The following is a 49047-nucleotide window of genomic DNA, read 5'->3' as shown; positions in this document are numbered from 1 at the left end:
CTCCTGTCTCCTGTCTCCTGTCTCCTGTCTCCTGTCTCCTGTCTCCTGTCTCCTGCCTCCTGTCTCCTGCCTCCTGTCTCCTGCCTCCTGTCTCCTGCCTCCTGTCTCTTGTCTCCTGTCTGCTTGCTAAATTTATGAAGATACCTTCAGGGGTTCTATATAAAAGTTCATTGATACCATCAGCAATTCCAGCAAGACAACCGAAGAAATCCTCAAAATTGACGCAAAGAAAAAAATAATGACAACTGACAGTTTAACCGTCAAAGAAGCCATAGTTAATTAAGTTTGACATAATTCCCGATTCCGAGGTTGCACTTAGGCGACAACGCAGGATTCTTCACTCAGGGAAACCCTGAGTGCTGTTTTAACTTTCTAATGTTAAAAAGTGTACTCTTCCAGAAGCTTCTCCAACAATAATTTGTACTCCATCTGCTGCTACAGCGCAACATTCCAAGGAACTCTCCCCAGTAAAATCCGCAATTACCTCTCGCATTTCTAAGTCCCAAACCTTGAGAGTATTATCATCAGATGCAGAAATTACTAGACTGCCATCTGGTGTAACTGCAATAGAACTTACCCAGTCAGTATGACCACTTAAACTGAATAATTCTTGTTCTGTTTCTAAACTCCAAACTTTAATAGTTTTGTCAAAAGAACCCGAAATCACTCGCTTGCCATCTGGTGTTACTGCTAACGCCTTTACCCACCCAGTATGACCAACTAATGTAGCAATTTCTTCTCCTGTTTCTAAACTCCAAACCTTAATAGTTTTGTCAAAAGAACCAGAAATTACTTGCTTGCCATCTGGTGTGACTGTAACTGTACTTACCCAGTCAGTATGACCTCTCAGGGTAAAAATTTCCTTTAATGTATCTAAATTCCAGACTTTGAGAGTTTGGTCAGACAAACAGGCGATCGCCACTTTCCCATCTGGTGTAACTGCCACAGCAAAAATACATCTATTGTCACCTTCTATAGTCAACAACTCTTCTGCTGTTTCCAGACTCCAAATTTTGAGAGTATGATCGTCTGAAGCTGAAATAATTCGTTTATTTGGTAATGCAGCTACAGAATTCACCCGATCGGTGTGACCTTTAAGAGTATAAATTGATTTTCTTGTATTCAAATTCCAAACTTTGATTGTATGATCCCAAGCAGAAGAGACTACTTGTTGCTCTGGCAAAACTATTGCTGCATTCACTCTATTAGTATGTCCAATCAGGGGAGAAAGTTCTTCTGAGGTATCAAGACTCCAAACTTTAAGGGTAAAATCATCGGAACCAGAGATTAAGCGTCCATCTGGCAAAACCGCAACTGCGTATACTGAGTCAGTATGACCTTTGAGAGGAAATAACTCTTCTCCAGTTTGGAGATTCCATACTTTGAGAGTATTATCGGAAGCTGCGGAAATCATGCGTTTATTATCTGGAGTTACTGCTACTGCATTTATTCCTTTGGAATGACCTTTGAATGTAAAAATTGCTTTTTTGCTATCAAGATTCCAAACTTTAACTGTGTTGTCGGATGAACCGGAAACTATTTGTCTTTCAGGAAGTGTAGTTATAGTTCTCACACCACCTGTATGACCTGTAAGTGTAAATAATTCCTCTGCTGTTTCGAGATCCCAAATTTTGAGAGTGTTATCGGATGAACCTGAAATAATTTCGGTCTCAGACAATACTGCTAGTGCATTTACCCAACCTTGATGACCTGTGAGGGTAATTTCTGGCGTTTGTGTTTCAAGATTCCAGACTTTAATAGTATTGTCTGAGGAACCGGAAATCAGTCTGCCATCTGGCAGTGCTGCAACTGCTCTTACTGCTCTTGTATGACCTGTGAGGGTAACAAATTCTTCTGTTGTTTCAAGGTTCCAGACTTTGATGGTGAAGTCATCAGAACCAGAAATTACCCATTCATCACCCAGTAAAGCGATCGCTCTAATTCGCGCCGTATGACCAGTAACGGTACTAATTTCTTTACCTGTTTCTGGATTCCAGACTTTGAGAGTATTGTCCGAAGAACCAGAAATTATCATTCCTCCAGGAGTCACAACTACTGCATTTACCCAACCACTATGACCGATAAAAGTTCGTAAAAGTCTACCTCCAGGTGGTGTTAAACTAGGCGCAATTGGTCTTAACCAGGGGGTGAGTTTCCAGGATTTTGCCTGTTGTAGCATTTTCTGAATTTCCGGGATTTCAAAAGATAGCAGTCGTCCCCAAAGTTGTCCTGCTAGTTGCGTTTTATCTTCAACTAAGATATGAGATGATAGTTCAATTGCTCCTTGAATTAATTTTAAGGTTTTGAGTTTTTCACTTGATATCGAGACATCGGAGTGCATAGCTTCCTCATAATCATTTAGTAGATATTCTATTCCGAATAAATATAATCTTGATTCGAGAAAATCAAAATCTGTAAGTAAGCGATGCAGTTGTTCTGTATCAGATTCACTGACTAGAAAACCAGGTAAAGTTTCTAAAAGATAACGTTGATCTTCTAGGGGTAGTTGAGCTAAATTTTCTCTAAATTCACCCATTTTAATTTCCTTTAAGTCTTCGGTTGTAAGTGTTAGAATGAAATTGGTATCAGATAAGTTATTAACTAAGAAATGGCATCTTCAATAATTCAAATCCCTTCTTTCTTCTAACTCCTGATTCCTAACTCCTGATTCCTGACTCCTGACTCCTCAATACTAAGCATTTTTATAAACCATTCCTAACAGATTATTTTTGATTTGTTTTTCCATACTTTCAATTTCAATTAATGATTCTACTTCCTGAACAATATCTTTACGGTAGAGAAAATCTTGAAATGCAGCATGATATATGCTGTACACTGGCTTGCCTTCTGTTTGATAAATTCTCAGAAATTGTGCCCATTCATCCAGAATTTCTTGAACTGTCAAGGATATTTCTCCACTAAATTTAGCTAACATTCCACAGGATACAGGTTTACGAGTTTTTGTTAAGAAATAGATGATTTTTAGCTTAGTAACTGGCAATGGTTTAACATTCATTTTCATTCGATGCCAATGTTGGTCATAATATTTCTCTAAACCTTGGGGTAAACTTTCTAAGCTGATATCTCTATAGTTACCTTGCTCAATATCATCAAGTACATATTTTAAATACATGAAATTATTTTCGCTCTTGCTAGCTATAGATTCGACAAACTTTTCTAAAGTTAATCCTCTAGCTTCAATCCATGCTTGAACTGCAGATCGCCTTGTTCTTAGGCGAATAAATAGTTTAACATCTTCCAAACTTTCATTAGGATATATCATTAAATCAAAAATTTTCTGTGGTGCCGACACTACTAATGGTAGTGGGTCCGATCTCTTAGTAAGCAGAAAATATACTCTATTGGGTAAGTTTGCTGGTAAATATAGGACATTAGCGGCTCCACTCTGACTACTTAAATCCACTTCATCCAAAGCATCCACTGCTATTATAAGTTTTTCTCCAGGGGTTAGTTGGGTACTAATTTCGTTCAGTAGTTTTGACAGAAAGTTCCCATTGCTGGTATTATCTGGATGTAATGGTAGTTCATAAGGCAAATTATACCTTTCAATTAACTGGGTACACACACTCTTAAGAAAATCTTCAGCCCTAGTTCTACCTTCTGATAATAGATTAAAATAGGCAATACAACCTTTACGGCGTACATATTCAGCAATAATCGTACTTTTGCCTACTCCTGGATCTGCTTCGATGATAAAATATCCTTTAGATTGATTTTGGATAAAATCTTCAATAGCGTCAAAGACAAAACCTCGTCCCAAAAATCCTTCTGTTTTATCCGCTATGAGGGCAGCAAAGTCAGCAGGTATCGCTTGACATTGCTTCATCTGTTTGCTTAATAGTGATATTAACTCTTCTAAGTGGGAGTTAGCTCCTCCAATACCTACAATAATTCTGTCAATATCTTGACGGTAGTCTCCCACGAATTGATCTACTCTTTTCTCTATGCTATTCGTGACATCAACCAAACGGCGGACATCTTCTCCTGCTGTAGCTAACATATCGTGGACTAAGGCTTGAAATACTGTGCTTTCTGTTCTCAGTTCGTGGCGAAATTGATGGACTGTAATTGATACTAATCTAGTTTCAACTAAATAATATAATTCTTTGGGAGCGTGTTTCAGCCATTTATCTTTGCTTTGCAGTCTAGACATTACTGTTTTTGAGATCGCTTGTTCTTCTCCTCCTTGAGGTATATGAGTCATTCTGTGTTTCTGTGTCTGCACTAAATCTAATATAATCAGTGCATCTTTCTCCATTTCTGTTAATCTAGCTTCAATTGCAGCTTTCTCTTGTTTCCACTGGGGTAGTTGTTGAGACTCTTTACGAATTACTTGCAAAGCTTTACAATATGAAGTTACTAATGCTTTCTGTATTACCTGATTCTTTTCATCAGCCTTCTTTGCTGCCCATTTACTTACCGAATGCCATGTGACACTGGTTACTTGTTCTAGTCCTGCACCCGCAAACAGGGTTAATATCTCTATGAGCATAGTTTAGTACCCTTAAATTATACCAGATTCAGTGTATATCCTAATAAATTTAGTATGATAACTTAACCTTATTATTTACCACAATTTAATGTTTTTGGAAATAGCGATCGCTACAATTGTTGCTTTTTAGTCCAATTTATAGTAGTTTGCAATTTGATTAGCTATACAGTTCTTGGTTATTTGGATATAAAGGCTATAGTTAATATACCATATTAATTAACAATATATTGTAGTCAAACGAACTTGATTCCATTTCAGTTATCAGTTATTAGACATAGGCGTGAAAAAGATATAGATTTTTTGCCACTAGTAGGGAACAGGGAACACTTAACTGGGAACAGGGAATATATTTTCACGAAAAAGATACGAAAAATGATTTCGGAGAGTGAATTTTACAACTCTAGCTTGTCTTAAATAAATAACGGGACTTAAAGCATTGCATAAAACTAGCTGAATCTTGACAATTTCCCAGAAAAAATTTTTTTTTTATACCTTTTTCCTAAAAATCTATATTCCTGTTGCTTGTTGCCTTCTGAAGCTGTTGCCTCTAAAAGCCAGAAGCCTATTATTTTTTGGAGATGTCTAATCTTTGGTAACAAACATTAATGTATTTCAGATAAATATCTAGGCAAAATTAATTTAATACCAATTCCCAAAAATCCAAAAATAATGCGATACTTCTTCAAGACTTCAGTTATAACTAAGAATGTTTTTAAGGATTCGTTTGCAAAGAGCGAGAATATCTGTCGAACCCTACTCCCTACTCTCTAAAATGCTACAATCAAAATTTGACTCAAAATCCCAATCAGTGCAAAATATAGTATTGATTCAGAATTAATAAGATTAGCAAGTTAATGGACATTATCGAATTTTTTAAGCTGAGTGCTGGTCAATGGTTTTCCCAACGCACAATTCACAATTTGGTTTCAGGGGAACTGCAAGCGGGTAAATCAGAAGTGAATGTTGAAATATTGGCAAAAACTGACCCTACATTAATCAAGTTGTGCGAAAAAAATCAGGTTGACTCCAGTGCAACTGAGTTAATAGGGGTGAAGATTAGCTGGAATGGTACAACTAACAAAGAACAAGTCAAAGATGCAGGTTCAACAATGCTGATACTTATTCCTAATTCTGACGACCCTAACCAAGGTAAATTATTGCAAGACAGAGGAAATAGTAACAACCCAAAAATCAGTGGTCGTTATATTATGGGGAGTGATGATGTTCTAACCTTGATTACGGAGTCGGAAGGTTTGTACGCGGAGGAACGTTTCTGGTATTTAATACCTAATTTGCGATTACGCACCAGTGTGGTTAAGAAACCATTAGGTTTTACTTTGGCTTCTTTTTGCTCAGAAATTCGCCGAGTCAAAAGTTAGTAAATGGTTTGTTAGTGGGAGCATCTTGCTCCCGAGTTTCTACTGCTGAGTTTCTACTGCCGAGTTTCTACTGCCGACTTTCAACTCCCCAACTTTCTACTTCCCTACTCCTCAGAAAATGAGGACTTTGTTTGTTTTTCTCCTTCTAATTTGCTGGAACGCGATCGCCAAGCTTGACTATTTTTGATAACTGCTTTGAGTTTAGTATAAAAATCAGTGTGTTTTATCTTGTAGTGAGCTGGTTGTACTGGGACTTGCTGCTGCACCAAATTTTGATCTTTATTTTTTGAGTTTGCTTCAAAGAGGTTTGAGGGTGGGGAAACAAATTTAGAATGCTCTGGTGGTTTCTCTTCTAAAAAGGTAGGGTTTGTTTTTGTTTGTAAAGATTGAGTATCTATCTGAGTTGTCAAATTTGTGAGAACATTTCTAGTGATAATATTTTGAAATTCAGAGTTGAAATGATAAATAGGCTGACCACGACGTTCCCATAATGTCAATATCTGCTGGACAGAGATAGCCTTGTAACGTCCAAGATATAATGCTTCAATAACTGCTAAAGAAAGCCACTCCACTTGATAGTTGTTCTGCCAACGAGCAATAAGTTGCTCGGAAGTTTCACCACCAAGGTCAAAATCATACTTTGTTAATAAAGCCTCTGCTAAAGCAGATATTGATGGCTCTTCTGTCATTGGTGCAACATTTAACCTCCTCAAATCAGTTAGATCGACTAACTAGAGCATAGTATAGCATTACCTTTGACAGTGAAGGCAGTTGCCTGCAAACCACGAATCATAATATTTCGTGCGCCATTTATATCTCTTGAAATCACAGTTTGACATTTGGGGCACTTAAATAATCTTTCTGTGAACGTAGCTACAGTTGCCACAGGTTTTTGAAGTATGGACTTTATTGCAACTAACAACTATTACGTCTACGTCTTTGCGTTCATCCGCACTTCAAAATATAGTATTAAGCGCCAGTAGTCAGTAGTCGTAGGGGTGAATGGCCATTCGCCCCTACAGTAGTCAGTAAGGAATGATTCTAGCTAATTATCTGGCTCTATCGAGTATTTATGCCTTAATATTTGACTGAGAATTTGACTCAACAGAAAGGTCAATTAATAGGATCTATACAGTAGACCTCTTGCAAAAGTTTTAATTAAATAAATTCAAGATCTAAAATTAACAATTTCATCTCCCTCCATACCTATTCCCTATTCCCTATTCCCTGACTTCTGCAAGAAGTCTAGTATAAATACTTACCAAATCCCCAATTTTTATACTACTTTTAATGCTACAAATTGACGTGCGGAATATGGGTTATATAAATTAGTCCGGAAGAATCCCAAGGGGTTTACGCGCTGTCAATACCGTATAAATATTTTCTCCTTGAATGGAAGTTGGACAAATTGAAATAAAACCGGCTGTTGTCAGCCAGTCTACTAGCATTTTTTCTGTAATGAGTAAGCTGTAAACTGTTAAACAGGTTGTTTCTTTTTCAACTGTATTGTATTGATCCCATCGTCGAAGTCCTGACTGTATATCGTTTACAAATACCCAATGAATGTGACATTCCTTGCTATCGACGACACCTTCTTTTTGAATCACGTAAATTCCAGCCGATTCAAACGAACTTTTATCAACAAGAAGAACTCCACCGGGACGTAAAACTTTAAAAAACTGAGCTAAAGCCTTCTGAATAACGACTTTAGCTTTTTCAGGATCGCAGATTTGATTAACAGACCAAGATACAGCATATGGTAATGAATTACCTCTACACATGACCATATCGTAGGAATCAGGAACAATAACACTATCTAAGTGTTCCCAAGATACTTGAGTACAGGACATTGAGGCTACAAAGTCATCATTTTCTTTAATCTGGGCTTCTACTTGCTCCTTCATAAAAGCATTGTAGTCATTATAAGCAATATTCCAGCCTTGGCGGCGCAGTTCAATAGCAGGAAAACCATTGCCTCCAGAAACATCCACTACACTTTCTATGTGATTTTCTCGCATAAATGCTGATAAGCCAGCTAGTAATTCTTCCTGATTCCAAAGAAGTTTGCATCCTAGTCTCCAATGATTGGCGAGTAATTTTTGCCTTTCATATTTTTGAGGGGATTTTTCAACTAAACTCTCATAAGTTTTTGATGGTGTTTCTTCTGTTAGTAAAGAATAGGTAGGTAGTTCATTAAGCCATTGAAGTTTCTTGTTTTCAACATCAATTTCAAAGGGGGGATAGTCATTAAATAAAAGAACTTTGGGTTTAAAATCTTTTTTTTCATCAAGGGTGAGATCGCAGTAAGCAATTATAATGACTTTGTGTCCGGGTTCAAAATGATGGGCAGCAGCTCCATTGAGACAAATTTCACCTAAACCCCGTTTACCTGAAATAGCATATGTGGTTAGACGCGATCCATTGTCAAGATTTAAGACATCTACAGCTTGGTCACTTTGAAGTCCTGCCTCATCCATCCAGTCTTCATCGATTGTTACACTACCCATGTAATCAAGTCTTGATTCTGTGCAAATTGCACAATGAAGTTTAGAATAAAGTGTTTTAATCTTCATAATCATTCAGAGTGTAGAAGTTACTCCAGTATGTAAGCATACACGACAAAGTTTGTCAAATCATTGAGACCGCTCGATCGTACTAACCTTGTGAAGAAGAGCTGGAAACGGCTAGATATAAGCCTATCATAATCAAGATAAAAGCACTTCCTGTATACCAAGTTAGATGTTCTAAAAAAATTAGCCATGCTAATAAACCTGTTAATACTGGTTCTGATAAATGAGATAATGAAACCAGTCCACTAGATAGATGCTCAAGAGAATAGGCTATTAATCCCTGTCCCAAACCTTGACAAATTAGAGCCAAACCAATCACAAATAACCATCCTTGCAAAGAAATCGGAAATAGATGCTCCTGACCGATCAAAACAAACGGTAAGCAGACTATACTTCCCAGCACAGAAACACTCAGAAGTATAGTAGTTGCACTTACTGTTGGACGTAACTGTTTGACCAGCAAAATATATAACGCATAAAAAATACCACCCATCACTGCTGCAGCATCACCTTGCCACTGTAATGTAGCACTCTGAAGATCGCTCCATCCAATCACAAAACAACCAAAAGTTGCCACAAATAGTCCGGCAATAAATTGCCTGTTATAGCTTTGACCTAACCACAGCCAACTTCCTAAACACACAAATAGAGGTGCTAAGTTATAGAGCAAAGTCGAGATTGTAACAGTAGTATGAGAAAAAGACCAAGCCCAGCAAATCTGTGATAGTGCATAAGAAACACCCACCCCAACCAGGAACAAACGTTTTGGAGGAGACTCAGATATGTTACTTAGTTCTCCGGTCTCTTGCTTACTTTGGAATGGAGTTACAAGTCCGATAACAATTGCAACAATCCAGAAACGACTGAAGACAGTTGCACTTGGTCCAATTTCATTTTCACTAAGCCGAACAAAAATTCCTGAAAAGGAGATTGCAATGTTGGCAACACAAAGTGCTAGGAGGGCTAACATTGTTTTTGTTATGATAACTCTCTTTGTGATAGCTGTCTTTATTTTATATACAGATATAGGTTCACTCATTTCTGACCCCTAATTTATAACTCAGAACTCTATGTGTCCATTTTTTTGAAAGCAGATGACACTGCAGGTCATACTACCACAAATATAGCAATCCTGTTTATTGCTCTGCTGATTAAATCTCAAAGCATTTACAGATAAAGGTTTTAGCATTTTTGGAGTCGAAAAAGGTGCAAGCTTTTCGGTCGCTCAAGTTTAAAAAGTTAGCATTTTCAGCAAACAAGGGCGGATATCAAATCCGGTGTGCGATTCGTTTGGCCTAAGTAAAACTCCTTAGTTTACGTTCAGCCAGCCCTGTGAAAGGGTAACTCTGATAATCATGGAGGTTAAATTCCTTCCCGCGCGGATACCGCGTGAGGACCTAGTCCCAGGATTCGGACAAATCGCAATGTCAGTCACGAGCGTGCATGGCCTAAAAGCGGAGTAAGGGTAATGTTATCCCAACTCTGTGCAAGGGTTGTTGACAATGGTTATCGCAAAGAGAATCTAGTATATGATGGGTCGTTATGATAGACAAGGGAAAGACATTGATACCCTTGAACCAAAACGGTATACCTCACATAATTGGAATCAATTAACTGGAGTTGGCGCGCGTATCTAATTGAGGTCGGCCTAAACTAGGAGCCTAAAGTCAACGTGATCGGGTTATCAGGGAACGAAGTAACCCCTTTTGGCCTCCCTAAGTGGCGAGCGTTACCACTATAAATAAAACCCGCAGGTACAATAATCGACCAAGAGGTACCAAAACAAGAGTAGGAAAAGCGTAACCAATGGCTTTTAGGGTTTAGGAAACCTCTGCGAAGCAAGCCTGGAGTAATGGTCAGGATAGGCAGACGTGAGGAGGTAATTAAGGTAGGCGGTGAAATCAGAAACCGTTAGGGAGTCACTCGCTAGCTCCCAAGGTGTGAAGTGGAAGTCGTGCCCACTATAAATAAGAAGTCGATGGTTAAGAGTCATTATTGCACCTGAGTATAGTGTCAAACCCGCTTAAACCTTGATTTCAAGGTTGTAGAAGGGAGTATGTGAACCTAACCTCGAAGTAACCTTAGTTATTAGGAGCCGTGTGAGCTGGAAACTCTCATGCACGGTTCTGAAACAGAGGTGAGGGGTAGCGATACCCCCATCGACTGTAACTGAATAACCTCACAATCAATAGACATCTCCAGAAAAGGGGGAGCAGGGAGCAGGGAGTAGGGAGCAGGGAGAAAGAATTGATGCGTCTAGTGGAACAATTGATTTCCTGTTTTTATTATTGGAGATGTCTAATAGCTTAAAACCTTGATTATGAGGTTATTGGATCTATGTGCAATTAGGCGGATTTGATAGGAAAGATCAAGAGGCCATTCTTTCTCCTACCTCCTCTATAATTCCCACTTCTCCTGACTCCTGACTCCTGACTCCTGACTCCTTCTTCAAGTTATATCAAATCCGGTTAATTGCACATAGAATCCGATTATATTATATATGTTGATAATTTCTGAAATTACTTCTTGCCTTCAATCTTCCTAAATTCCCCAAATTCACCTCCTGGGAGGGGTTAGGAGTGGATATCGATCTCCCCATCTCCCCATCCCCCCATCTCCCCATCTTCCCCAACTATATAATAGGTATTCAACCGGATTTGATATTACCTAACCACACCACCACCAACAGGTCGAACATCTTCCCCAGAAAACGGAGTTGTACCACCTTGCCAGTTGAAGTCACTGATCCGGAGGCTAAATGTACCAGTTCGTCGTCTGGGACTAAAACTTAATACTACCCCATAAGTACGACGACTATATTCTAATGTAATTCGATCGTCAAGAATATCACCATTTTCTAAGTTGAGACCACTCTGGTAGCCTACCCGAAAACCTTTATAAATCTGTTGGACGAAACCAAACAAAAGGACATTTGTATCTTCAACGCGGTCAAAGAAAAAAGGTGACTGACCGCTCAGACCAGTCTGGCTATAAGTTAAATTAAATCCAGTATAATCAAAAAAGTCTCTGGAAAAATGCCCAAACTGTCCAGTAAACCCAAGACTCCCACGCACAAAAGATTGGTCTTCATCATTACTATAAATGCTAGTAGCACCTGTAAGTCCTAAGACCATTTGCAGAAACGGAACTACTGGTTTGCTGGTATATCTCAAACCCTGAGTCGGGGTAGCGGGTAATGGTTCACCACTCCAGATGGTTAGTGGGTATCTCAGAGACACTACACTCTGGAAACGACCTAGGTCAGCTCGCGATCTAGGATCGCTATCATCATCATCTTCATCATCAGGTAAGGGTTCAAATGGTTGGAGATCGGTTAACAACTCTCGGCGATCTGTTCTACCATTCACAACTTGATAACCAGTCTGAAAACTGAGTTGGGCGCCAGTTTCACCTATTGGTATTAGGGGGGAAGTAAGAACAACGCCCGCACTACTGTGAACAGTTTGAAATCCTAAACTACCATTAAATAAGCGATCGCGATAACTATACTCTCCTGTTAAATTGTAACCTTGGAATGACTGTCTTAGTCGAATACTACCTCGAAAGTCATCTTCTTCTAGGTCGGGAAAATCTTTAAATGTGAGAAATGTAGCTCGTCCTTCTAGTTGAGTTGTGGGTGTTATGGCACCATTGACGGAAGCTTTGAGACCCAAAACGTTACCATCTATAGGGGAGTCGTCTTCACCGCCACCAAAAAATGCTCTTTCTAAGTAGTATTGGGGAGTTAGCCTGATTTGCAAAGGTCCTGGAACAAAAGGTTCAAATGTACTTTCAACAAATAAACCACCTCGATCGTCTTGATCATAACCAATTTGAATTGGGAGCGGGTCTCGTTGCTGGCGATCGATAACTGTTCGTTCGCGAAATAGTGGCAAACTAAAACGTTGGTCGAATACTAACCGAGATTTTTTGGTTATCAGTTCATCTTGAAAGGGAGATAAGGGTCTAAGTGTAGCGCGATCGGACCTTAATTCTACCTCTGGAGGTGAAAACGGGTCATTGGTTAGTCGAAGATTTATTGCTTCCCAGGTACCAGCACCTAATAAGTTGAGACGGTCAGCTTCAAAGCGCAGTCGGTTAACTGTTCCTGACTGCTCTGGTGCTTCTAGTTTGGGTTCAAATGTAACTTTTGTGCCTCCAGTAGCTTTCACTTTTGTTGGAGGTTGAGTAGCGGTAATGCTATCGCTTAATGATCTTGCCCCTAATGCTCCTACTCCTTCTGTGGTAGGTAGGGATGATGACACGCTTTCTTCTGCGTTTCCAACAAAAATAATTCCACTTGCTTCTTCAATTAATCCTTTGTCAAGAGCAAAGTTGTATTCCATGCGCTCCCCAAGCAAGACTTGCTCTCCTTGAGCAAACACAGCATTTCCTGTTGCTAGAAGTTGACGAGTTGTTAGGTTAACTTGTACTTTGTCAGCACTAACTACTCCTTGACTAAACCGCACTGTCACTTTACCTTCTGCACTAATAAGTTGCCGTTGTTCGTTATATTCTTGGCGGTCTGCAGTTACTTCGACTACATCTGCTGGTAGAGGTATTTGAATAGGTTGTCTATCCTCTGTTGTTTTTTTGTCTGAGTCTTGAGTTTGAGATTCTGATTCTGGTATGGGAATAGGGGTTCCTTCTTTTTTGTCTTCTGATTCTGGGGTGTCAGGTTCACGAGTGGGTTGTTCGTCTTGGGGAAGGTTTGGTAGTTCTGGGATATTGTTTTCTCTGATGGTTTGCCCTATCTGAAATTTTGAGGGAATTGGTTGTTTTTTGCTACTAAAATGTTCTAATATTTTTCTACTATTATTGACATTAAGCGAGTTTGTTTGTTGAGTAGTTTGGGCTTCTTTTTCAGACACAGCATATTCTGAGAAATCTGAGAAGGAGGTGGAGGAGAATTTTTGTTTTCTACCTGAATTGATTTTGCTTTCGAGAGCTGAAATTCTCTGTGCTGATGATATATCTATTTCTATTGGTGGTCCAAGATTGGCTGAGGTTGTGTGAATTGGACCGACTTTCTGAGTATGGTCAAAAGTTGAGGTAATTTGAGGAAATTTGTACAACACAGTTTCTCTGAACTCTTCTCCTAAGAAAGTGTTCTTTGCAGATATTCTGATTTCTTCGGGAACCTGGTTTAATTTTGACGTTGGACTTGATTGATTTTGATTTGGAGTGGATAATTCCTGTTGTGCCTCTGTAACAGACTGGACTACAGACGCTGAAGGTAGGGTTTGAACAATAGGAGGTAGTTCTGGAGGTGGCAGGGGGTAGGACATATTTCGGATAGAAATACTAAGTTCACGAGATTTAAAGATTAGAGTTCATCTTGACATCTTCCCGACACTGCTCTATGAGACAGGGTGGGATTCCCTAAGATTACTGATAGGGGCTTTCTGCTGCCTCTTGCAGAGGAGCTGCGCTTTTCATGTCGCGTAGCGAAACATAGCACCTGCCTCCCTTGCCAAACCTCTTTTCGGTCTTATGGTCGCTCCACAGACAAGACAGCGCGGTCTTGGGGGTCTCCCCCATGAGCGACTGGCGCTGACACTGCTAGCCCAGCAGCTAAAATATTTATACTTGGGTTAATGTCCCAGTCATGGTGACTACCAAATTTTGGACAGTCCTACTCTCTGATGCTCAGAGGTAATTTTTGGACACGAATTAAATAGCATTGCTATATAGATTGACTTGAAAGTCAAAAGTTAACTAATGAGGCTCTTCAGATAGCTTCAGTTAGATGGATTATATTTATTACCATATTCTGTAAATTATGTCAAAAATTAGCCTGGAACGTAACACTGCACAAAATAAGTGGACTTCCAGGCTGAGTGACGCTCCCACAATATCAGCATTTATTTGTCTTCTGTGGAGGAGCCACAATTTTATATTCAATATTTTCGATTTGAGTAAGAGAGCATTTTCCTCTTCTTATTTATGGCTTTAATGCTAGGACTAATCCCTAATTTACTACTTTTCAATGTAGGGTAACTCCCGTGTAGAAGCTAAAATTTTGATACAGGTTTACTCCATGTCCCGACCGCTAGGGTTCCGTGCAGGGTCATTGGATAAGAATCCAAAGATAAATAATAAGACAAAGAATAGAACAACGATATTAACAACTATTTTCAAAGTCAGCATTTATTATTTCTCCTTAAAGGATAGGGTTTCAGACCGAATTTTTTCGATCAAATATCTACAACTTTCTTATCATATCTAAATGTTGACTCATTTTACCACAATCATTTGTCAAAAATTTTTCAACTTTTGTTGACACAATTGCCACACCTGTACAAATATTTTTTCTAGCCATGTCATAATCACATCTACCCACCCCAATATTATTTCTAGGGGATGTTTGACATACCCTACTGAAACTGATTCTACTTCTAAGCAGTTTGGTTGGTGTTTGGGTCTACTTTGTGAGTTATAACTTTGAACAGATATTTTGGCACTGTTTATGCTATAGTTTCCTTTCTGTTCAATTCTATGTCCATCTATATCTCTCAAAACTTCTTTGAATGCGATCGCCTCTTTTTTGGCAGAATTATTAGAATTATTAGAAGTTAAGATGGTCTGGTGAGATAAGTGCCGATCTAAAGGGAAATTTTTCTCTTTTCCTAATTTTTCTATATTTCCTGCCCTAATTAGAGATTTAGTTGTTAAAGAGGTGGCTATCTGAAATGTTTCTGGTTCAAATGGCGATACTGATGAGGCAACTATTGGCGTTTTATCTTGGGTAGCTAAAGGCTTTTTTTGATTTTCTTGGCCTAGTTCTGCTTTTAACAATGACTCGAGTTGCCATTCTTCTTCTATTTTAAAAGGTGGTAGTAAACCATTTAATCCTAGACCTCTAGTAATTGGGTATAGATACTGTTTGCCTAAATTATGAATAAACTCACTGAAAGTTAGATTTGAACTTGACAATAATGGCTGACTTTGGTTTTGAGTAAAACCTCTATTGTGGTGCTTTAGTTCATTTTGGTCTAAAGCTATATTCGATTCCTTAAACAAATTGAACCACAAGGCAATTTTACTGGTTTGTACCCAAGCCATAATTTGCCAGATTCTTCCTAAAGGTTCAAACATTGGCACAAGTTCTGCACAGGGTTTAAGCTGCAATGGGACTTTTTTTTCGATCTTGGCTGTTTCTAATATTAGAGGATTTTCTTGTTTGACCCTGACTGAAATGTCTGATATTTTATGGTTTTCTGCAATCTCTAATCCTGAGAAATCTTCGCACTGCATTTTAAGCAGAGGTTTAGGCTTTGAGGGTTCTAATAGTCTAGGATAATCTTGTGTTGAAATTACTGATACTTCTTGGATAGGTTGGTCAGTAGTTTTACGATATTTACTGATTTTTTTATTGACTTTTTCTTTGATTTGTGGTAAATTGCTTTTGTTTGTTTGTCGTAGTTGTTTGAGTGCTAGGCGAGAGGTTTGCAGCAACACATATATAGGATAAAGTAACAATTGAACTGTGTTAGTAGCTGCAAATTTTAAGTGAGTGAAGGCGCGATCGCTTCGAGTTAATATTTGGCGATATTTTGTCGCCACAAAATTTAATACTTTACTTTTATAGGGACTTGAAGTCATTTTTACTTAGATATTAGATAAATTAATTAATTTTCCAGAGTTTACTTTAAACACGAAAAATATACTATTTACATTGCTTGAGGTAAAATGGAACAACTTAACTAGGAATTGAGGGAGGTAATAAACAAATTTTTGCCGGATAAAAAAATCACAACTTGACTCTAGTCTGACATTTCTGAAGGAAAAGCTATAGATACTCAATTTAACTATATCAGGAAATTATAAAATTATCTAATTTTCAATTCCATAATTTTCCACAAAAAAAATTGAGCAACTCAGAATTAGGATAGGAGGAGAAAAATTTACAACCTAGTTTGATATCTAAAATTAAAAAAAACTCTGGATACTTATGGTAACTTCATCAGCCAATTATCATTTTCTCCATTTTTTTTTATTCTTGAAATTTCGACAAAAATTATCACATCAAACATCTGGTTTGACCATTAGATAAATAGATTTTATGGTAAGGGATAAATCTGAATGATTCTCTGAGATTTTTCCCAGTATTTTTGGTGAACAACTTTGACTTGATAGGCTAAATATTTAGATATTTATTTGATTATTTGAGTCAAATTTTCCTGAGTCGAAAGGTTCTGGTTAGAGAGACTTTTATCAAAATTAGGTAGGAGGAGAAAAAAATACAACCTAGTTTGATATCTGAAGTCAACAAACTTCTAGATGATTATGGTAACTTCATCAGCCAATTATCATTTTATCCATTTTTTTTTATTCTTGAAATTTCGACAAAAATTATCACATCAAACATTGGGTTTGAAAATCAAGTTCAGAGATTTTATTGGCTGGTTGGCATCTGAATAATTATCTGAGATTTTTCACAGTATTTTTGGGGAACAGCTTTGAGTTGATAGAGGAAATATTTAGAGATTTATTTGACTGTTTGAGTAAAATTTTCCTAACTCGAAAGGGAGTGGTTAGAGAGAGATTTATCAAAATTAGGTAGGAGGAGAAAAAGTTACAATCTAGTTTGATATCTAAATTAAAAAAAATTCTGGATAATTATGGTAACTTCATCAGCAAATTATCATTTTATCCATTTTTTTTTATTCTTGAAATTTCGACAAAAATTATCACATCAAACATTGGGTTTGAAAATCAAGTTCAGAGATTTTATTGGCTGGTTGGCATCTGAATAATTATCTGAGATTTTTCACAGTATTTTTGGGGAACAGCTTTGAGTTGATAGAGGAAATATTTAGAGATTTATTTGACTGTTTGAGTAAAATTTTCCTAACTCGAAAGGGAGTGGTTAGAGAGAGATTTATCAAAATTAGGTAGGAGGAGAAAAAGTTACAATCTAGTTTGATATCTAAATTAAAAAAAATTCTGGATAATTATGGTAACTTCATCAGCAAATTATCATTTTATCCATTTTTTTTTATTCTTGAAATTTCGACAAAAATTATCACATCAAACATTGGGTTTGAAAATCAAGTTCAGAGATTTTATTGGCTGGTTGGCATCTGAATAATTATCTGAGATTTTTCACAGTATTTTTGGGGAACAGCTTTGAGTTGATAGAGGAAATATTTAGAGATTTATTTGACTGTTTGAGTAAAATTTTCCTAACTCGAAAGGGAGTGGTTAGAGAGAGATTTATCAAAATTAGGTAGGAGGAGAAAAAGTTACAATCTAGTTTGATATCTAAATTAAAAAAAATTCTGGATAATTATGGTAACTTCATCAGCAAATTATCATTTTATCCATTTTTTTTTATTCTTGAAATTTCGACAAAAATTATCACATCAAACATTGGGTTTGAAAATCAAGTTCAGAGATTTTATTGGCTGGTTGGCATCTGAATAATTATCTGAGATTTTTCACAGTATTTTTGGGGAACAGCTTTGAGTTGATAAAGGAAATATTTAGAGATTTATTTGACTGTTTTTGTGCAATTTTCCTGAGTCGAAGTGTAGTGGTTAGATAAAGCTTTATCAATATTAGGTAGCAGGAGAAAAAGTTACAATCTAGTTTCATTTCTCAACTCAAAAAAAGCTCTGGCCGAAGGCGGTGGTTAGAGAGATTTTTCTGAAAATTAAGCAAGGGAGAAAAAATGATAATCTAAATCTAGTTTGATATCTGAAATGAAACAAACTAATGAATACTCATTTTCACTAAATCAGTAAATCAAAATTTTATGCAATTTTTAATTCCAGAAATTTCTACAACAATTCAGCAACTTAGAAAATTAACTCAAGTAGATATTCAAAACAAATGGCGATATTGGCAAGAGGATATACCTATTACTGCACTTGAAAATTTAGATGCTTGGCAGTTAGCTACAAGAAATGAAAGGAAACATATTGTTTGGGAAAAAGGTAAACAGGTTTTATGGTTAGGGCAAAAGTTGATAATTCCCCCACATTTAAACGATTATTTTTTAACTGGTTTATCTTTACGATTGGGTTTGACTTGGTGGGCTGAATCTGCCGAAATTTATGTGAATGGTAAGTTAGTACAAACGGGGGATTTGTTTGACTGTTCGAGTCGAATTTTGCTGAGTCAAAAAGCGATAGTTGGAGAAACTTTTATTATTGGCATTAAGTTGGTAAGTCCGGAACATGACCGAGGTGCTTTGGTAAAGTCTTGGTGTGTCTATGAAAATCTAGAAAATTATCAGCTAGACCCTGGTTTTATGGCAGATAGATTGGAAATTTTGCTCGAATATTTGACTAAAGTAGAATCTGAAAGCGACTTCTACCTAGAGATAATAAAAAAATCTGTCAGTTTGATAGATTGGCAGACAGTTAGAGAAAGAGAAAAGTTTGAGCGATCGCTACTAAAGCTCCACTCGGAAATAACTAAAATTTCTGACAACTATATTAATAGTTTAAAAATCAAATTATTAGGTCACGCTCATTTAGATTTAGCTTGGTTATGGGATGTGGAAGAAACTTGGGAAGCTGCGCAACGAACTTTCTCATCTGTACTGAATTTACAAGAATATTTTCCCGAACTTATTTTCTGTCATTCGACTCCGGCACTATATGAATGGATAGAACAAAATCGACCAGACTTATTTAATAGAATTAAACGACAAATTGATTTAGGTAAGTGGGAAGTTGCCGCTGGTTTGTGGGTGGAACCAGAATTAAATACAGTCGGAGGAGAATCAATAGTTAGACAAGTTTTATACGGTCAACGTTATGTTTGGGAAAAATTTGGCAGATTTTCTGCTGTAGCTTGGTTGCCAGATACTTTTGGTTTCTGTTGGCAACTTCCGCAAATTCTTAAAGGCGGAAATATAAAATATTTTGCTACTCAGAAGTTACGTTGGAATGACTCTACGGAGTTTCCTTTTGAAGTTTTTTGGTGGGAATCTCCAGATAAAAGTCAGATTTTAAGTTTGATGTTACCTCCTATAGGAGAAAGTATTGAAGCTGTAAAAATGGCAAAGTATGCTTGCGAGTGGTTGACAAAAACTGGCAGGAAAAATGTTTTATGGTTGCCTGGTGTGGGAGACCATGGTGGAGGTCCGACTCAAGATATGTTGGAGGTAGGTAAGAGATGGCAAGAGTCTGGTTTTTTCCCTGTGTTGGAGTTTTCTACTTCTGAGAATTTTTTTACTGAGTTGGTAGAGGAAAACTACCAGAATTTTCCTGTTTGGCAGGATGAACTTTATCTAGAATTTCATCGAGGGTGTTACACGACTCATGCAGAGCAAAAAAGATGGAACCGTCGTTGTGAAAATTTGTTGTACCAGGCGGAGTTGTTTTCTGTTTTTGCTTCAATTTTGACTGGTAGTTGTTATCGAAAGAATGATTTGGAGATGGCTTGGAAGTTGGTTTTGTTTAATCAGTTTCACGATATTTTGCCTGGTTCGGCTATTCCGGAAGTTTATGTGGATGCTAATCAGAATTGGCAGGAGGCGGAAAGGTTGGGTAAGGAAATTTTGGCGGAGGCTATGGGGAGGGTTGCTGCTAATGTAGATTTTTCGCCACCTTTTGCTGTAGATACTTTTGCGGGTGGGATGGTTTATCCGATGATTGTGTTTAATTCTTTGAATTGGCAAAGGTCGGAATTAGTTTCAGTTGCTTTGCCAGCGCTTCCCGCAAAAAAGGATATTAGGGAGCGGGGAGAGAGCTTTGAATTAGGGGATGGAGATGAGGAGAGAGAAGGAAGGCAAGGGAGACCAGGTGGAAAAGGAAGAGAAACAATCTCTGAATCTTCTTTTTCTTCTGCCTCTTCCCTAAGACCTAACTCCCAACATCTAAGTTCTTTAGAGAGTAGGGATGATGACTGGCAAGTTTATGACAATGCCGGGCAAATAATTACTTCTCAGGTCTCAGATAAGAATTTACTGTTTGTTGCTTCTGACATACCTGGGGTTGGTTATCGAGTGTTTTGGTTATGTTCTGGATTTTCAGATTTGGGCAATAAACCATATATAGGTACACTCGTCCGCAAGTTTACAGTAAGAGTACCCAAAAAAATTCAAAATGTCAATACTGTTAGTTTAGAAAGAGAAAAATGGGTTTTAGAGAACGATTTATTACGGGTAAAGGTAGAGGGAACAACAGGAAATCTAGAGAGTATTTTTGACAAGATTAATCAACGGGAAATTCTGAGGAAACCAGAAGGAAATCAACTACAAGCTTTTCGTGATGAAGGTCAATATTGGGATGCTTGGAATATCGATCCAAATTATCAGCAACATCCTTTATCTCCAGCAAAATTAATAGATATTTCTTGGGTAGAACAGGGAGAATTAAAAAGTTGTCTGCGGGTAATCAGAAAAATAGGTAATTCTGAGTTTCGTCAGGATTACATTCTCGAAATTGGTTCTCCACTATTAAAAATTAAAAGTTGGGTAAATTGGCAGGAAAGACACACTTTAGTCAAAGCAGCTTTTCCCATAAATATAGAAGCAGATTTTGCTACTTATGAAATTCCTTGTGGAGCAATTAAGAGAACTACTAAATTTCAGACAGAAACAGAGAAAGCAAAATGGGAAGTTCCAGCTTTACATTGGGGGGATATTAGTCAAGATAATTATGGAGTAAGTTTATTGAATGACTGTAAATATGGATATGATGCCAAACCAGATGAATTACGTTTAACTTTATTGAGAGGTTCGACTTGGCCTGACTCGGAAGCTGATGTAGGAATTCACGAATTTACTTATGCTATTTATCCTCATATCGGAAGTTGGGAAAATGCTGGAACTGTGCAACGAGGTTATGAATTAAATATGCCTTTGCTTGTAAAGGTAATGCCTTTGATTAGTAAGGAAAAATCTCATGGAAAGTTGCCACAAGTTTATCGTTTTTTGGGTTGGGAAGCTGAGAACTTAATTTTGATGGCGTTGAAACGGTCAGAGGATAATCAAAGTTGGGTGTTCAGATGTTATGAGAGTTTGGGAAAAGAGGCAAAGTTAAATTTGGAAAGTGACGCTGGTTTAGGGATAGGAAAAGTTGTGAATTTGTTAGAGCAAGATGCTAGTGAAACTACTTTTGGGTTTGGAAGTAAGAGTTGTGAAATTCCACCTTGGAAAATAGTCACTTTTTCCTTTTGAGTATGGCAGTGAAAATTTTCCATAAATTATAGATATATCTGTGGGGATGTGAAATTTTTGGTTGTGGGAAGTGGGGAATTTTCTGGATTTATCTTTTGCCTGCCTCAGGAATTTCTACTGTGGGAAAAAATCGTCGGTTTCCCTTTGAGTATGGCAGTGAAAATTTTCCATAAATTATAGATATATCTGTGGGGATGTGAAATTTTTGGTTGTGGGAAGTTATGAAATTTTTATTTGGGGGAAGTGTGGAATTTTTCCATAAAATACATAAATTTAAAAAATTTTTTATCAAAACAAACATTACAAAATTTCAATAATTTTCCTGTTTTTTATAAACGAAAATCTTGGACTGATTCTGACAAAGTGTCTGCAATACTCAGTAATGTTTGTAAGGAGTCATCTACTTCTTTTGTTACCTGGGCTTGAGCGATATTTTTATCGCGAATAATTTGTAAAAAATTTGTGAGTTTTTGTAGATTATTTGCCTGATTTTCTCCCCAAGAGGCAACATTATCTATATAGTTATTAAATTTATAGACTTTCTGAACAATTTTAGTTAGCCCTCGCTTAACTTCTTCTCCCAATTTTTTTGACTGGAATTCCTTTACAACTATATTATTCTCAGGAATAGTCAGATTTAAACTTTCAATCTTGCGTTGAAAATATTCTAATTTTTTCTTGACTAATTCCCAATTATTTGCCAGATATTGCAATTCTTTTGCTATTCTTACTACATCTTCATTGCTAGTTTTTCTAGAAGCAAAAATATCAGTATTTAGTAACAAAATTTGACTGTGAGTATTAATTTGAGAAATTAAAGATTGAATTTTGTTTAAATTATAATTATAATTGGCAAATATTTGAACTTTGTGATTAATTTCTGAAATTAAGGTATGTGCTGCCATAATTTCATTGAATACCTCATCTATTTCCAGGCAACTTGTGGAAGCATAAATACTAATTTCTTGAGCAACTTGTTCAGCTTCCCAGGCTATGTATGCTCTTTGATAAAAAGAATCAATTATTACTTCTAAGGTGTTGAGAAAAGAAGCTATTTCTTCTACTTGACACTGACTTCCTAGGGATAAGTTTTGAAAAGTAGTTTTGCTATCTGTCGCTAGAATATCAACTTTTTTAGCAGCATAATCTACTTCTTTAACAAGTTTCCAAAATTTGTCGATAGTCATATTAAAGGAATAAGAAATTATTCCTAATTCTTCACATCTAACTTTGACTTTCAGATAAAGTTGCCCATGGGCAGCAGCGTCTACTTTATCTAACAATTTTATAACTTGACTGGCAATTTTTTCTTTATCTTGTTCGCTTCTTTCTTCCTGAATTTTAATATTAATTAGAAGATTACAAATTACATCAGCCATAAAATTAAATTTTTTGGTCAAATTAAGGAGTCGATCGTTAGTATAAATAGGAGCTCTAAAATTATAGTTCCCTGTAGAAATACCTTCTAGATAATTATCTAATCTATTGATTGAAGAACGCAGTTTTTGCGCAGTTATTATACTTAAGCTAAATGTTGTGATAAAACTGGTGATACCTGCTGTACAGGCGATGGCATAATTCTGATGAGTTTTGCTGATAAAATTTGGCGGATAAACCAGTGTTACAATAGCAGTTGTAATTGTAGTTATTCCCCCACTCAACAAAGCTATCCATAATGGTTGATTCTTCATAAAAACTATTTATTTACTACTAATTTTTATTTGATATACAATTAACCAAGGTCATTTGAGTTAACCTCCTGCTTCGCAGATGAAAAGCCTCCTGACTTTTCAATAATTAATAATTAATTATTACCTCTCCTTGAAAAAAAGAGGATTAACGCGGTGGGGAAAATTTTTTCTTCTCCTTGAAAAAAAGAGGATTAACGCGGTAGGGAAAATTTTTTCTTCTCTTGGTCGATTGGATATGGCGAGGAGACCTCGCCATCCCTCGACCGCTTTTTTCTCCTTGAAAGGAGAGGCTTTAAATTAATTATTCGGTAACTGTGTTTTTTCCTGACGGAATTCTGCAAATATGTCGCATATAGCAATCCGCGCATAGGTTGCGGATAATCAAAAAGTAAATAAAAAAACTAAAACTCTTACCTGTTCCCTGTTCCCAGTTAAGTGTTTCCTAAAAAGCAGTAAGAACACGAATAAAATAGGATTGCTATAGCGAAATAGTTATCAGTTAGGATACTAGGTCGTAACTGCGTCAAATTATCTACCATTCAAACAAATCATCTATTACTCGATAAAATAATAGATTTTTATATGATTTTAGACGATTATGGTTAGATTTAAACTATAAAAAAACTGATATTTGATTTGTGTTTTCGGAGGATACTAAATTCCTATTAAAACAACTATTTATATGTTCCTGAATTTTTTCTTTTGACTTAAATAGACTTCTGGTGAAAATCAGATTATCCGTAAGCATTCAGCATTCAGCAATTAGCTATCAGCTATCAGCGTAAAAAGATAATCATTCAATACTTCATAGCTGTTAACTAAGTTCCTCCGCAGGAGGCTAGCTGATAGCTGAAAACTTACCTCTACTTGCTGTTTAAAGCTGATAGCTAGTTAATATTTATTACCTGCTATTTATATTTACAATAAGTAGGTGGAAAATCAATTTTATTCTCTCAGTTACTATTAAGACAATTTTGAAAAAATAATGTTACAAAGAGTGTAGCTGGGGAAGAAAGAAAAACCAAAGTGTGAATAAAATAGGAAATAAGGAAGAAAAATGGTAAATTTTATTGCTAAATCATATCAATAAACTTGATAGCAAAAACAAACAGTTATGATTAATATCCACTATTGGTAGCGAACATTTATAAAATTGATATAACACCTATATTTATTAATTGATAATTCAAATATAATTATTATTTTAGTCTGCACATCCTAAATTATGTATCTCACTCAATTGGAAGAAGCTATAAATTGCGAGCGAATATGAGAAATTTTTTCACAATATAATTTAGTTAACTTTCCTATAACCGAACATTAGGGGAGGGATACCACTATATCAATAAACAACAAAGCTTATTTATATTTTGTTAGAGTAAATATGTGAATTTCAAAGAGGTAAAAACTAGCCTTAACTAAAGATTAACTTAAGAGGATAAATTTATGAATGGATCTTTTCGTGTCGGCAACCTATTTGGCATACCATTTTATATTAACTCATCCTGGTTTCTAGTCTTGGGTCTGCTTACTTTTACTTACGGTGGCAACCTAGCAACTCAATTTCCTCAAGAATTGGGTGGAATTTTACCTTGGATACTAGGATTAATAACAGCATTATTGTTATTTTCCTCTGTCTTAGCTCATGAGTTAGGACATAGTTTTGTTGCTCTATCTCAAGGAATAGAAGTCAAATCAATTACCCTATTTATCTTCGGAGGTTTAGCTAGTTTAGATAGAGAATCAAAAACACCAGCAGAAGCGTTTTGGGTAGCAATTGCTGGTCCTTTAGTTAGTATAGTATTATTCGGTTTATTCACAGCAATTAATATTTATACAGCCATTACCGGACCAGTTGAATCAATTATTCAACTATTAGCTTACATCAACTTAGTCCTGGCATTATTTAACCTAATTCCTGGTTTACCACTTGATGGTGGTAATATCCTGAAATCTATTGTTTGGAAAATCACTAATAACCCTTACAAAGGAATTATTTTTGCTAGTAGAGTAGGTCAAGCATTTGGTTGGTTAGCAATAATTTCTGGTTTAATTCCCACATTTTTATTTAGTAGTTTTCCTAATTTTTGGAATATTCTCATTGGTTTGTTTCTCCTACAAAATGCTGGTCGTTCTGCTCAATATGGAGAAATTCAAGGTGTGCTTGCGGATTTAACTGCTGTAGATGCTATTGTTCCTAATAATCCAATTGTGTCAGTAAATCTGTCTTTACGAGAATTTGTGAATGAATATATTATTGGGAAAGAAACTAGAAAGGAATTTTTAGTTACAGATGAAGTAGGGCAGTTATTAGGAATAATTAATGTTGATGATTTGAAAATAGTTAATACTTCAGAATGGCCTTTAGTTGAGGTGAAAGAATTAATGAAACCTGTAACAAACATGGAAGCTGTAACTGCTCAAACTACCCTATTAGAAGTAGTTTCTTTGTTAGAACAAAAGCAAATTAATCAGCTAACTGTTATTGGTGAAAATGGTGTTTTAGTTGGGTTGATTGAAAAATCTTCAATTAGGCGTTTGTTAGAAAAAAAATCTCAAGCGAAACCTGCTTAAATTAAGACAAGGAGAAAAACTTTAGTTTGTCAAATTTGATTTTTTTTATATATCTTTACTTTGGATCAAAGGTATCATAACAAAATCTGGTTTATAGAGTATTGTTTTATGTAGATGAGGGGCGTTGGTAATTGGTAAGATAATTTTCTACTAGGGGTGATACCCATCACTTGCTCTGGTTAGAGATATTTAGAGGTATCAAAAATAAATTAATCTTAAAGTTTCATCTGTTGATTTACCAATGCCACATGAGGAGATAGGGTGTAAGGGAAATGGGGAGAGAGTTTAAGTTTATTTAGCATCAAATATCTTCAGTAATCGGATTTTGTATCAGGTGTAGAAATGATGGCAAAAAGAATAGATAAACTTATATTTACTTACAGTTTTCCAGAGCATTTTACTGTAACTATCTATCTATGCATGAATTTTGTCTGAAGCTATTCCATATTCTCTTTTTGACTAAGAAAAAGAGGTAACAAGCCTCCCCTTTCAAGGGGATAAAAATTAAAATATTCCTGATTTCAAGCTACCAACTTCAGGCAGTAATCACTGATAACTGATAACTGATAACTGATAACTGAAATGACAACTATCTATGTATGAATTGGGTACGACTTGACTTTATTTTGCTCCGGAAAACCTTTGATTTTGATATTAATTACTTTTCCTAATAATTCTTCCTATTCATTGCCAGTTAATCCTTCAATATTTTTATATTTAGATACTATTTGTAAAATAATTCTTAAGAGAGCAAATAGTGACTAAAATCTAAAAGCGGTAGTACTTCAATAAATTGAAATTTGGTAGATACCAAAGGTGCAAAGGTATATATATTTCCAGATTTTTAACTGACAAATAGTTATCTTAATTTCTTCTTCTCTATTGCCTATTGCCTATTCCCTATTTCCTATCTGCTTTTTATCTTTCCTTTACAAACAGTCTCTTATTTATACTATATATATCATCTACTAATCGATTTTTTTCCAGGGGTAATTGTTTTGTTGTATGATTATATTTCAGATAAAACAATTATTTAAGACTGGTATTTAACTAGCTAAGTAAAGGCTGTTCAAAAAATTAACAATTAACAATTATCTCTTCTGTAATAGAAAAATTGGCTAAAAGGTTTTTTTCTTCTCTTGGTCAATTGGATATTGAGAGGTTTTCTCGCCATCTCTAGACCACTTTTTATCCATGAATGGAGAGGCTTTATACCTTAATTTTTCGGTAAATTTTTGCCTTATATATAAGACTTTCAATACTGGTAAACAAGCAATAATTTTCCTCGTCTACCTTCTGACAATTCAAAGAATGTACCAACCAAAATTATTACATTCTTAGGACTACCCTTTCTTCCTCCTCTTCCCCCTAATTATTTATAACTATTCATCTGAAAATCAGATTACTAAATCACTATAATACCAATTTGCTCAAGTATGGCTACACATCATATCTTAAGAATCAAATCATATAATCTAGCAGCAGGTAAGTAGTCTAGCCCAAGTTTATGAAATTGGTATAAGTTAGTTTACCTAAACCAATTCTCCATGACCAGTCAAAATAAGTTCTGCTGCTGCTGCACCATAAAGTTTGTCAAGATTATTATCGTCAAGATTAACTGTTTTACCATCAAATACAACCTCTCCATTTTTCAGAGCAATACTCCGCTCAAAATAGCGACGTACCATTTGAACTTGATGTAGGGAACTAACAATAGTAATCCCATTTTCCCGGTTAAGTTCGCACAATAATTCCATTATTTTACGAGCAGACTCTGGGTCTAGAGAAGCAATAGGTTCATCTGCCAAAATAATTTTAGCTTTCTGTACTAAACAACGAGCGATCGCTACTCTTTGTTGTTGTCCCCCGGAAAGTTGAGAAGCTCTTTTATAAGCTTGCTCTAAAATTCCTACTCTTTCTAATGCAGTAAGTGCTTGTATTTTTTCCTCTTTTGTAAATAGACGTAGTGCTGAATTTACCAGAGACATTTTTCCTAGATTTCCCACTAAAACATTTTCAATAACTGTCAGTCGTTTAACTAAATTAAACTGCTGAAAAATGCAACCTACTTGGCAACGTAATTTTCTAATATTTGAGTGAAATTTACCATCTGTTTGTAATGTTGTACCAAATACATAAACTGTACCTTTGTCTCCTTTTTCTAAACCATTGATATGTCGTAGCAAAGTAGATTTTCCAGAACCAGAAGCACCAACTATAGCAACCATTTCACCTACTTCAATACTGAAGTTTACTTGTTTCAGAGCAGGTTTACCTTTAAAGCTTTTATCAAGATTTTTAACTTCTATAGCTTTGTATTTAGACATTTTCATTCAACAGCATCAATCAAGTTAGTATATATTACAACTTTTTGATTAACTTGTGGTTATTGTTATGTTAAAAAAAACAACAGGCGCAAGAGTTGATGATTGAGATAAAATTATTGTGATATTACCATCTAGGAATTTATTTATGAGGTTTCTTTTCTTGTTAAACTCGCTTTTAATTTCTTTATTCAAAAAATCACTAAAAATAACAGTGGTTTTATTATTAATAGTTGCTATAGTATTAGTTTTTCCTCCCCAGGCAATAAGCTACAGTTATGACAATTCTGTTAATCTGAGTCTACAACAAGCTGGCCCTGCTTATGACTTGGGTGGTGGTGGCCTTGATGTGGACGAAGCAATCCAGTGGATGATTAATCAAGTCCGAGGATGCTATTCTTGTACTAATAGGATAGATGTGATTGTAATTCGTCACTCTGGGGGCGATGCCTATAATCAAGCACTTGTCGCTATGGATGGGGTATACTCAGTCAAGACTCTAATCATTTCTGATCGGGAGAATGCTAAAGAAGAAAATGTTGTAGAACAGATTCAGAATGCTGAAGTGATTTTCTTTGCTGGTGGTGACCAGTGTCAATACTTGCGGAACTATCGAAATACAGGAGTCCATCGAGCTATTAAGTCTGTTATTGCCAGAGGTGGAGCAGTTGGTGGGACAAGTGCTGGAGCAATGATTCAAAGTAATTTTGTCTTTAATGCTTGTTCTGAGACAGTTACCACTAAAACTGCATTAAAAAATCCATACAAAGATATTACTCTTAGTCAAGATTTTTTCCACTGGGAGAATTTGCAGGATACTATTATAGATACCCATTTCTCTGAGCGCAATCGCATGGGTAGGTTAATGACATTTGTTGCTCGTTTACTACGAGATGGAATATCTTCTGAAGTTTTGGGTATAGGTATTGATGAAAATACTTCGTTAATTGTAGATCAAAATGGTTTAGCTAAAGTAGTAGGAGATAAGTTTGTTTATTTTGTCTTAGGAGACCATTTGCCAGAGGAATGTGAACCTCAAACTCCACTCACTTTTAGTAGGTTCAAAATCTGGAAAAAGGGAAATGGTGAAACTTTTGATTTGAGTAATAGAGTCTTAAATGATGATTATTATCAGATTAGTGTGGAGAATGGAAAAATTGATTCAAATCCTTATTAAAGTTGGGATTTAAACTTCTTTTTATTGAAAAGATATGAGTAGCAAACGAAAGCGATCGCCAACTACTTTAAATAATATTTTAGGTATTATTTTTCTATTATCCGGAATAATCAACTTCACCATCTGTTCCAGCAAATCTCTTGGGACTATAGTATTCCCTAATAACTTTTGGCTCTTTATTACTCAATAACTCTTGCACACTCTCACTTCCTTCTAATGCAATATCATAAGCAGTTTTAAGCATATAATCATTACTATCTATTTCTTCAATCATTGCTTGATTATCATACATTGCTAAAATCAATATATAGTTTTTCTTTAATCTATTATTTTTTTCATTCCGTAAAGCATCAGAAATAGATTTTTTGTGACTATCTTCCACATATTGCTCTGATAGATGACCTAAATAAAGCCAACTTTCTGTTGCCATTAATTTTTCTACAGTAGAAGCTCCACCTACAGAATATTCAACTATTTTTTCCCAAATATACTCGTTGATTTGACTTGAAAAACGAAATGCTCTTAATGAAACTGCCCGAATATATTCACTTATTTGTAATGAGTTCTTTTCATAATAAGCTATTACTTCAACTACGCCATTATTATATCCTTGTTTAGACAAACTCTCCAAAACTAGCAATAGGTTACTAAAAATCCAAGGTTGTTCACACAAAATATAAACTGTTTTATCTTTTATTTCTTCAAGACCGAGTAAAGATAACTTGTTAAAAGCAAAACGGATAGAAGACTTTAATTTTTTGGTTTTACTAATTTTTTCTCGGCTGTTTGATTCTTTTAATAAATTAGCTAATTCTCTCCAGCTATCTACAAACAATTTAATAAGTTCATTTCGTAATAGATTCTTTTTTTTAATCCAGTCAGAGTTACAATCCTGAAAAATTATAGCCCAATTATGAATCTCTTCATTATTAATATCATCAATTAATCTTGGTAACTTTAATTCTGTTTTGTCTTTAAGTCCTTCCTGTCGCTTTTTTTCATCCCATAAATACCTATATATTCCCCGGCTTAAGTCTGATACATCAATATAAATTTCAATAGAACGCAAACATTTTTGATATATTCTTATTAAATACCACCATTGATTATCATTATCTCTTTTATCTGCTTTAATTAACTCCTTACGATATTTGCTATTACAAATGTATAGAGGATTAACTACTTCTTTAAATTTCTTATCTAGTTCATCTAATAACTTATTCTCTTCCAGAGTTTCTATAAACTCTGACACATTATCATATCTTTCTGTTTTACTTTCATTAAGTTTCAATCCTAAATTTTCTAACTCCTGTGTCAAAACTTCTAAAACTACTTTTTCATCATTTTTATCGGGAATAATAAGTATAATGTCATCGACATATCGTATTAATCTTACATTCCACTCATTGTCTTTTGCTTGGGTACCAAATTTAGCATCAATTGGTTTTAAATAAAGATTTGCATAAAACCCAGAGCCAATACTTCCTTGGGTAATTCCTTTAACTATTTCATGCTCATCCAAATTTTTTGACAGTAGTATTTTTAATAACCAACGTATCCGTTTACTTTCTGTTAACTCTTCTGCAGTTAATTCAATTAGACGAGCTTGAATTATTTTTGTATAAAAAGATTCTATATCAACACAAATTATTACGCCATTCTGATTTTCTTTTTGCTGTGCTATATTGCGTGCTTCTGCAAGAAAATCACGATATAAAGTAAACCAAGAGTTGTATAAATATTCTGTCTGACGTTCGGATGATGAAATACGATAAGCTTGACTATTTCCATTTAATGAAGAAGTCTTTTCTGGAAAATTTTGAATAATTGCAGTTGAGAGAATTTCTCCTTCTAATCTTGATAAACTTCTAGGACGACTCTGAGATACATTTTTAGGAAATTTATAATGTAAATTATCCTCTGAATTTACCACTTCTTTTATATAAACTTTCAATTGCTGCTGTAATCTTTGAAGGTTTTTAGCAAGGTTTATTTCAAATAATCTATATTCAATTTCGTCAGGTAATGATTCTGATTTTAAATGTTTTCTGGCTCTCACCCATGCCTTTTCTAAGTTCTTTAAATCAATTAATTCATGCCAATCTTTATCATTTTGTAAATTTGAATTAATGACAGTAGTATAATTTACATGAAATGCTTTTTGAGATTCGTATATTTTATCTTCTTTATTCCACCACTTGCTATGATATGGATTCTTAAACTTAGTTTTACAATCAGATTTATCGGATACTTTTTCTACAATATGAGCGCTTTCAAAAAATACCGACTTTAGTGAATCAACTATTTTTGTTACACTTCCTGAATATTCTTGTGTTCCTACTGTTATTATATGCAAGCTATCAATTGCTGCATCCTCAAATAACCATTTATATGCACGAGCTTCATCAATCCCAAATTCATATTTACTATCTATAACTTCATTTGTTGTTATTCCTAATTCCTGTAATATTTTATAATCTTTTTGAAGAGAATCAAAACCTACTTTAAAACCAGAAAGAACATTAGATTGGAGAAGGATAGTATTAGATATACAAGGTTGACCCCATTGATTACACTGGTCATTAATAAACTTAATTATATGTGAAACTCGCTCTTGTAAGCTTCTAGGATAAATTTGATATATTAATTTAATATTTAATTGAGCGAGTAGGTTTTTTACTTCTTTCACAAATTGGTTATATATTGCTAAAGCACTAGGATTTTTATCTATTGCTATACATACTATTTCTAGGGAATTTGTAAATTTTTCCTTTTCTCGAAAAGATATAATTTTTTCTAAAAATGCTATAGTTGCTGCTCCTGCTCCACATCCAACATCTATTAAACATATATGCTGATTTGTAGATATCCAATTCAATAATTTTTCTGAAGTTACTATATTTTCTAGAGTGTAAATTACTTTAAAATAGTGTGCTGGAAAATAGTAGTAATATTGAGCAGCAGCACTCTCAAGTGTTTCTTCTAAAAGTTTTTCTAATACTTGTTTTCTAGATAATTTTTTGTAACCTTCGGCTTTTGGTTGCTTTGCTAACCACTCATGATTTCCTCGTTGAATCAACGCTTCTATAGCATCATCATCCTCTCGATGAGCCAAAACATAAAACCTCAGTTCTTGCCGTGTCATTTTTTTAAAGTCAGGCTTAGTCATTGTTAAATCTCCATTGACTTCTAACTTCAGCATTATATTGTGATTAATAAATGCAACCTAATTTAATCTAAATCTGCATTCTGTGGAGCTACCAAAAAAAAAATCCGCGACGAAAAGATATTTTAGTTGCATCCGCAAAAAAATCATGGTAGTATGTAATTATTGGGGGTCGTTCGTACCTACGCATGAATTTTTATTCAACAAAAATATTGATAATCTTATGGTGCGTAACGACAGCTAAAACCTAAACGGTGAAAATTCTTTAGGAATCCTTCGTCACGCACCATTGTAGATGTGTCAACCCAGTAGCCATATAAGATTTTTATTTAACTGCTGATTAGAAGCAAAACATAAACAGGACTTAGGCATTTTTGGGTTATAAACACTACATATATATAACGTCATAGTTTTTGAAAGCTATATATAGTGTCTCTACCTAAGTCCTGATAAATTAAGCAGACTCCGGTTTAGGCAAAGACGAAGGATGAACCAACAACTCCGCAGTCGATCGCTTCTCCACCATTTCCTTAGTAATAGTACAACGACTCACATCCTTCCGTGACGGTAATTCATACATCACATCCAACATCAACTCCTCAACAATACCCCGCAAAGCTCGCGCCCCAGTCTTTCTCCTAAACGCCTCCTTAGCGATCGCCCGCACCGCCTCCTCCTCAAACTCCAACTTCACATTATCCATCCGCAACAACTTTTGATACTGCTTCACCAGAGCATTTTGAGGTTCCGTCAAAATTGCCATCAAAGTCTCCTCATCCAGAGGTTCAACCACAGCCACCATCGGTATTCGCCCAATCAACTCTGGAATCAAACCAAACTTAACCAAATCATTCGGTTCCATTTCCTTCATTAAATCTATAGTCTTTTTCTCCTTAACCTGATGACCCTCTCCACCCTGCTGAATAAAGCCCATTGACTTTTTACCAATTCTCTGATCTACTATCTTCTCTAAACCAACAAAAGCCCCACCACAGATAAATAAAATATTACTTGTATCAATCTGAATACAATCTTGATAGGGATGCTTCCGACCCCCTTGTGGAGGAACATTAGCCACAGTTCCCTCCAACATTTTTAACAAAGCTTGCTGCACACCCTCCCCAGAAACATCTCTTGTTATGGAAGGGTTCTCACTCTTACGAGCTATTTTATCAATCTCATCAATATATATAATCCCCCGTTGTGCTTCATCCACTTCTAAATCTGCCACTTGCAAAAGTCGCAACAGAATATTCTCCACATCCTCCCCAACATATCCAGCTTCCGTTAAAGTCGTCGCATCTGCCACAGCAAATGGTACATCTAATAATTCCGCCAAAGTTTGAGCCAACAACGTCTTACCACAACCAGTTGGCCCTATCAACAAAATATTAGACTTTTGTAATTCCACCTCATCTTGAGAGGATTTGCCACTTTTTTTAGCCTCTACAAAACTCAAACGTTTATAGTGGTTATAAACTGCCACAGACAAAACCTTCTTACCTTCCTCCTGACCAATAACATGAGCATCCAGATAATTCTTGATTTCCCTAGGCTTAGGTATTTGATTAACAGATAGTCTCTTCGTAGCAGCACCACGTTTTTGGGGTGGAGGTGCTGGACGTGGCATTGGTTGTTGTGCCCCTGTAGCATTGGAGTCAAAAAGCTCCTCATCTAAAATCTCATTGCACAACTCTACACATTCATCACAGATATAAACCCCAGGTCCAGCTATTAATTTCCGGACTTGTTCTTGAGACTTGCCACAAAATGAACATTTTAGATGGGAGTCGTATTTAGACATAACTGCCTCTTCTTACATTGCAGGGACAGACTCTCCTGGAACAGGAAGATTCTGTCTTGTAATCACTTGGTCTATCAGGCCATAATTTTGAGCCTCTTCTGCGGACATAAAGAAGTCACGCTCTGTATCAATCTCTATTCTTTCTAGAGGTTGACCTGTATGTTCTGCTAACAATTCATTCAGCTTACGTTTATGATAGAGGATTTCCTGAGCTTGAATCTCAATATCTACAGCTTGACCCTGAGCACCACCTAAGGGCTGGTGAATCATAATTCTAGAACTAGGAAGGGACATTCTCTTACCTTTTGCCCCTCCAGATAGAAGAAAAGCTCCCATACTTGCAGCTAAACCATAACAAATTGTAACTACATCAGGTCGTACCTGTTGCATGGTGTCGTATATAGCCATTCCAGCAGTAACTGAGCCTCCAGGGGAATTGATATATAGTTGGATATCTTTTTCTGGGTCTTCAGCATCCAGGAATAACATTTGGGCTGTGATGGTATTTGCCAAATTATCGTCTACTTGAGTTCCGAGAAAAATTATTCTTTCCCGGAGCAGTCGTGAGTAAAGGTCGAATGCCCTCTCTCCCATCCCAGACTGTTCAACAACCATTGGTACAATGTTACTAGGACCGGAGTAAACTTGCAACTTGTTATAACTACTAACTAAATTATCAGAATATTTGGATATAACCATCATACACTGGTTTATTTATCAATTTTATATTTTTGGCTCAGTATATTTCGAGCTAAATAATATTATGCCCTACCTTCACTAATCTTGGTAGTCCGGTTAACCGGACTATTTCCGATTTACTCTTCTTCTAACTGGGAATTTTCTACAGTAGCTACTTGCTCTGCCTCAACTTCCACAATAGTTTCACTAGCTTGAGCCATTTCTGACTCTACCTGAGTTTCTACTTCTGTAGTTTCAGGTGTTTCTAGACCTGTATTTAAAGTTCCTTCAGGGACTAATTCTATAGTGCCATTTTCCTCCAATAATTTGATTGTTTTTTCTTTCAACAGGTCTTCGGTAACTACTTGTCTTAACCTATCTGGATCGACATCCTTTCCTTTTAATTGCTCCATTACCTTGGCTGACTCTGCTGCTATTTCCTCTTCGTCCACCGTAATAGACTCTTTTTTGGCCACTGTAGCTATAGCCAAATCTCTTCTCAACCGTTCAATTGCCTCTGGTCGCGATCGCTCTTGCATTTCTGGCAATTTATCACTGCTGAATAATTCTTTTACATCTATTCCATACTGGCTCAACTCCATGGCACTTTGGGCTAACATTTGTTGGACCTCATTTTTAATCAATGTTTCTGGAATTTCTACTTCTAGATGAGTCACCAGCTCGTCTACAATAGCTTTTTCTTTGTTTTGCTTTGTTTGTTCTTCTTTTTCTTTAGTAAATTTTTTTTCCAAGAACTCCCGTAATTCAGTTAGTGTTTCAAACTCACTAATTTCTTGAGCCAAATCATCATCTAATTCTGGTAATTCCTTTTCTTTAAGTTCTTTAACAGTCACAGTAAATACTGCTGGCTTACCTGCTAACTCTGTCTCACTATATTCTGAAGGAAACTGTGCAGAAATTTCCTTTGTTTCCTCTGGCTTCATTCCCACTATTCCCTCAATAAAGCCAGGGATAAATTGTCCTTCTTTTAAATCCATTTGGAAATCTTGAGCCTTACCTCCCGGCACTTCTTTTGGTTCTTCCCCCTCTTTTTCCGATGGAATTACACCTACAAAATCGACTATAGCTACATCTCCCAACTGAGCAGCTCTTCCTTCTACAGGAATTAATGTCCCCATTTGAGAGCGACGTTCTTCAAGAAACTCATCTACTTGGGCTGGGTCATACTTAGCTTCTTCCGCCTTAACCACTAATCCCTTATAATTCTCCACCTTACCCTCTGGCTCTACATCTACCTTAGCCGAGAAAGCCATTTCTTTTCCTGGTTCAAAATCTTTTACCAACTCTTCAAACTGTGTCTTCAGTTCAAATTGGCCTATTGCATTTATTTTCTCTTGTTCCCTTGCTTTTTCTAAGCAATTATTAATTAAGTCATCTAAGGCCATTGCCTTGATATAATCTTTCCCCAGCCTTTGGATCAATATGTTTCTTGGTACTTTACCTTTTCTGAACCCAGGAATATTGGCTGAACGGAGATATTTTTGAATTATCTGCTCATAAGCATTCTTGGACATTTCTGGTGTAATCTCAATTTCTAGACCTATTTGGCTGGCTGGCAGTCTTTCCTGGGTAACTTTCATCGGCTTTTCTAATTTAGTTAGTATTATAGGTTATGATGCTCTTAAGGTATATAAATATTCCTTAGCTTGGGAAACTTGAGTATTCCCATAGTTTCTAACAGTTGTCTGTGTAGATTATTTTATTATCCCTCTACCAGCGTCAGTAGTAGCTTAACTTTAGGACTTTTTTAAGTTTATTGTTATTTACTGGTTGTTGGTAAACTAGAACTAAGTTGAGATTTTACTCAAATATTTAAGTATAAATTACTTGCTTGTGTAACAATTGCGACATTTTTTTGCTTTCATGTCCTCAAGTTGTTACAAAATAATAACAATATTTGCCTAGGGGCTAAATTTATTAGTTAGACACATAGTGATTAATAATAACTTTTTTGTATATTAAATTTGTTTAATTGTCATTGCTTGAGTTTAACATTTACCTATCCTAAAATCTAATTCCTAGGATTAATATTCTGATATATTAATGAATTTAGTAATATACTAAATAATGATAAATTATATATTATTAGATGAGATAATCAAAAAAAATGTATGCATATAGTATAGATAAATACCTATAAGAATTATAATATTGCTGAGGTGAAAAAATATAGGTTTGAGATCAAAGTGATGACTCGGAAGATAAAAACAAAATCAAAACCAGTTTACCTCATAACTACGAGAAACCCTATAAAGAATCTTATGAAAATTTTAATTGTGTTAATATGATCGAGGTACAGTATGACTAAGTTAAGAAAAATAATCTTAATATTTTGCGTTCATTAAAGAGTTTTGATACCATCTATAAGAACTGATTTATCAAGTAAATATTAAGAAGCTAAATTCCTTGCTATACTTAGGTTTAGTGAGTTATATTCGATTAATCCCAAAATTGCTAAAAGCTAGGTAATATAAAACTTTTCCTGGGTCATGCTACTCAAACAGCTAAGTTGAAAAATCAGCTCTAAAAATTAATCTAAATTAATCTAATAGCATAATATTGAAAAATATAATAATGTTCATTAAATAACTATAAAAAATAACAATTAAAAGAGGATTTATAAATCGGATTGAGGGGCATAAAAAAAGAATTGATTTAATAATAAATAAGAGAAAAAAAACAGATATTTGAAAAAGGAGGAAAATAATTTGTCAGATTCCTGTAAAGTAGCAATATTAGGAGCAACTGGTGCAGTAGGTACAGAGTTACTAGAGTTACTACAAACGAGAAACTTTCCAGTAAAAGAATTAAAATTACTGGCATCAGAGCGTTCAGCAGGTAGTACCTTAAAATTTAAAGGACAAAACCTACAAGTAGAAGCTGTAACAGATGATTCATTTCAAGAAGTAGATTTAGTGCTAGCATCAGCAGGTGCATCTACATCAAAAGTATGGGCAAAGAAAGCAGTAGAGGCTGGAGCTGTAGTTATTGACAATTCTAGTGCTTTCCGTATGGACCCCGAAGTGCCTCTTGTAGTCCCAGAAGTTAACCCAAAAGCAGCGGCTTTACATAAAGGTATAATCGCTAACCCTAACTGCACAACTATATTAATGAGTGTAGCAGTATGGCCATTACATCAAATCCAGCCAGTCCAAAGATTAGTGGTGGCCACTTATCAATCAGCAAGTGGGGCAGGAGCAAGGGCCATGGCAGAAATGAAAACCCAGGCCAAAGAAATTTTAGACGGAGAAGCTCCAACAACAGATATTTTTCCCTACCCATTAGCATTTAACTTGTTCCCACATAATTCTCAACTCAATGAGCAGGGATATTGTCAAGAAGAAATGAAAATGGTGAATGAGACGAGAAAAATATTTGGCGATAACGAACTGAGAATTACAGCAACTTGTATCCGAGTACCAGTATTAAGGGCGCATTCAGAAGCAATTAATTTAGAATTTGCTCAACCATTTAGTGTAGTTAAGGCAAGGGAAATATTAAGTCAAGCACCGGGAGTTACACTTGTAGAAAATTGGCAAGAAAATTATTTTCCCATGCCAATGGAAGCAAGTGGCAAAGATGATGTATTGGTGGGGAGAATTCGTCAAGATATTTCTCATCCTTGCGGATTAGAATTATGGTTAAGTGGAGACCAGATAAGAAAAGGAGCTGCTTTGAATGCGGTACAAATAGCTGAATTATTGGTAGCAAAAAATTGGTTGAGGACGCCAGCAGGAATATTTTAATTCAGTGTGCTAAAAACAAAAGAAAAAAGGGGCTTCATTAATTAATAATGGATAATGAATAATTGATAATTAGGGACTTGCAGCTTAATACTATACCAATTATTGGACTGCTGCTTCGAGAGTAAAATTGCGTGGCTGGGATTCTATTTCTACGCAAGTCCCTTATATCTGGTTAAAACAGAGAAGATTGAAGATAAGGAAATATTATTTCTTTTTTTCTCCTTAAAAGGAAAGGGTTTAAACTTCTGGGAACTAATGATCAATTATCCATTGGTAATTTAAGTACCTTTTTCCGAAATTGATAGAAGTGGAATGGGTAATTAAGAATACAGTTAGACAAAAAGAAAAATTTTGGGTAGTACAGACTGTAAGGTGATATGAATCTAAAAAAATTAGGTCTAGATAATGACTTAAAAAATTAAGAAGACCTCGCAAATAAATCAAAATAATGCCAAGAAGGAGTGGAAATAGTGTGGTAAACTTTGGTAGAGTTCTGACTGCAATGATTACACCGTTTAACCCAGACGGTAGTGTTAACTATGAAGAAGCAGAAAAGTTATCAATATGGTTGACAGAAAATGGAACAGACTCATTAGTAGTATGTGGAACAACAGGTGAGTCTCCTAGCTTGACATGGGAAGAAGAATATCAGCTATTTCAGGTGGTTCAAAAAGCAGTAGCAGGAAAAGCTAAAGTAATAGCAGGTACTGGGTCAAACTCGACAAGAGAAGCGATCGCTGCTACCCAAAAAGCAGCTAAATTGGGCTTAGACGGTTCATTACAGGTGGTGCCATATTATAATAAACCACCACAGTCGGGACTTTATCAGCATTTTCAAGCGATTGCTGAAGCTACCCCAGAATTACCAATTATGGTATATAATATACCAGGGCGCACGGGTCAAAATATGTTGCCGGAAACTATAGCAAGACTGGCAGAAATTCCAAATATTGTTGCTATTAAAGAAGCAAGTGGTAACTTAGACCAAGCAAGTCAAATTAGAGACTTGACTGCACCAGAGTTTAAGATTTATTCTGGGGATGACTCCCTAACTTTACCATTAATGGCTATTGGTGGCACTGGGGTTGTTAGTGTAGCTAGTCACTTGGTAGGAAAGCAACTACAGGAGATGATAGTAGCATTTGAAACAGGTAAAGTACAGCGTGCTACAGAAATTCATCTACGACTATTTAACTTGTCTAAAGCTCTATTTGCCATAACTAATCCCATTCCCGTCAAAGCAGCTCTGAATCTGTTAGGATGGAAAGCAGGTACTACTCGCCCTCCATTATCCGATCCACCAACAGAAGTCACTGAAAAATTATCAGCCGAAATGGGTAAACTAGGTTTATTATGAGCTACCTTAGATAGGCAAAAAAGTTTTTTCCACAACTAAATATTATCAACTTGAGCAATGATTATTTAATTCTTATTTGTATTACTAAAATCTTGTATGTAAGAGGTTAGTTTTTCTGAATTTTAATAGGTATAAAATATCATTAACGATCGCTCGAAATGATGAAAAGTAAACAACAGTAAAAATAGGATAATTATGATTAGAAAAAAATCACCCTCTGCCCTAAAAATTATTCCCCTGGGTGGACTCCATGAAATAGGCAAAAACACCTGTGTATTCGAGTATGATGACGAAATTATTCTACTTGATGCTGGATTAGCTTTTCCTACAGATGGAATGCATGGTGTAAATATAGTCCTACCAGATGTAACCTATTTGCATGAAAATCGTCATAAAATTAAAGGCATGATTGTCACCCACGGTCACGAAGATCATATTGGTGGCATACCCTTCCATTTGAAAAATGTAGAAATTCCAGTTATCTATGGACCTAGACTGGCGATGGCTTTACTCTACCATAAGTTAGAGGAAGCAGGAGTCCAAAATCGCACAGAATTGAAAACAGTTCGCCCGCGTGATGTTGTTAGGTTGGGTAAATATTTTAGCATTGAATATATTCGTAATACTCACTCAATGGCGGATAGCTTTACTGTCGCAATAACAACACCAGTAGGAGTAGTTATCCATACAGGTGACTTCAAAATTGACCATACTCCTGTAGATGGAGAAAAATTCGATCTGCAAAAGCTTGCAGAATATGGAGAAAAAGGCGTTCATTGTTTAATTAGTGACTCCACAAATTCAGAAGTACCTGGTTTCACTCCTTCAGAAAAGTCAGTTTATCCAAACTTAGACCGAGTATTATCCAATGCACCAGGACGTATAATGGTGACAACTTTTGCCTCTAGTGTACATAGACTACAAATAGTTCTAGAACTAGCGAAAAAACATGGTAGGTTAGTGGCAGTAGTAGGACGATCTATGCTTAATGTGATTGCTCATGCTCGCAATCTTGGTTATGTTAAATGTGAAGATAGTTTGTTTGTACCTCTGCATAGTGTCCGGAATATGCCTGATGAAAAACTATTGATTCTGACTACAGGCTCTCAAGGGGAACCAATGTCAGCACTCACTCGTATTTCTAAAGGGGAACATAGACAAATAAAAATTCGTAAAGGAGATACGGTAGTATTCTCGGCTAACCCCATTCCTGGCAATACGATCGCCGTTGTCAATACTATAGATAAACTAATGATGTTAGGGGCAAATGTTATCTATGGAAAGGATAAAGGTATTCATGTTTCTGGTCACGGTTGTCAGGAAGACCAAAAGTTAATGTTGGCGCTTACCCGTCCGAAATTCTTTATACCATTTCACGGAGAGCATAGGATGTTAGTAAAACACAGCCAAACTGCTCAAGGTATGGGAGTTCCTCGAGAAAATATGGTAGTCATCCAAAATGGTGATGTGGTAGAACTGACTCAAGATTCTATTTTTGTTGCAGATAAAGTACCTTCTGGTATTGAGTTGGTAGACTCTTCCCGTTCCGGTATGGTTGAAGACAACATCCTCAAAGAAAGGCAACAACTAGCGGAGGATGGTGTTGTTACTGTAGCATTGGCAGTTAGTTTGGATGGTAAATTGATTGGTAAGCCTCAGTTACATTTGCGTGGTGTGGTGAGTTCTGTCGAAAAATCACAATTGCAAGAACTGGTTACCAAGACATTAGAAAAAAGCTTGAGTCATCACTGGCCTGAGTATGCTAACTCGAATCTTCATAATAATACTCAAGTTGATTGGTCTGGATTGCAAAATGAGCTTGAATGTGGTATTCAACGAATGTTAAGACGAGAATTTCAAGGTCAACCCTTGCTAGTTTTCTTGATGCAAATTCCAGATGTAGAAGATGCAAAAGATATTACAGTTAAACCAGTGGGAAGACGGCGACGCAGATCTACTGCTAAGGTAGCATCTTAAGTAGTTGATAAAGTAGAGTAATTCTTTTCGTTAATATCAAGTCCGGTGGGTCACACGAACTGGCAGTTTTGCTAATATGTCGTTGACAAAAACACAATGATTTTAGAGCAATTCATTGTCCGGACTTGGCGGAAATACAAGCTTGGTGTTAGTAGGTGCAGCGGTGGAGTATTTAATTTCCCTCGCTGATTATCTTGTTAGAGTACATCTTGATAGATACTTTTGAACTTTAATATGTTTTTTCAGAGAGAGTTTTGTAATTGCGGTAATTTGATGATATGTGAAAAAGACTTTAGTTATAGTGAATCAGATGACTCATGGCCAGACTTCTATGTTGTCTATACATATAAGCTTTTTAGTTGCCCATCTTGTAGTAAAATTACGATCATTTGTTACTCAGAAACACTGTGTACAGAGGAGGATAAACAAGAACGTTATTATCGACTGGAGAGGGGCGACTACGGTAGAAAAGTTATATTTATGCCCCCCCGAAAAGAACATCCAGCAATTCCAGAATCAATTGCTGAAATTACTTACCAAGCTCAATTAAATTTAGCTGCTTCTCCACGTGCTAGCTTCATTTTATGCAGAGCAGTATTAGAAGAAATTTGTCATCACTTTAAAATTCCTGTTAAAGCTGAAGGTAAAAGTTATCCTGCTAGCCTTGCTTTTAGACTTAACCAACTATTTGAGCAGGAAAAAATGCCAGAAGATTTAAGAGAAATAATTCAAGGTGTCAGGCAATTAGGAAATGAGGGAGCGCATTCAGAGCATCTTACTTTTACAAAGCAAGTGAATATGGAAGAAGCTGATAATTTGTTGAAGATTGTCAATTATGTCATAGAGAAATTATTTGTTGATAAATATGAACAACAAAAAGCAGAAAAAGTATTGGAAGAACTGAAAATAAAAATATTGAAATCAGAGTAAAAAATATAACTGGGACGTTTAACCAAGGAAAGTAACACTTATGTATGTATTTAGCGATCGCCTGATCAGAATATAACTTTATCAAGAACTAATTTACTGAAATTTAAAAATTGAAGGATGCGTTAAATTTAGTTAACACATCCTTTCAAGTAAATTGATTGAAGTGATTTTTAGAAACTGATGGGTAATTTTAAAAAACTTAGATTCTCAAAAACCCTTTTTTTCCAAACCTATCTAACCACCAGCAACAGCAGGCACAATACTAACTTCATCTCCATCTTTCAAAGATGTCTTTGTTCCTTCTAAAAATCGGATATCTTCACTATTGACGTAGAAATTTAAAAATCTTCTTGGTTCCCCTTGGTCATCACAGAGACTTTTTTTTATCCCTGGAAAATTTGTTTCTAGAGAATCTATTAATTCTGAAATATTACCACCGCCACATTCAATTTTTGCTTTCTCTTTAGTGAATTTTTGTAGTGGAGTTGGAATTAAAACTGTAACTGCCATAACTTGGTAATTTATTTGTGTAGCTAGTACTTATTTGCAAATACTTATTATGATGGTTCGTTCAATAATATAGTTCTCTTTTTAAGAAAAAAATTATCTTTCAAAACCTAATATATGATTTTAAAGTTTCTAGGAATTAGCCAAAGACCACATATATACCTTTAAAAACTATAACGTTATAGTTTTTGAACTTTATATATAGTAGCTTGGCGTAAGTCCTGGTTTCGTTAGAGTTTCGATAGTATGGGGTTTGGAGAACAAACCCCATACTATATACTATAAAAATTAAACCAAAACTTGTTGCCAGTCAAGACGGTCTAATGTTTGAGCGCGTTCCCAAGCTCTCTCAAAACTTTCTAACTTTGCATCTATTGTTAGAGGTTCGCCAATTTCACCCTGTACTGCTTCTTGGGTCTTCAAGCCATTGCCTGTAATATAAGCAACAGTAGTTTCTTCAGGGTCAATCTTACCTGCCTCTACTAATTTTTTCAATACAGCAATAGTTGTACCACCTGCTGTTTCAGTAAAGATACCTTCTGTTTCTGCCAATAACTTGATACCTTCAATAATTTCAGGGTCTGTAACAGATTCAATATTACCGTTTGTTTTGCGAGCCACTTCTAATGCGTAGATACCATCTGCAGGGTTGCCAATAGCAATTGACTTGGCAATAGTATTAGGTTTTACTGGGGTAATAAAATCACGACCTTCTTTAAATGCTTGAGCTACTGGAGAACAACCTTCTGCTTGTGCTCCACTAAAACGAACTGCTTTATCTTCTACTAAACCTACTTTGACAAATTCTTGGAACCCTTTATAAATTTTGGTGTAGAGGGAACCGGAGGCAATAGGAGCAACTACATGGTCTGGAAGTTTCCATCCCAGTTGTTCGGCAACTTCAAAACCGAGAGTTTTTGAACCTTCAGAATAATAAGGGCGCAGATTAATATTTACAAAACCCCAACCGTAAGTATTTGCCACTTCACAACAGAGGCGGTTTACTTGGTCGTAGTTTCCTTTAACTGCCATAACTGTTGGGTTGTAAATGAGAGTACCGAGAACTTTGCCTGCTTCTAGGTCAGCAGGAATAAATACACAACATTCTAAACCTGCTTTAGCAGCGATCGCTGCGGTAGAGTTAGCTAGGTTGCCTGTACTTGCACAGGATACTGTGGAAAAACCTAATTCTCTAGCACGACTCAGAGCAACTGATACTACCCTATCTTTGAAACTGAGGGTAGGCATATTTACTGCATCATTTTTGATATAGAGATTTTTCAGACCCAAGCGACGGGCTAAACGTTCTGATTTTATTAGGGGGGTCATCCCTGTTCCTACATCTATAACGTTATCTGTTGTTACTGGTAGGAAGTGACGATAACGCCAGATAGAGTTAGGACCTGCTTCAATTGTTGCCCGACTTACTGTTTGACTGAGTTTTTCATAGTCATATTTTACTTCTAAAGGACCGAAGCATACATCTTCACATATATGTTTGGCTTCTAGAGCATATTCTTCTCCACATTCTTTGCATTTGAGATTTTCTATGGCTGTATTTGTGCTGTGGATTTGATTGTGAGTTGTTATTGCCTGGGTCATGGTCTTTACTCCCTACTTCTTTTCTCAGAACTATTCAGCATTTTTTGGATATTAGCATGGGTAAAAATCACCGTCAACTATACCCGATAAAAATAGTCGGGATTGATTTAAATGGAAAGTGTTCGATATTAAATGCTACATATAAATTTTCTTCTTTGGTAGTTAATTCTACTAAGTCTATGAGTTAATTAGGTTGTTTATATGGCGGTTTTGGTAGTAGCTGAAATATTTTTTTGAAGCTTTTTTTTGAAATTAAAGTGGTTTATATAGCTTTTTTTGTCGTTTTTATATCTATTTTGATTAATAGTTTCGGAGTTAGTTTTATTGCTTTGAGAAGTGTTTATATTTTTTGTGTTACCTTTTTTGTGTTGATTTTAGTAGCTAATACTATTAATTTTATATTATTTTGAGTAGCAAATGTAGCATTTGATGGTGAAAATTTACCTTTATATCTGTCACCCATTGCTATATACGTAAGAAATTCTATTTTCTAAAAAAAATATCTATATTCTAAAGTTGTTGAGGCCACCACTTACTGGAGGAATGAGGACTACTTCGTCACCGTCTTTAAGGATGGTTTCTGGTGGGACAAAGTTGAGGTTAATGCCAAATTTGGTGACATTTCGCCATTTTTCTAGTTCGGGGTGTTGACTGATGATGTTTTCTAGTAGTTGGGATACTTTTGTTCCTGCACAGAGGGTTAGTTGGAGTTCGGGAACTTTGTAGACTTCTTGGTACGCTGCGAATAGTTTGAGGGTTATGCTGATTTCGGTATGATTCATTTTTTTAGTTGAATAAAAAATCATGTATATGGGCGAGCAACACCCACCAAGTTTACTATATCAAAGTTTTTGATCCCGTGCAACCTTTTTTCTCTTGCTGTTTTTTTGAGTGCTTCATAAAATGCAATTTTTGTGTAATTCCTTACTGCTTATTTGAATTAATAGAATTACTCCGTAGGCGATCGATCGCTATTTTGAGATGAGATGATAATGAGAACTATATTTTCCCTGCAACATTACCTATCTATTATCTTGTTGAATAAAAATTCATACACAAGGGCGAGTTAAAACCAATAACATTTCTTATTGTCAGATTATCAGAGTTTTTGGCTGAAGGCAACCCCCCTGATGAAAATTTCAGAGCTTCTCAGGATGAGATAAAAAGTTTAGTAATTTCACGGTGGTGGAGGGTGAAAAATTACTGTTGACTTTTAGATGGGGATGGCAAATGCTTCTAGCTCGGAACAATCATTGAAAGGATACTTAGTTATGAAACAGTCACTGAAAAAAGACCTAGACTACCCATTTCTATTAGTAGCTCAGATGGTTTGTGCTGACCAACAAATTCACACTGAGGAGTCAAAAGCTTTGCATGAGTTGGCAGAACAAAGCAAAGTAGGAGCAACGACTCTTACAGAAATGGAAAAAATTCTGACTCAGGATGAAGAGCAGTTATCTGTGGCAGAAATTGCATCGCGAGTAGCACCCCGCCAGAGAAATGAGGCGATGGGACAAATATTGAGCATTGCCTATGTGGATGGTTTTTGCTCGGCATTGGAACGACAAATGGCGCAACAAGTAGCCAAAATTTGGGGTTGGTCTGATGGTGAGGTGGAACGACAAATAGAGAAAGCTAGTGCTTTTGCTGATACGAGGTTTATTGGGAATGGGGATAAGGAGCAGGTATCTTTGGGAGCGAGGATGCTGAAAAATGCTGATTCTTTATTATCAAAAGCTCTGGTAGATAAGTTGGCGACTTTTAGTGGGAAGCAGCAAAAGGTCGAACAACTACGCCGGGAAATTTTGTTATCTGGACCTGAATATGATGAGGCAATACGTCAGTGTGGGTTTATTGCGGAGGAAGATTATGTATTTGCAGAAAGAGCTTTGAAACATACAGATAAAGCTTTGCAAAATTTGGGAATAAATCTGCAAAAAGTTATTCAAGAAATAAAGGATAAAAGTAGTGGAAAAGGTGAAGCTACTTCTGCTCAGGAAGTGGTAAGTCAACTAGAGGAAATTTGCAAGGAACTTACGGCTAAAATTATTAAAGAAATTGATGGTGTTCAAGAATCTCTTCGCTCTAAAGAACGTGCTTTGAGTCATTTTAGTATTGCTTTTATGGGGAAAACTAAGGCAGGAAAAAGTACCCTTCATGCAATTATTACTAATGATGGATGGGATGCTATTGGTGTGGGTAAACAGCGAACTACTCGTTTTAATCGAGTTTATGAATGGAAGAATATTCGGGTTATTGATACTCCTGGTATTGGTGCGCCTGGAGGTAAGAGTGATGAGGAAATTGCTAAGAGTATTATTGATGAGTCGGATGTAATTTGTTATGTGGTGACTAATGATAGTATTCAGGAGAGTGAGTTTAGTTTTTTAGGTTTGCTGAAGAGGAAGGCTAAACCTTTAGTTATTTTGTTGAATGTTAAATATAATTTGCGAGACTCGCGGAGGTTGGAGTATTTTCTCAAGAATCCAAATAAGCTGTTTGAAATGGAGGGCAAGAGTGGTATTGGCGGACATATTAATCGGATTCGTAGTTATGCTCGAAAGTATTATGGTAATGATTATTTTTCGATAGTACCTGTAATGTTATTGGCGGCACAAATTTCTGGTGAAACTGAGGATAAAAAACGAAAAAATGAGTTATTTAAGGCGAGTCGAATACAGGATTTTTTAGATTCGGTGAGAGAGTCTTTAATTAAGGATGGAAAAATCAGGAGGTCTCAAACTTTATTGGGTTCTACTGTTGGTGTTATTGAGCAACCGTTGAATTGGGTAAAAGCACGGTCTGAAGTTTATGAGAATTTGGCACAATTTCTGAAAAATAAGCGTGGAGATATTCAGAACAAAATTGATAAGTCTCGGCAGGATGCTTTGAATTTTTTGGTACAGGAAATTAAGGCTGTTTTTGAGGATGCTTTGAATATTATTAGCTCTTTTGCTGAAGATTATTGGGATAAAAATGAGAGTGAATTAAAAGAGGGATGGCAGAAAAAACTTAAGGAAATAGAGTTAGAGGAAAGACTAGAAAGTTCCTATCAAGTGGCTAGTCAAAAGTTTAATCAAGAAGTAAAAGAAGCGGTTGATGAGGTAGGGAGTGAATTACAATTAATTAACGAGTTAGGTGCTTTTGATTTTGATTTTACTGAACAAGATTCAAGTTTTTTTGACCGCAATTTTGTCAAAATAGCTGGTAGTATTGTGTTGATAGCTGGAACTATATTTACTTTTTTTACTCCGATGGGTATTTTTGCAGGGGTAACTATTGGAGTTATTAGTACAGTTGTGAGTATGATTAGTGGATTGTTTAAATCTAGAAATCAGAAAAAAAGTGAAGCTGTTCAGAGAATATCTGAGTCGTTAAGTAATCAAATTATTGCTCAAAAGGAAACTACTCTGAAAAAATCTGAGAGTGAGTTTTCCAAGTCTTGTCAGTTAGTATCTGAAAATATTGACGATTATTTTGAGAATTTAAGCAGTGAGCTTGAGAAGATATCTGAAGAGTCAGAATTAACTCAAAAGAAACTAGCAACAGGTGTTAATTATCTAAATCGTGCCTATGCAAAACGTATTATTGATTGGCTTACAGAAAATTATGAACCTTTAACGGAACAAAGAATTAATCAAATAATTGGCAAAGTTAAACGAGAGTTTGGTAAAAAGATAATTATTGGTACAAAGACTCAAGTACCAAGCAACAAAACACCTGAAGAAATTAATCTTGTTATTCAGGAGGATGTGACTATCAGATATATAAAATAGGAGGAAAACAGAATCAACTAAATTTATGAAATAGATTTCCCTAGAAAATGAATTTTGTTGCTAATTAAGATAGAGGTTTTGGAAACTCAACCCCTCGGCAAAATTCTCTGGCTATTT

At 35.8% G+C, this 49047-nt stretch carries 27 protein-coding genes; 9 read left to right on the top strand and 18 right to left on the bottom strand.

The window, feature by feature from the left end; translation table 11 throughout:
• Positions 1-364: 364 nt before the first annotated feature.
• Both ACP6PM_RS20245 and ACP6PM_RS20240 read right to left on the bottom strand, forming a co-directional pair.
• Entirely contained in the window at positions 365-2536 is a 2172-nt protein-coding gene (locus ACP6PM_RS20245) for a hypothetical protein (RefSeq protein ID WP_426587779.1), read from the bottom strand.
• Between the two features lie 156 nt (positions 2537-2692).
• Positions 2693-4513: a P-loop domain-containing protein gene (locus ACP6PM_RS20240; protein ID WP_426587777.1), complete on the bottom strand. Its 1821-nt coding sequence runs from the start codon at positions 4511-4513 to the stop codon at positions 2693-2695.
• Between the two features lie 854 nt (positions 4514-5367).
• Here ACP6PM_RS20240 and ACP6PM_RS20235 point away from each other — a divergent pair.
• On the top strand, positions 5368-5892 hold the full coding sequence (locus ACP6PM_RS20235; protein ID WP_426587775.1) for a phycobiliprotein lyase: 525 nt from the start codon (positions 5368-5370) through the stop codon (positions 5890-5892).
• 104 nt (positions 5893-5996) lie between these two features.
• On the opposite strand, the gene ACP6PM_RS20230 is transcribed toward ACP6PM_RS20235, so the two are convergent.
• The 7 genes from ACP6PM_RS20230 to ACP6PM_RS20200 all read right to left on the bottom strand — a co-directional run bounded on the left by ACP6PM_RS20230 (position 5997) and on the right by ACP6PM_RS20200 (position 16067).
• Positions 5997-6581, bottom strand: coding sequence for a hypothetical protein (locus tag ACP6PM_RS20230; RefSeq protein ID WP_426587773.1), 585 nt, complete (start codon positions 6579-6581; stop codon positions 5997-5999).
• A 38-nt stretch (positions 6582-6619) separates the two neighbouring features.
• Positions 6620-6814, bottom strand: a complete 195-nt coding sequence (locus ACP6PM_RS20225; RefSeq protein ID WP_426587772.1) for a zinc ribbon domain-containing protein — start codon at positions 6812-6814, stop codon at positions 6620-6622.
• 406 nt (positions 6815-7220) lie between these two features.
• Positions 7221-8465 carry an aspartate 1-decarboxylase gene (panD, locus tag ACP6PM_RS20220; protein WP_426587770.1) on the bottom strand — a complete coding sequence of 415 codons (1245 nt, stop codon included), beginning with the start codon at positions 8463-8465 and terminating at the stop codon, positions 7221-7223.
• Between the two features lie 82 nt (positions 8466-8547).
• Entirely contained in the window at positions 8548-9501 is a 954-nt protein-coding gene (locus ACP6PM_RS20215; protein ID WP_426587768.1) for a DMT family transporter, read from the bottom strand.
• Between the two features lie 1624 nt (positions 9502-11125).
• The gene (locus ACP6PM_RS20210; RefSeq protein WP_426587766.1) at positions 11126-13750 is read right to left on the bottom strand and encodes a DUF3769 domain-containing protein; all 2625 of its coding nucleotides are present in this window, start codon (positions 13748-13750) and stop codon (positions 11126-11128) included.
• A 745-nt stretch (positions 13751-14495) separates the two neighbouring features.
• Positions 14496-14612, bottom strand: a complete 117-nt coding sequence (locus tag ACP6PM_RS20205) for a photosystem II reaction center protein I (protein ID WP_011612663.1) — start codon at positions 14610-14612, stop codon at positions 14496-14498.
• Positions 14613-14720: 108 nt separating this feature from the next.
• The gene (locus tag ACP6PM_RS20200) at positions 14721-16067 is read right to left on the bottom strand and encodes a hypothetical protein (RefSeq protein WP_426587765.1); all 1347 of its coding nucleotides are present in this window, start codon (positions 16065-16067) and stop codon (positions 14721-14723) included.
• Positions 16068-18222: 2155 nt separating this feature from the next.
• On the opposite strand from ACP6PM_RS20200, the gene ACP6PM_RS20195 reads away from it, so the two are divergent.
• On the top strand, positions 18223-21600 hold the full coding sequence (locus ACP6PM_RS20195) for an alpha-mannosidase (RefSeq protein WP_426587763.1): 3378 nt from the start codon (positions 18223-18225) through the stop codon (positions 21598-21600).
• 329 nt (positions 21601-21929) lie between these two features.
• Here the strand turns inward: ACP6PM_RS20195 and ACP6PM_RS20190 are convergent, their stop codons facing one another.
• Positions 21930-23291 (bottom strand): hypothetical protein, encoded by a 1362-nt coding sequence (locus ACP6PM_RS20190; protein WP_426587761.1) that lies wholly within the window; start codon positions 23289-23291, stop codon positions 21930-21932.
• Positions 23292-24737: 1446 nt separating this feature from the next.
• Here ACP6PM_RS20190 and ACP6PM_RS20185 point away from each other — a divergent pair.
• On the top strand, positions 24738-25865 hold the full coding sequence (locus ACP6PM_RS20185) for a site-2 protease family protein (protein WP_426587760.1): 1128 nt from the start codon (positions 24738-24740) through the stop codon (positions 25863-25865).
• A gap of 1532 nt (positions 25866-27397) precedes the next feature.
• On the opposite strand, the gene phnC is transcribed toward ACP6PM_RS20185, so the two are convergent.
• The gene (gene phnC, locus ACP6PM_RS20180) at positions 27398-28192 is read right to left on the bottom strand and encodes a phosphonate ABC transporter ATP-binding protein (protein WP_426587758.1); all 795 of its coding nucleotides are present in this window, start codon (positions 28190-28192) and stop codon (positions 27398-27400) included.
• Positions 28193-28403: 211 nt separating this feature from the next.
• Between phnC and ACP6PM_RS20175 the strand changes: the two genes are divergently transcribed.
• Positions 28404-29366: a cyanophycinase gene (locus ACP6PM_RS20175; protein ID WP_426587756.1), complete on the top strand. Its 963-nt coding sequence runs from the start codon at positions 28404-28406 to the stop codon at positions 29364-29366.
• Between the two features lie 97 nt (positions 29367-29463).
• Here ACP6PM_RS20175 and ACP6PM_RS20170 read toward each other — a convergent pair whose 3' ends face one another.
• The 4 genes from ACP6PM_RS20170 to tig form a co-directional block, all read right to left on the bottom strand.
• Entirely contained in the window at positions 29464-32535 is a 3072-nt protein-coding gene (locus ACP6PM_RS20170) for a DUF6887 family protein (protein WP_426587754.1), read from the bottom strand.
• Between the two features lie 451 nt (positions 32536-32986).
• Entirely contained in the window at positions 32987-34336 is a 1350-nt protein-coding gene (gene clpX, locus ACP6PM_RS20165; RefSeq protein ID WP_426587752.1) for an ATP-dependent protease ATP-binding subunit ClpX, read from the bottom strand.
• A 12-nt stretch (positions 34337-34348) separates the two neighbouring features.
• The gene (gene clpP / locus ACP6PM_RS20160) at positions 34349-35035 is read right to left on the bottom strand and encodes an ATP-dependent Clp endopeptidase proteolytic subunit ClpP (RefSeq protein ID WP_426587781.1); all 687 of its coding nucleotides are present in this window, start codon (positions 35033-35035) and stop codon (positions 34349-34351) included.
• Between the two features lie 116 nt (positions 35036-35151).
• Positions 35152-36615, bottom strand: coding sequence for a trigger factor (gene tig, locus ACP6PM_RS20155; RefSeq protein ID WP_426587750.1), 1464 nt, complete (start codon positions 36613-36615; stop codon positions 35152-35154).
• Positions 36616-37743: 1128 nt separating this feature from the next.
• Between tig and ACP6PM_RS20150 the strand changes: the two genes are divergently transcribed.
• The 4 genes from ACP6PM_RS20150 to ACP6PM_RS20135 all read left to right on the top strand — a co-directional run bounded on the left by ACP6PM_RS20150 (position 37744) and on the right by ACP6PM_RS20135 (position 43045).
• Positions 37744-38781, top strand: coding sequence for an aspartate-semialdehyde dehydrogenase (locus ACP6PM_RS20150; RefSeq protein WP_426587748.1), 1038 nt, complete (start codon positions 37744-37746; stop codon positions 38779-38781).
• Between the two features lie 448 nt (positions 38782-39229).
• Positions 39230-40138, top strand: coding sequence for a 4-hydroxy-tetrahydrodipicolinate synthase (gene dapA / locus ACP6PM_RS20145; protein ID WP_426587746.1), 909 nt, complete (start codon positions 39230-39232; stop codon positions 40136-40138).
• A 195-nt stretch (positions 40139-40333) separates the two neighbouring features.
• The gene (locus ACP6PM_RS20140) at positions 40334-42115 is read left to right on the top strand and encodes a ribonuclease J (RefSeq protein ID WP_426587744.1); all 1782 of its coding nucleotides are present in this window, start codon (positions 40334-40336) and stop codon (positions 42113-42115) included.
• Between the two features lie 273 nt (positions 42116-42388).
• Positions 42389-43045: a DUF4145 domain-containing protein gene (locus tag ACP6PM_RS20135; protein WP_426587742.1), complete on the top strand. Its 657-nt coding sequence runs from the start codon at positions 42389-42391 to the stop codon at positions 43043-43045.
• A gap of 234 nt (positions 43046-43279) precedes the next feature.
• Here ACP6PM_RS20135 and ACP6PM_RS20130 read toward each other — a convergent pair whose 3' ends face one another.
• The 3 genes from ACP6PM_RS20130 to ACP6PM_RS20120 all read right to left on the bottom strand — a co-directional run bounded on the left by ACP6PM_RS20130 (position 43280) and on the right by ACP6PM_RS20120 (position 45936).
• Complete coding sequence (locus ACP6PM_RS20130) at positions 43280-43555, bottom strand: MoaD/ThiS family protein (RefSeq protein WP_426587740.1); 276 nt, start codon at positions 43553-43555, stop codon at positions 43280-43282.
• Between the two features lie 285 nt (positions 43556-43840).
• Positions 43841-45154 (bottom strand): threonine synthase, encoded by a 1314-nt coding sequence (gene thrC, locus ACP6PM_RS20125; protein ID WP_426587738.1) that lies wholly within the window; start codon positions 45152-45154, stop codon positions 43841-43843.
• Positions 45155-45657: 503 nt separating this feature from the next.
• Positions 45658-45936, bottom strand: a complete 279-nt coding sequence (locus tag ACP6PM_RS20120; RefSeq protein ID WP_426587736.1) for a MoaD/ThiS family protein — start codon at positions 45934-45936, stop codon at positions 45658-45660.
• A gap of 489 nt (positions 45937-46425) precedes the next feature.
• On the opposite strand from ACP6PM_RS20120, the gene ACP6PM_RS20115 reads away from it, so the two are divergent.
• Entirely contained in the window at positions 46426-48930 is a 2505-nt protein-coding gene (locus ACP6PM_RS20115) for a GTPase (protein ID WP_426587734.1), read from the top strand.
• Positions 48931-49047 lie beyond the last annotated feature (117 nt).

It is taken from the genome of Dapis brunnea BLCC-M229, assembly GCF_050015995.1.
Lineage (GTDB): Bacteria > Cyanobacteriota > Cyanobacteriia > Cyanobacteriales > Microcoleaceae > Trichodesmium.
Note: the sequence above shows the minus strand (reverse complement) of the source record. Positions and strands in the feature narration are given on the sequence as shown.

Bases quoted from the DNA above. Each gene is read 5' to 3' on its own strand.
- ACP6PM_RS20245 (WP_426587779.1), bottom strand. From the start codon at position 2,536: ATGGGTGAATTTAGAGAAAATTTAGCTCAACTACCCCTAGAAGATCAA.
- ACP6PM_RS20240 (WP_426587777.1), bottom strand. From the start codon at position 4,513: ATGCTCATAGAGATATTAACCCTGTTTGCGGGTGCAGGACTAGAACAA.
- ACP6PM_RS20235 (WP_426587775.1), top strand. From the start codon at position 5,368: ATGGACATTATCGAATTTTTTAAGCTGAGTGCTGGTCAATGGTTTTCC.
- ACP6PM_RS20230 (WP_426587773.1), bottom strand. From the start codon at position 6,581: ATGACAGAAGAGCCATCAATATCTGCTTTAGCAGAGGCTTTATTAACA.
- panD (WP_426587770.1), bottom strand. From the start codon at position 8,465: ATGAAGATTAAAACACTTTATTCTAAACTTCATTGTGCAATTTGCACA.
- ACP6PM_RS20215 (WP_426587768.1), bottom strand. From the start codon at position 9,501: ATGAGTGAACCTATATCTGTATATAAAATAAAGACAGCTATCACAAAG.
- ACP6PM_RS20210 (WP_426587766.1), bottom strand. From the start codon at position 13,750: ATGTCCTACCCCCTGCCACCTCCAGAACTACCTCCTATTGTTCAAACC.
- ACP6PM_RS20205 (WP_011612663.1), bottom strand. From the start codon at position 14,612: ATGCTGACTTTGAAAATAGTTGTTAATATCGTTGTTCTATTCTTTGTC.
- ACP6PM_RS20200 (WP_426587765.1), bottom strand. From the start codon at position 16,067: ATGACTTCAAGTCCCTATAAAAGTAAAGTATTAAATTTTGTGGCGACA.
- ACP6PM_RS20195 (WP_426587763.1), top strand. From the start codon at position 18,223: ATGCAATTTTTAATTCCAGAAATTTCTACAACAATTCAGCAACTTAGA.
- ACP6PM_RS20190 (WP_426587761.1), bottom strand. From the start codon at position 23,291: ATGAAGAATCAACCATTATGGATAGCTTTGTTGAGTGGGGGAATAACT.
- ACP6PM_RS20185 (WP_426587760.1), top strand. From the start codon at position 24,738: ATGAATGGATCTTTTCGTGTCGGCAACCTATTTGGCATACCATTTTAT.
- phnC (WP_426587758.1), bottom strand. From the start codon at position 28,192: ATGTCTAAATACAAAGCTATAGAAGTTAAAAATCTTGATAAAAGCTTT.
- ACP6PM_RS20170 (WP_426587754.1), bottom strand. From the start codon at position 32,535: ATGACTAAGCCTGACTTTAAAAAAATGACACGGCAAGAACTGAGGTTT.
- clpX (WP_426587752.1), bottom strand. From the start codon at position 34,336: ATGTCTAAATACGACTCCCATCTAAAATGTTCATTTTGTGGCAAGTCT.
- clpP (WP_426587781.1), bottom strand. From the start codon at position 35,035: ATGGTTATATCCAAATATTCTGATAATTTAGTTAGTAGTTATAACAAG.
- tig (WP_426587750.1), bottom strand. From the start codon at position 36,615: ATGAAAGTTACCCAGGAAAGACTGCCAGCCAGCCAAATAGGTCTAGAA.
- dapA (WP_426587746.1), top strand. From the start codon at position 39,230: ATGCCAAGAAGGAGTGGAAATAGTGTGGTAAACTTTGGTAGAGTTCTG.
- ACP6PM_RS20140 (WP_426587744.1), top strand. From the start codon at position 40,334: ATGATTAGAAAAAAATCACCCTCTGCCCTAAAAATTATTCCCCTGGGT.
- ACP6PM_RS20135 (WP_426587742.1), top strand. From the start codon at position 42,389: ATGATATGTGAAAAAGACTTTAGTTATAGTGAATCAGATGACTCATGG.
- ACP6PM_RS20130 (WP_426587740.1), bottom strand. From the start codon at position 43,555: ATGGCAGTTACAGTTTTAATTCCAACTCCACTACAAAAATTCACTAAA.
- thrC (WP_426587738.1), bottom strand. From the start codon at position 45,154: ATGACCCAGGCAATAACAACTCACAATCAAATCCACAGCACAAATACA.
- ACP6PM_RS20120 (WP_426587736.1), bottom strand. From the start codon at position 45,936: ATGAATCATACCGAAATCAGCATAACCCTCAAACTATTCGCAGCGTAC.
- ACP6PM_RS20115 (WP_426587734.1), top strand. From the start codon at position 46,426: ATGAAACAGTCACTGAAAAAAGACCTAGACTACCCATTTCTATTAGTA.